Raw genomic sequence first — 57,671 nt, 5'->3', positions numbered from 1 at the left:
TTGAAGCTGGAGGGAAACGTTTCCCTCCAGTTCTTGCTCACGAGTTTTTGCGTGATTGGCTCGGTGCAAAACCGAAGCAACATCATCACGACTCCCGCCAATTTGAATCGCAAGTAAATCTAAAATGGCTTCTGTTTCTTCGACTGGATTGAGGTCTTCTCGTTGTAGATTCTCAATCAGCGATACTCGAAGCGCCTGTTGATCGTTAAGCTCCTTGACCACCACGGGAGCATCTTGAAGTCCAAGCTCTTTTGCTGCGCGGTAGCGCCGCTCACCTGCGACTAACTCGTAAGCTCCATTCTCCAGAGGACGAACGAGTAATGGCTCTAAAATGCCATACTCCCGGACAGATTGGACGAGCTGTGCCTGCTTCTGCGGATCAAAGTAGCGTCGGGGTTGCTTGTTCGGAAGATGAATTTGCCCAAGGGAGAGCGTTTGCGAAGGGTCAACGCTTTCGGGATTTTCAATAAACTTCTGGGCGATCGATGCCGATAAGCCCTGAGTTAGCGATTGTCTCGATTTAGCCATCTAATACCTCCAGCGCTTTCTTAAAAAGTTGCTCTAGTTCGCGTCGAGCAATTCCAGCCGTCGAGCCTGTCAAGTCAAATACTGTTGAGTTCTGCCCAAAACAGTCTGCCAGAATTTGACGCTGATGAATTACGGTTTCTAAAACTGTGACTCCCGGCATAAGGCGCAATACTTCGATCGCTTCATCTTTCAGCTTGGTCCCTTTAACGGCTCGGTTCACAAACATCACAGCTTTCGGATCGCCGCGACGGATGCGTTGTGCCTGATGAATTAAGCGAACGGTATCTGAGGCGCTTTCGAGATCAACGCCTGTTGGCTGGCAGGGTACGATCGCTAAATCTGCCACGAGGATCACGGCTCTTGTGGTTTCGGAGAGTGCAGCCGGACCATCGACAATTACCCAGTCGTACTTTTCAAGTAATTTAGGGAGTTCGTCCAGAAGTGTATCCGGAGCTTGAATAATTTCACAGGGTACGTCTTGCTCAAGTCGCAATAGCCACTTTGAGGATGAGCATTGAGCGTCTGCATCCGCAACCACGACAGACTTCTTCTGCTTCTGGAGCCAACGGGTAAGGTGAACTGCAATGGTGGATTTGCCTGCTCCGCCCTTTTGATTAATGATTGCGACGATCGGCATGAGTCGAATTAGGATTACACGGCATAGTGTAGGGCAAATTCTCGATTAGAAGTGCCAATGCTTTTAGAGAAAAGTTTCAATTTCTGACGTGTGGCACTACACTTGTTTTCGATTGATCATTGAGTTCGATTAAGGACATCATCCAGCGTGGCGACGAAAAAAGGAACGAACGGCAAAAACGGCAATGGCGCAAATCTGGGTTTTGAACAAACGCTGTGGGCAACGGCTGACAAGATGCGTGGTCACATGGATGCTGCTGAGTATAAACACGTTGCGCTGGGGCTGATTTTTCTTAAATACATTTCAGATGCGTTCCAGGAACTCTACGACAACTTAGCAAGCCGACAAGAAACGGACTACACCGATCCTGAAGACCGAGATGAGTATGTGGGTGAAAACGTTTTTTGGGTTCCGAAAGAGTCGCGATGGTCGCACATTCAGGCAAATGCAAAACAGCCGACGATCGGCAAGCTGATTGATGAGGCAATGAGTGCGATCGAGAAAGAGAACCCGCGACTCAAAGGCGTATTGCCGATGCAGTATGCCCGACCGGATCTCGATAAACAAAGGTTGGGTGAACTGATTGATCTGATTAGCAGGATTGGGTTAGGAGATGCTGCCAGTCGATCCCAGGATATTTTGGGGCGGGTGTATGAATATTTCCTGGGGCAGTTTGCTGAGAAGGAGGGCAAAGGGGGCGGAGAATTCTATACACCGCAGTCGGTCGTGAAGCTATTAGTTGCGATGATTGAGCCGTATAAAGGGCGAATTTATGATCCCTGTTGCGGTTCAGGTGGAATGTTTGTGCAGTCGGAGAAATTCGTTGAGGCGCATGGCGGGCGTAAGGGTGACATTGCCATCTATGGGCAGGAGTCAAACCCGACCACGCGGCGACTGTGTTTGATGAATTTGGCAATTCGGGGAATTGACGGCAATATTGGCGATCGACAAGCGGACAGTTTCACGAATGATTTGCACAAGGATCTGAAGGCGGATTACATCTTGGCAAATCCGCCCTTTAACATCAGTGATTGGTGGAATGGGTCGCTTGCGGATGATGTGCGCTGGCAGTATGGCACCCCGCCCAAAGGCAACGCGAATTATGGCTGGGTGCAGCACATGATTCATCATCTCGCACCGAATGGAATTGCTGGCTTTGTGTTGGCGAATGGGTCGATGAGTTCTAACCAGTCGGGCGAGGGAGACATTCGTCAAGCGATCGTAGAAGCGGATTTGGTGGACTGCATGATCGCGCTGCCGGGGCAGTTGTTTTACACTACGCAAATCCCAGCGTGTTTGTGGTTTGTGACGCGCAATAAGAAAGGGGCGATCGGCGTAAAAGGATTTTCGCCGCTCAGAGATCGACGGGGAGAAACCCTATTTATTGATGCGCGGAAGCTGGGGAATTTGGTCGATCGCACACATCGAGAACTCACTGAAACAGAGCTTGACCGGATTGTGGGAATTTATCATGCGTGGCGTGGCGAACCGGAGGCTGGGGTGTATGCAGATGTGGCAGGATTTTGTAAAAGTGCGACGCTGGAAAACATTAAATCACATGGGTATGTGCTAACTCCGGGACGATATGTGGGGGCGGAAGACTTGATCGAGGACGATGAGCCGTTTGAGGAAAAGATGCAGAGGTTGACCCAGACGCTCGACCAGCAGTTTGCTGAAAGTGCCAAATTAGAGATAGCGATTCGAGAAAATCTTAGGAGGTTGGGGTTATGACTTCATTACAGCAAGTGCTGCAAGACATTGATCAACTCACGCTAGAAGAGCAGTTTGAAGTCCTAAATCACACCGCAGAGCAACTAAAACGTCAGGCAGTGACGCAAAATAAGCCCAAACGAGGCATTGCTGAGGAGAATCCAAGACCGAAACGTAAGTGGAGTGATCTTAAGGGGATGGCTCCTTATCCGATGATGGGGGAAGATGCTCAAGAATGGGTGTCACGGACTCGACGGGAAGGAGATGAACATCGCGATCGACTATCACGAGGGGAATGATGCAAATTGACGATGAGGTGTCAGGAGTTTCTCGGCTATTTCTGGATACGTCTCCTGTGATTTATTTTGTTGAGCGGAATCCGCAGTTTGTTGGGGTGGTTGACCCAATCTTTGAACGGTTGGAAGCCGAGATTACGGCTGTTGTGAGTCCAGTGACGATCGCAGAATGCCTAGTGGGTGCGTTGCGATTGAACTTAGCAGCGTTGCAGCAGGCTTATTTAGAGATTCTGGACAGTGAGAATGTGGTGTTTGTGGAGAGTTCCCGGATGATTGCTCGTGAAGCTGCAAGAATTCGATTTGAATACAATTTTCAGTTGCCAGATGCGCTACAGATTGCAACCGCGATCGCAGCAAATTGTGATGCGTTTTTAACAAATGATATTCAACTGAAACGAGTGACAGAATTGCGCGTTTTGGTGGTGGGCGAAATGGAGGCTTGAGAAGTAGATGAATGTTCGCGAATTGATCGAATTTGTCAACTCAGGAAATGTTGTAGGAACTTTTCCACGTGGTTTCTCCCAAAATACCGTCTTTAAGTATCCGTTAGTTCGCGCTGACAGTTTAGTAACTCTCAATTATGGAAAGGGACTCGTTGAGAAGAACCGAATTTCTGGTGACATTCCTGTATATGGTACTAACGGACGGTGTGGATGGCATAACGAGGGCTTAGTGAAAGGTCCGGGAGTAATTCTTGGAAGAAAGGGTATGGGACCGCTCGGCGTTGAGTGGTGTGAGTCCGATTTTTGGGTTATCGATACGGCTTACTATGTCACTCCTAACACACCTTCTCTCGACCTTAAATTCTTTTACTACCTTACAAAGTATATTGGTCTAAATCACCTAAAGGATGGAACCTCTAATCCAAGTCTTTCTCGCGATACCTTTTCTGCTCAATTATTACCATTCCCGCCAATTAATAAGCAAAAAGCGATTGCTCAAATTCTCTCCTCTCTTGACGATAAAATCGAACTCAACCAGCAGATGAATCAAACGCTGGAAGCGATCACTCGTGCCTTGTTTAAGTCATGGTTTGTTGATTTCGATCCGGTTCGGGCAAAAATGGACGATCAACAGCTCATAGGTATAGATGCTGAAACAGCGGCTCTGTTTCCTGCTGAGTTTGAGAGTTCGGTACTAGGCGAAATTCCAAAGGGATGGAGGGTAGGAGTTGTGGAGGACGAATTCCAAATTACAATGGGTCAGTCACCTTCAAGCTCAACCTACAATCAAGATAAGAAAGGATTACCTTTTTATCAAGGGCGTAAAGATTTTGGTTCTCGCTATCCGTCCGTTCGTGTTTATTGTAACGCTCCAACTCGCTTCGCTAATGCTGGGGATACTCTAATTAGTGTTCGTGCTCCTGTTGGAGATATCAATCTGGCAAGTGAACAATGTTGTATTGGTCGTGGAGTTGCTGCTGCACGACATAAAGATGGTAGTCGCTCCTATACCTACTACACCATGCAAGGACTTAATGAGCATTTTGCTCGTTTTGAGGCAAAAGGAACGATATTTGGCTCGATGAGTAAAAAAGATTTTCTCTCAATACCTTGTATTGTTCCTTCAGTAGCAACCATCAGAAGGTTTGAGCAACTAGCCTTTCCGTTAGATCAATGCGTGGAAAACCAAGCACAACAAATATTAACCCTTCTCTCAATCCGTGACACTCTACTGCCAGCACTTCTAGCTGGTAAAACACTTGTAAAGGACATTCAGAGCTTTGTTGAATCTCAGCTATAAATTTTACGGTAATACTGAGTCTTATGAATCTTCAGTCTTCTCTTAATTCTGCTTCAACTTTTTCAATTGCTTGATGCAGTTTTATCCAGTGATTGCGTACTTGCCTGCGAATTTTTGGGGAGTTCATGGTCTTGCTTGAACGAAAAGCATACTTGATGAAGCTACGCTGCCCTAAATGGCTATACTTCTCATATAGTTTTTTGCAATGAATCTTATCATCCCCCGCTTGATTGGCAGCATAACCTGCTGAACGAACTGCTCGTTTCATGCGTTGGTAGTACCGAGCAACAGTTTGAGAGCGTAGTAATCGATTCTGCCCATCGAACGTAAAGCCTAAATATTGAAGTGGAGGTGAGCCGAGCAGCAAACCTTCCGTTGTCCGACTGAAGTTAGAGATTTCAGTTTTTTCAGAATTTGGAGAAAGAGCATCTCCACTTTTTTTAATCTCCTGCTCAACTAAAGCTTTTATTTCTTCAGATTCTTCTGAAGGACAGACCCACAAGATGTCATCACAATATCTTCGATAAATACCATTCACTCTAAAAGCGTGCTGTGACATCACTTTATCGAAATTAATAAGAAACAAATTAGATAGAACTGCACTTATTGGTGAACCCTGTGGAATACCATACGAATTAGAATTAACACATATTTTAGATCTAATACAGTCACGAAATTCCTGCGGTGTGCAGAGCCGTCTATTATCCCTTATCTCTTTATAGTTGGTAATTTCAAGCGCATCAATAGCTTCCTGACGATCAACGTAAGCATATTTAGTAATAGATTTATAAACTTTGTAGTGATCATCAGGAAGTTTTTCAGTACCAAGAACTTCGCACCATGCCGCTTTTAATTTCTCATGATCAATGTTGTCGAAAAAACTTGATAGATCGAAAGTCAATGCTGTGCATTCTTGCTTTTTTTCAATTTGATCAAATACTTCTCTGGAGAAATCAATATTTGATTTTCCCAAGGAACGATAGGCAATTACACAATCTTGTAAAGGTTGCGCCTGTATATATATTTCGTAAAGCTTACTAAGTTCTCGTGCGTACCAAGCATAAATATGAGAATCTAGATGTCCTGCATAGAGAATAGGACGATTTTTATCTTGGGTTTTGCGAATTTTAGACTTATATCGAGGAGTAACTTTAACGTATTTGAGAAAAGGAAAGAATGCGTGGCGCTCAACTCTCTTGCAATCTGTTATGTAGGCCTGAGCAAATTTTCTAGATACCTCGCGGTCGAAATGGATGTAGCCACGGGATCTGTACCAATCATTCGATTCGGCATCTCTAAATTTAGACATAAGTGCCTCGTTGATATAGCAGAGCTAGGAGGTCAGGATAGACGGCATCCACACGACCCCCTAGCGCACGCGCTACTGTCACTCTCTTGGGAATGTTACTACTCAAGGAAGCACCGTCAGCAAAACTATATGTGTGACAAGTTTCTCAAACCAGCACTACTCTTCGCAGGCAAGTCCGTGGTAAACCATCCTCCCTGCATACTCATATACAGGCGATTTAAATGTAACTCAGCATCCTTAAAGGTGAAGTGAGCTATCTAGAAACTGTTTTGAAGAATTTGTGAAGTTAGCTGGCAAGCCTTATAAATCTGTTGATAGTTTGACGTAGACGCGATGTTTCCTTTATCTCCATGTATCAATACAGATAAAAGACCGCCACTATTCCTACAAAACCTGATAACAAGATTGGTTTGAAATCGCAGCCCAAAACATGGGAATTCTTTTGAGCAAGGAGTGGCACATCAAGACGACATATGAGCAACTTTACTGAAACCGATGTAGAACTCGCTGCCCTCTCTTACTTTGAAACCCTCGGCTACTCCTACCTCTGCGGCTACGACATTGCTCCCGGAGAACCTAACGCCGAGCGCCAAAAACTCAGCGAAGTCATTCTAGAAAATCGATTACGAAACGCGATCGCTCAAATTAATCCCCAACTTCCAGCAGAAGCGATCGATGAAGTCATTCGACAAGTTCTTCGCTCCGAAACCCAGAACAGCGTCGAAAATAATCAACGCTTCCACCGTCTCCTTAGCAATGGCGTACCTGTCGTTTATCAAAACGACGATCGTACTATCCACGACCAAGCATGGCTGATCGACTGGACAGACCCCAACAACAACGACTGGCTCGTAGTCAACCAGTTCACCGTGATCGAAAACCGCAAAAATCGCCGCCCCGATCTTGTCGTCTTCATCAATGGAATTCCTCTGGCAGTGATTGAACTCAAAAACGCTGCCAGCGAAAACGCTGATATCGAAGGAGCTTTCAACCAACTTCAGACCTACAAACGCGATATTCCTAGCCTGTTCGCTTACAATGCTGCCCTCGTTATCTCTGATGGATTAGATGCTCGCATTGGTACGATTACCAGCGATCGGGAACGCTTTATGCCCTGGCGCACGATCGATGGTGATGATCTCGCTCCCAAAAACACCCCCGAACTCGAAGTCGTCATTCGCGGCGTATTTGAGAAAACCCGCTTCCTCGACCTGATCCGCTTCTTCATCGTCTACGAAGTCGATGGCGCAACCATCATCAAAAAAATAGCAGGCTATCACCAATATCACGCCGTCAACAAAGCCGTAGCCGAAACCGTCCAAGCTATCTCTCCCCAAGGCGACAAACGAGTAGGCGTAATCTGGCACACTCAGGGGTCAGGCAAAAGCTTATCGATGGCATTCTACGCTGGAAAAATCGTGCAGCATCCAGCAATGGCAAATCCTACGATCGTTGTTCTCACCGATCGCAACGATCTAGACGATCAACTCTTCACCACCTTTTCTAAATGCCAAGACTTACTGCGACAAACTCCCGTTCAAGCCGACGATCGCGCTGACCTCAAAAATAAGCTTCAAGTCGCGTCTGGCGGCGTAATCTTCACCACCATTCAGAAATTCGCCTCAGAAGATCGCGGCGGCGAATATGAAATGTTGAGCGATCGCCGCAATATCATTTTCATTGCTGATGAAGCTCACCGCTCTCAATATGGACTCCAAGCACGAGTCATTAAAACTAAAGACCAAGCCACTGGAGAAGATGGGGCATACACCGCTTATGGGTTCGCAAAGTATCTGCGTGATGCTTTACCCAACGCCTCCTTTATCGGTTTCACTGGAACTCCGATCGATAAAGCCGATGCCAGCACCCGTCGAATTTTTGGCGATTACATCGACATCTACGACATCCAGCGTGCCGTTCAAGATGGAGCGACCGTCAGCATCTACTACGAAGCCCGACTCGCCAAAATCACACTCGAAGCCAGCGAGAAGCCCAAGATTGATCCTGAGTTTGAAGATGTCACCGAAGGCGAAGAACAAACGACCAAGGACAAGCTCAAAAGTAAATGGGCACAACTCGAAGCAATGGTCGGCACAGAGAAGCGCTTAGAATTGGTGGCTCAAGATATTCTCACCCACTTTGACGATCGACTTGCTGCAATGGAAGGCAAAGGAATGATTGTCTGCATGAGTCGCCGCATCTGTGCTGAACTCTACAAGCAAATCATCAAACTTCGCCCAGAGTGGCACTCCGACTCAGACGACGCAGGTGAAATCAAAGTCGTGATGACGGGCAGTGCATCAGATAGCGAACTGCTCCAGCCTCATGTTCGTTCTAAGAAAGGGCGGGATGCGATCGCAAATCGTCTTCGCAATCCTCAAGATCCCCTCAAACTGGTAATCGTTCGCGATATGTGGCTCACAGGCTTCGATGCACCCTGTTTGCACACGATGTACATCGACAAACCGATGAAAGGGCACAACCTGATGCAAGCGATCGCCCGCGTCAATCGGGTCTTTGGGAAAAAGCCAGGAGGTCTTGTCGTCGATTATCTGGGCATTGCCCAAGATTTGAAATCTGCTTTGATGGACTACACAGAAGGCGATCGTGGTGAGACAGGCATTCCCATTGAAGGAGCCGTCGCTCTGATGCAGGAGAAGTACGAAATTGTTGCTGCAATGTTCCACGGCTTTGACTATTCCCAGTTTTTTACAGGTACTCCTCCAGAGCGATTAACTGTTTTACGAGAAGCCACAGACTGGGTTCTTCGCCCGGAATTTCAAGTGGACAACAGCGTACAGCGATATATTCAAGCGGTGACTGAGCTTTCTAAAGCTTTCGCCCTCTGTGGTACAGAAGAAACTGCGATCGCGCTTCGAGAAACAGTTGGGTTCTTTCAAGCAATCAAAGCAACTCTTTCTAAACATACGATTGAAGGCAGCAAAGGCAAAGCAGAACTCGATGCAGCCGTCCGTCAAATTGTTTCTCGTGCCGTTGCATCTGATGGAGTCATCGACATTCTCGCGACCGCTGGACTCGACAAACCCGAAATCTCGGTTCTATCCGACGAATTTTTAGAAGAAGTCCGCGACATTCCCCAAAAGAACCTAGCACTAGAAGTTCTGCGAAAACTACTAAATGATGAAATTCGCACCAAATCAGCCCGAAATGTTGTTCAAGCCCGCAGCTTCTCAGAGATGCTAGAAAACACAATCCGGCGTTATCAAAACCGCTCGATCGAATCGGCTCAGGTGCTGCAAGAGTTGATTGAACTCGCAAAAGAGATGCGTGAAGCGAATCGACGCGGCGAGAGTCTGGGATTATCCGAGGATGAACTCGCTTTTTATGACGCGCTTGAAGTGAATGACAGTGCAGTTCAAGTTTTGGGCGATGCGACGCTAAAAGCGATCGCACGTGACCTGGTTGAAGCAGTCCGACGCAACGTCAGTATCGACTGGACAGAACGCGAAACCGTTCGAGCAAAACTTCGCACGATCGTCAAACGACTACTGCGGAAATACGGTTATCCACCTGACAAGCAGGAGAAAGCAACTCAAACCGTTCTTGCTCAAGCTGAAACACTTTGCAAGGATTGGGCTGCTTAATGTCATCAAATTTCATAACAGCTAGAATTTAATAGAGTGAATGAAATTTGAGTTTCGAGGTGGTGTGAGAGGCAAATGATAGAATCAGAACTCTTAAATAAGCTTGGCGTTAGCTCAAATATTTTTGAGCGATACCAAATGTTGTGCCTTCCTGAAAATATTGAGAATCAATCAGAACATTTGGAATTATTTGATGCAAGTGAATCCATTATTCTATGCAAGCTGTTAAAGGAAGAGGGTGTAAAGTGTGCAAACTCTTATGATCTTGGTTTAGATGCCAAAATCTCAGAGCGCAGAGGTCTGGACATTTGATTAGGCTCTGTGTGGATTCTCAACCATGCTGTACTCCCCTTATTGATCAGTGTGATAGGTCGCCTACTAGGAGAAAAAATTCAGAAGGAATTAGAGTCCTCCAAACAGCAAAAACTCTCTCAACTTTCTGGGAAGCCAGACGAAACAAGAGTCCATGTCAATCTAAAAATTGTGGATGAAAAAGCATCTAGTGAAATTACGTTTCACGGTGATGCAGATACTTTTTTGAGGATTTTGAAAGGCATCAACAATCAAGACGAAATTGATGAAACTAAAGACTGAATCGGTAGACTTTGAAATTCATGTTTCAGAGTTAGTTGAAACATGGTTGAAGCTGATGTTCAATAAGCAGTATGAGGAAGCAGATTTACTCTGCACAAACTTTATAACCAATTATGGCTCTGCATTCAAGCAACGTGTCTTTGAAGTAGATGACAATGAGTACAATAAACTGCTTATTCTACTAATCCTCATCAAAGGATTGCATGATTCTGTTCAAATATGTCAAGCCACTAGTAATGGTAGATGGCATGAGCATAATTTGATCGTGGAACAGGTATGGATTAAGCTGTGCGATTGCAAAGAAAGGCTTGAATTTGCATCCCGATTCTATCAAGGTGAAGTAATCAGGAAAGTTGCTCAGTCTTTAGATGGCTTAGAGAGCTTTTTCCAAAAGGCTTTTGGCAATGGTATGTATCTTAGCCCTGGAATAATAGTAGATAAATATTTGTGCAATATATGTCACAAGGATTCTAGAGCTTGTTCTCATGTAGCAGGTAGGCTATATGGTGGAAGAATTTGTTCTTATCAATCCGTTAATCCACAAGTTAATCATGTGGCTCTTGTGCGCGTACCGAAAGATTTGAGATGCCGTATCTGGTCTTGGCACATTCAGGACAACGACGAAGGCGAAGGAATTGCGCTCAAGGCACCTGTATTAACATCGTTCAGCATCGATGATTTTCTACTAAAGATTGACTGACCATCTCGGAAGGCTTCACTGCCTGACACTCCTCCATTCGACTTGGCTGAAGACAATTTGAGATGGCACTGCTCGCCACCTTGAAAACCAATGAGCAGTGCAAGAAAATTCATCGATTGAACTCTGTCGATCGCAACTTTAATCAACAGAATCACTGGCACGACTTTAATCAGGAGTCAGATGTTCGCCTCAACCCTACGTCTCATCCAACTGACTAACTATTTATTCGAAGTTAGTGAGATAAGAAAGAGGCTAAACCTCGCTTCTGTCTTGACTTTCAGCATGATTCTGTTAGACAGGGCTAAAATCAAAGGTTTTCAACTTCGCTAAGTTTACAGATAAAATGGCTAAAAGTTAGTGAGTCGAGAAAAGAGCCGTATGCCGTTTCAGAAAGGGCAGAATCCCAACCATCCCGCACCAGGATCAACGATCAAGGTGGAACCGATTCGAGACAAAAAAGCGATCCAACGAATCAAGAAGGTGCTGGCAGACCATCCGCGTGATTTGTGTTTGTTCACGTTGGGAATCAACACGGCGTATCGGGCAAACGAACTCTTATCGATCAAGGTGCGGCAGGTGCGATCGCTTAATGTCGGCGATGTTTTAGAACTGAAGCAGAGCAAAACGCACAAGTATCGTCCTGTGACGCTCAATGGCACTGCGATCTCGGCGATTCAGCATTGGCTGGGGAACAGTCAGCTTCAGGACGAAGACAATCTCTTCACGGGGCAGCGGGGGTGTTTAACGGTGACGACTGTGAGTACGATGGTCAAAACTTGGTGCCAAGATGTGGGACTGAAGGGGAACTATGGGAGTCATACGCTGCGGAAGACTTGGGGCTACTGGCAGCGAACGGAGCGAGGCACTGCAATTCCTTTGCTGATGGAAGCGTTCGGACACGCCACTCAGCGTCAGACGTTGGCGTATTTGGGAATTCAATCGGATGAGATCGCTCAAATCTATGAGTTGGAGCTTTGAAAAACTGAGCTTCTCACAACTCATCTTGCATTTAGTCACTAGAAAGCTAGAGGCGTTGCTACACGAAGCTTCCAGTCGCTAAAGAACGCTGCGTTTTGAGAATCTTTATCGACCGTTTTTGAGAGAACAAAGAAACAGTAGAAGGTCAAAACTAAACAACTATGCACTTTCAGTGCATAGTTGTTTAGTTTTAATGATGACAGCGAAGTCGCATATCAGTCGGCAATTCTAATCAGAGAGCTACTGGTCATTGATCTTACTGAACTGTGGCTCTAGCTAACCATACTTAGCTAGAGCGATCGCAGACCCGCTATCAGTAGATTAATCCGTTCTGCAACGTCTGCTCTGCCCTCCGGCGATGCATCTCGTAGAAAGACATCAATAATAAACCAGCGACATAATAAAGGATCGATCGAGACGAGGTGCAACATCACTTGATTTAGAACTTCAGTCAGCAACGCATCTGGAAGACGGCGTAATTCGTCCCGGACTACGAACGCTTGCTCTAGGTCGTGCGTTTGACCGACTTTCAAAATCGCTTTGACCACAGCCTCAATCAAGTGACTGAAATTCTTAGCGCTGAGTGTTTCGTTAAGCGGCTGATCTTGCAAGAAGCAATTCCTCTATCAATTGAATTGATACTGCCGAAGCATGAATACTGCGTTCAGTACACTGTTTTCATCCACGTAGCACTATTAATTTTTATTCACTATAAAAATTAGCATCATATCGAACCGTTACTACTTCTGCAATTCCACACAAAGAATACCTAATTTTAGATGAATGCCCTCTATCTTAAGGTGGAACAGAAATCAGATTACTCCCATTGATAGAAGCGAGCTATATGTACGGTAGAGGGATAATATTCCTGGAATAAGCCTTTGGTCATGAATCAAACCAAAGACATCTGATTCTATTGACCCAAAGCACTCGCTCAACTCGTTATGACTACTGTACCTCGCACCGTTGACTCGGATACCCTTGACCTCCAGCAGCTTCTCAAAACCCTGGTTGAAGTTAAAAAAGGTAATTTCTCAGCCAGAATGCCGATCGAGCAAACTGGAATCGCAGGCAAAATTGCGGATACGCTCAACGACATTATTGAGATGAATGAGCAAATGGCAACCGAGCTAGAACACATCAGCACGGTCGTTGGTAAAGAAGGCAAGATTAGCGAACGAGCTTCGATCGACAATGCGCGAGGTGCTTGGAAAGCATCGATCGGGTCTGTGAATACGTTGATCACCGACTTGGTGCAGCCAATGACCGAAACAACGCGGGTGATTCGGGCAGTAGCAACGGGAAATTTGACGCAAACGATCGCGACCGAAATTGAGGGCAAACCGCTGCAAGGCGAGTTCCTGCAAACGGCTCAAATTGTTAACACAATGGTGGATCAACTCAACTCGTTCGCTTCAGAGGTGACGCGAGTGGCGCGAGAAGTGGGAACCGAAGGGATGTTGGGGGTACAGGCAGATGTCCCTGGCGTGGCGGGAACCTGGAAAGATTTAACCGACAGTGTGAACTCGATGGCGGGCAACCTCACCGCTCAGGTGCGGAACATCGCGGAAGTGACGACAGCGGTGGCGAATGGAGACTTGTCGAAAAAAATCACCGTCGATGTGAAAGGCGAAATTTTGGAGTTGAAAAATACGATCAATACGATGGTGGATCAGCTTAATTCGTTTGCCTCGGAAGTGACGCGGGTGGCGCGAGAAGTGGGAACTGAAGGAAAACTAGGGGTGCAAGCTGATGTGCGCGGCGTGGCGGGAACCTGGAAAGATTTGACCGACAGTGTGAACTCGATGGCAGGCAACCTCACTGCCCAAGTGCGGAACATTGCGGAAGTCACTACAGCGGTAGCAAATGGTGATTTGTCCAAGAAAATCACTGTGGATGTGAAAGGTGAAATTCTTGAGCTTAAGAACACCGTCAACACGATGGTGGATCAACTCAACTCGTTTGCTTCAGAGGTGACGCGGGTAGCGCGAGAAGTGGGCGCAGAAGGGAAACTCGGCGGTCAAGCACAAGTTAAAGGCGTAGCGGGAACCTGGAAAGACCTTACCGACAGCGTGAACTTTATGGCAGGCAGTTTAACGGCGCAGGTGCGGAACATTGCGGAAGTCACTACAGCGGTAGCAAATGGTGATTTGTCTAAGAAAATCACTGTGGATGTCAAAGGTGAGATTCTTGAACTCAAGAACACCATTAATATCATGGTGGATCAACTCAATTCCTTTGTTTCAGAAGTCACGCGAGTGGCGCGAGAAGTGGGAACCGAAGGAAAACTGGGTGTGCAAGCGCAGGTTCAAGGTGTCGCGGGAACCTGGAAGGATCTGACCGACAGCGTGAATTTCATGGCGGGCAACCTGACGGCACAGGTGCGAAGTATTGCTGAGGTCACAACAGCGGTAGCAAATGGTGATTTGTCCAAGAAAATTACCGTCGATGTGAAAGGCGAAATTTTAGAGTTGAAAAACACGATCAATACGATGGTGGATCAACTCAGTTCTTTTGCCTCGGAAGTGACGCGGGTAGCGCGGGAAGTGGGGTCTGAAGGAAAGCTCGGTGTACAGGCAGATGTGCGGGGCGTAGCAGGAACCTGGAAGGATCTGACCGACAGCGTAAACTTTATGGCAGGCAGTTTAACAGCACAGGTGCGAAATATTGCAGCAGTGACAACAGCGGTGGCAAATGGGGATCTCTCTAAAAAAATCACCGTCGATGTGAAAGGTGAAATTCTAGAGTTGAAAAACACTGTTAATACGATGGTGGATCAACTCAATTCATTTGCTTCGGAAGTGACGCGGGTGGCGCGGGAAGTGGGTTCTGAAGGAAAGCTTGGTGTACAAGCGCAAGTTCCTGGCGTGGCGGGAACCTGGAAGGATTTAACCGATAGTGTGAACTTCATGGCAGGCAGTTTAACTGCACAAGTGAGAAACATTGCTGAAGTAACCACGGCGGTGGCAAATGGTGATCTTTCCAAGAAAATTACCGTGGATGTGAAAGGTGAGATTCTTGAACTCAAGAACACGATCAATACGATGGTGGATCAGCTTAACTCATTTGCTTCGGAAGTGACGCGGGTGGCACGGGAAGTCGGAACCGAAGGAAAATTAGGGGTGCAAGCGTATGTTCGCGGCGTTGGTGGCACTTGGAAGGACTTGACCGATAACGTGAATTCGATGGCAGGTAACTTGACTGCCCAAGTACGGAACATTGCAGAAGTCGCAACGGCGATCGCGAATGGCAACCTGTCTAGAAAAATCACAGTGGACGTGAAAGGTGAAATTCTCGATCTCAAAAACACGATCAACACAATGGTCGATCAGTTGAGTTCTTTTGCTTCGGAAGTGACGCGGGTAGCGCGGGAAGTCGGAACCGAAGGAAAGTTAGGGGGTCAAGCTCAAGTCATTGGCGTAGCGGGAACCTGGAAGGATTTGACCGACAATGTGAACTCAATGGCGAGCAATCTCACTGCTCAAGTCCGAGGCATTGCCAAAGTAGTAACAGCCGTGGCGAATGGTGACTTGAAACGGAAGTTAATGCTCGATGCCAAAGGCGAAATCGAAACATTAGCTGACACTATTAACGAGATGACCGATACGCTCGCGACGTTTGCAGACCAAGTAACAACTGTGGCACGAGAAGTGGGCATCGAAGGAAAGCTGGGGGGGCAGGCAAAAGTTCCGGGAGCATCAGGAACCTGGCGCGACTTGACCGATAACGTCAACGAACTCGCAGCGAATCTGACGACTCAAGTAAGAGCGATCGCTGAGGTGGCAACGGCGGTCACCAAGGGAGATTTAACGCGATCGGTTGCGGTCGAAGCGCAGGGGGAAGTTGCTGCGTTAAAAGATAACATCAACCAAATGATCGCCAATCTGCGCGAAACTACTCAGAAAAATACTGAGCAAGACTGGCTCAAAACTAACTTGGCGAAGTTCACGCGAATGCTGCAAGGTCAGCGCGATCTCGAAGCGGTTTCCAAGCTCATTTTGTCGGAATTGGCTCCGCTCGTTTCAGCGCAGCATGGTGTCTTTTACCTAATGGAAAGCAGCGATCATCATTCGGGCTTTCTCAAGCTACTTAGCACTTATGCTTATCGAGAGCGCAAACACTTAGGCAACCGCTTCCAGCTAGGCGAAGGACTAATCGGACAGTGTGCCCTAGAGAAAGAGCGTATTTTGCTCACTGAAGTTCCGGCTGACTATATCAAAATCAGTTCTGGATTGGGTGAAGCGAGTCCCTTGAATGCCGTCGCCCTTCCGGTATTGTTTGAAGGACAAGTGACGGCTGTGATCGAACTTGCCTCGTTCTCGCGATTTAGCGATATTCATTTGACCTTTTTTGATCAGTTGACCGAGAGCATTGCTATCGTTCTCAATACGATCGCAGCAAGTATGCGAACCGAGGAGTTGCTCAAACAGTCCCAATCTCTAGCAGAAGAACTGCAAAGCCAACAGAAAGAACTCACCGGAACAAATCAACGACTAGAACAGCAAGCTCAATCTCTGAAAGCCTCTGAAGACTTACTCAAGAATCAGCAAGAACAACTTCAGCAAACCAATGAGGAACTGCAAGAGAAAGCAGAATTGTTAGCAGTTCAAAACCAAGAAGTTGAACGCAAAAATCAAGAAATTGAACAAGCTCGACGATCGCTAGAAGAAAAAGCCGAACAGCTTGCTCTAAGTTCTAAATACAAATCTGAGTTTCTCGCCAATATGTCTCATGAGTTGAGAACCCCACTGAATAGTTTGCTCATTTTGGCGCGGCTCTTTGCTGACAACAGCGATCACAACCTGACTGAAAAGCAGGTGGAATATGCACGAACGATCCATTCCGCTGGAAACGACCTGCTCGAACTGATTAACGACATTCTGGATCTGGCAAAAATCGAGTCGGGTACGATGTCGATCGATCCAGAGCCAATGTCATTCACTGACCTTCGTAATCATCTCGATCGCACATTTCGTCAAGTTGCCCAAGACCGCAACCTCGATTTTCAGATCAGTTTCGATCCGCAGTTGCCACGCAGTTTGTACACTGACTCCAAACGGTTGCAGCAAGTGTTAAAGAACCTACTCTCCAATGCCTTTAAGTTCACTGAGCAAGGTCAAGTTAGCCTCAATGTTCGCTTAGCGATCGAGGGCTGGAGTTCTGATCAAGACAAGCTAAATCAGGCTGATCGAGTGATCGCTTTTGCCGTTTCTGATACAGGAATTGGCATCGCGCCAGACAAGCAACAAGTCATTTTTGAAGCTTTTCAGCAGGCAGATGGCACCACTTCTCGCAAGTATGGAGGAACAGGCTTAGGCTTGTCGATTAGTCGAGAAATTGCTCGTTTGTTAGGAGGCGAGATTCGGCTTGTGAGCGAACCCGGTCGAGGCAGCACATTCACGCTCTATCTCCCTCAAAATGATGGTGGACGTTGGCATTCACTGATATCTGAATCGACGACAGCAGCATCTTCCTCACTATCAAGGGTTCTGGTTAAACCCGCATCTCAACCACTGGCTCTCACAACTGAGCTATCGGAGCCAGTATTGATGTTTGATCAGGCGATCGAAGATGATCGAGAAACCATTCAGTCAGACGATTTCACCCTGCTCATTATCGAAGATGACTTGAACTTTGCTCGAATCTTGCTGGATATGGCAAGGCAACAAGGCTTCAAAGGGCTTGTGGCAACTCGTGGCAATGTCGGTCTGGAAATGGCGCAACAGTTCAAACCAACGGCAATTATGCTCGACATTCGCCTTCCGATTCTCGATGGGTGGATGGTATTAGATCGATTGAAGCATAACCCTGATATCCGACATATTCCGGTTCACGTGATGTCCGTCGAGGAAGGACTGCAACGCAGTTTAAGTCAAGGCGCGATCGCGTACCTGCAAAAGCCGATCAACAGCGAGGTACTGCTCAACGCCTTATCCAGCATTAAAGCGTTTGTCGATCGCTCAGTTAAGAATCTGCTGATTGTAGAGGATGACGACGTTCAACGCCAAAGTATTGTTGAGCTGATCGGGAACACTGATGTCGCTAGTACCGCTGTTGGTACAGGGACAGAAGCCTTAGAGGCGCTTAAATCGGGACACTTCGATTGTCTAGTACTCGATCTAGGATTGCCTGATATAAACGGATTTGCCTTTATTGAGCAAGTGAAGCAAGACCCTAAGCTAAAACACTTACCGATTATTATTTACACTGGAAAAGAGCTAAGTGCTCAAGAAGAACGGGAACTTCGCCGCATCTCAGACACGATCATCCTCAAAGATGTGCGATCGCCTGAACGCTTACTTGATGAAACCGCTTTGTTCCTGCATCGGGTGCAAGCAAATTTACCAGAGTTGCAGCGAGAAATGCTAGAGCGATCGCAGCAACAAGATTTAACGCTGGCAGGTAAGAAAATTCTGATCGTCGATGACGATATGCGAAACATTTTCGCCCTCACCAGTGTATTAGAACGCTATCAAGTGAACATTCTCTATGGGGAAAATGGTCGAGAAGGCATCACAATGCTACAAAACCATCCAGACATTGACTTAGTGCTAATGGATGTCATGATGCCCGAAATGGATGGCTACGAAACGACACGGGCAATCCGGCAACTCAGTCAGTTTTCAAGGTTACCGATCATTGCGCTAACCGCAAAAGCAATGCGGGGCGATCGCGAAAAATGTATGGAAGCTGGAGCCTCAGATTACATCACAAAGCCGGTGGAAACTAATCAACTGATGTCTACGCTTCGAGTTTGGCTTCACCGATAGGTCAATTTCTAACTAAGGATGAATCATCAGCCGCAAAATGTACAGCTATTTCCTGCTTCCTCAATGAAAATCGAACCGCAAGTCAACGTCCTGCTCGTGGACGATCGCGCCGAAAACCTGCTTGCCCTAGAGACTGTGTTGCAGAGCTTAGGACAGAACCTCGTCAAAGTTCAATCAGGTGCAGCCGCCTTGAAGTACTTACTTCATCATGAGGTGGCTGTGATCTTGCTTGATGTCCAAATGCCAGGAATTGATGGTTTTGAAACGGCAAGATTAATTCGTCAGCGCGATCGATATCAACACACCCCAATTATCTTTTTAACGGCGTTTGCGGACGGCGATGACCTACAATCACAAGGTTATACCCTGGGTGCTGTGGATTATTTATACAAGCCGATTAACCCGGTCATTTTGACTTCTAAAGTCTCTGTATTCATTGATTTGTTTAAAAAGAATCTAGAAGTTCAACATCAGGCAGCTCAACTGGTCGCTAAAAATACAGAAATTGTCCGCGCCGAAGCCGCTCGCCAACAAGCAGAAGAAGCAAATCGGCTGAAAGACGAATTTCTTATGGTCGTTTCTCACGAACTACGGACACCTCTTAACTCGATTCTAGGTTGGTCGCGGCTACTGCTCGATCGCCAACTTGATGCTGATATGACCCAACGGGCGTTAGGAACGATCGCGAGAAATGCCCAAGCCCAAGCGCAACTCATCGAAGATATTCTAGACATCTCCGGACTAATGCGCGGAAAAGTTCAGCTAGAAATTCGCACCGTAGATCTCAAGGCATTCATTAATGCAACGATCGACGCGATTTGTCCCCAAGCTAAAGCCAAAACAATTCATCTGTCTGTACAACTCGATCCTACGATTTCAACGATAGAGGCAGATTCAGCGCGATTGCGCCAGATTGTTTTGAATCTACTCACGAATGCAATCAAGTTTACGCCGACGGGCGGACAAGTTAACCTGCAAGTTTCGTCTGATTCTAATGGCTATATCAAACTGCGAATTAGCGATACGGGCATTGGCATTGACCCAGAGTTTTTGCCGCACATTTTTGATCGCTTTCAGCAAGCTGATAGTTCTTCGACCCGTGCTCACGGCGGATTGGGATTAGGACTTGCGATCGCGCGGCAGTTGGTTGAATTGCATCATGGTGAAATTCACGCGCATAGTGACGGTTGTAATCAAGGAACGACCTTTACTGTGCAACTTCCAATCACCCACCAATACCTAGAAAGTTGCCACCCAGAAAAGATTGTCGATCCTCTACCTGACGCTACTTCGAGTGCGAAAGAACCACCATCTCTTGAAGGAGTTCAAATTCTCTTAGTCGAAGATCAGGCGGATAATTGATGCAATTGCTCAATTGGTCGAAAAATTTGAATTGCTAGGGCGTGTCATCAATTGAGCCAGATGACCGAAGCTGCAAGATAGATTGCACCTAAGAAGTTGACCGCTCGTTTGTCATACCGGGTGGCAATGGCACGATACTGCTTAAGCTTGGCGAAAAAGTTCTCAATCAGATGCCGTGCTTTGTACAGATCTTTATCATACTGACGTGGATGCTTTCGGTTACGTCGAGGAGGAATCACCGCCGTCTTGCCTTGCGCTTCGAGCGACTGAATCACTCGTTCGTCAGCATCATAGGCTTTGTCAGCCAGCACTGTATCTGCAACCACATCCGGCAACAGCTTGTCGGCTCCATCCAAGTCAGAGGCTTGTCCGGGCGTGAGATGAAAGCTCAAGGGATTGCCTAACGCATCGGTTGTCGCATGAATCTTGGTACTCAATCCGCCTGTGCTGCGACCGATGGCTTCAGCTTCTGGCTCCCCCCTTTTGCGCCTGCACTGTGTTGGTGGGCGCGCACTATCGTTGCATCAATCATCGCATCTTCGTTATCCGCAGCCTCGGCTAAGTGCTGAAACACTCGTTCCCACACTCCGGTTTTTGACCACCGACTGAAGCGGGTATGCACCACCCGAAAATCGCCAAACCGTCCCGGTAGGTCACGCCACGGAATTCCTGCACGATAGCGATACAGCACGGCTTCGACAAATAAACGATTGTCCTTTGCCGTCACACCCACGCTTCCTTCTCGTCCCGGTAACAGGTCTTTGATCCGTTCCCACTGGTCATCGCGCAGCGCATAGCGTCGACTTGTCATCCCGGTTCACAACCTTGTTTTGCAGGGTCTACGCTCTCCACTTTATCGAATCCTATAATTGATGACACGCTCTAAATTGACGATTGCTCGTTACTGAAGCGTGCTTAAACTTGATAAGTTCTCTATTACCATTAAATTTATCTTAAACCTCCCATTCTGAGAAGCTTGAGAGTGCGATTGCCCTCCGACGAAAACATGAGCATTTTCAGCTCTCAAAACTCGTTCCAAAATCAACTTCTCAAATGCCGCTTCTAGTGACGAGTTCTGAGTATGATTAGAACATCTCCTGTACAGGTGAACTATTATGCTTGTAGGCTATGCCAGAATCTCTACACCTGATCAAGCTTTAGATTTACAACTCGATGCACTGAAGCAAGTCGGCTGCGAAAGATGGTTTACTGACATTGCTAGTGGTGCAAAATCCGATAGACCTGGTTTATCGGATGCAATGAATTTCGTTCGCAAAGACGACGTTTTGGTGGTCTGGAAGCTCGATCGTCTAGGGCGGAGTCTGAGTCATTTGATCGAAACGATCACGTTGCTCAATGAGCAAGGTGTAGGCTTCAAGTCGCTATCCGAATCGCTCGACACTACTACCAGTGGCGGGCGCTTGATCTTTAATATCTTTGGCGCGATCGCGGAGTTTGAGCGAGGATTGATTCAAGAACGGACTCATGCAGGATTGAAAGCAGCGAGAGCCAGGGGCAGAAAAGGCGGGCGTAGACATGCCCTCACCGCTCAAAAGATTGCAATGGGAAAACAGCTCGCGGCTGACCCAAACCACAGCATCACCGAAATTTGCAAGCTTCTTGGATGTTCTCAAGCCACGTATTACCGATTTATTCACTCGTCCACACTCCTTGCAGTTCCCCAAGAGGCTACCGCCTCTATTTCCGAAACTTCGCCTGATGGTTCTACCGAATCTTCTCTTCTTCAATCTCGTGTGATTGCAGAAGGCACTGCTTGAATGGTCGTCTCTTACTCCCTACAAATTTAATCGAATCGGAATGTTTCGGCAGCTCCAGCGGTTGTCGCCAATTTGTTAGTATCTTTGCTTTCTTATGTAAGTTAGAATAGTTTTATCGAGCGATTAACTTACATAAGAAACTGAGCGATGCACAGTCCCTCCACGCCTGATGCTTGCAACGACTATTATCTGGAGTTGAACGACATTTCTCTGGAGCAGAGGCGATCGCTACATACACTGCTCACCGCCATTCTTACAACCAGCTCATCCACCAAGCCAAATCTAGCCAAGCTGCGTGATTGGCTTGGAACAACGCTAGAGGATGAACCGATCGCACCGTTAGAAATCATCGCCAAACTCGGACGAGAGATCGTTAGCAGTCATAAGACGGGAAGGGTGACTTACCAATTGGAAAAAATTAAATGTGGCAAAAAAGGCTGTAAATGCGCCAGCGGTGCCTTACATGGTCCTTACTGGTATGCGTACCGCTGGAACGGAAAGAAAGTCGTGAGCGAATACATCGGCAAGACGCTAAAAACCGCAAAAACTGAGCCTTGATGAATCAGCAGGCGATTCAATTCGTTGTACACTATCGTTTTCTACAAACCGCCCTTGAAAACAGATTCAATCTTTTACAAAATTTTTCAGGTCGCACCAAATACACTATTTGAGTTGATTGGCGACGACAATCCCAGAGGCACAACTTACGGATTTGGATCGCAGGAGGTGAAGCAAACCGCCTTCACGATCGACGGCATCCTGATCCCACCGATCTACGCGATCGACCTGCCAATCTTCTTTGTAGAGACTCAAGCCTATAGGGATAAGAAAGGCGAAAACATCTATTATCGCTTCTTTGGAGAAATCTATCTGTATTTGAAAGATTATCAGCCCAGCAATAATTGGCGGGCAGTTCTCATTTTTACGAAGAAACGCTTTGATCCCGGCATTCCCAAACAGTACTCAGAATTTGAAGATAATCCTCGGCTCCAGCGCATTTATTTAGACAGATTGCCGTTAGAATACGGCGATCGCTCTTTAGGGCTGGGGGTGATGCAACTAATTGGAATGAAACCTCAAGTTGCGCCAGAGCGAGGGCGAACCCTGCTTAACCGAATTCAGCAAGAGCTTACGGATGTACAGACCCAAAATGCTTATGTAGAATTAATTGAGACGGTGTTCGTCTACAAGTTTCCAAAATTTAGCCGCGAGGAAATTGAGACGATGTTAGGACTCGGCGAACTGAAGCACACACGAGTGTATCAAGAAGCAATGCAGGAGCAGGGTGCAGTGATGATACTGCAACAGCTTTCGCATCGATTCGGAGCGATCCCGCCAGAAAAGCAGGCTCAAATTCAGCAACTTTCGGCAGATCAGTTGACTGCGTTAGCGATCGCGCTGCTAGAATTCTCCTCGCTGCAAGACGTTGATTTCTGGTTGCAGACGCAAGCATAGAAATCACTAGAAATTTCCGGTGGAGTTCTAAAGAGGTTCACCACCTAGAAGCGGCTCGAACTGGCAATATGCCTGATAGTTACGGAAGAATCGAGCATATAATTCAGCACCATCCTCAACGACATCATTGAGCAAGGGTGCGACATCTACGATCTGCTTGAACGTGACAGTTATCATCTCTGCAAATTGGTTCTCATAGCTGTGTTGAGCTTGTTGAGCGTGAGTGTGCGCCTTTTGTCGAGCGTGTTCCTCAGAATCAGCTTCGATAATTGTCCAGCATTCCTCATACAACGGTTTATAGTCCGATGCAGAACAGGACGACTCGTAAAGGACGATCGCCATGTAGTGGCGGGTGGATGACATTTTACTCTCCATTTGGAATGGGCAACGAAAACTGCGCGATCTTGTGTATGGCGAAATGCGTTTAGGATCAATTTTAGGCAGCGATGGTTAGTGTTATCAATTGTGCGGGCGGTAGAACCAAAATTAGCGCTTCCAGAATGCGAATCTGCGTCTCTGCCTTTAATTGATTCCAGAAAGATTCGTGCAGGGCAGGCTCCAGCCAATCGAAAAAGAATTCGTCAGTCGTTTCAAGAACTTCACCAGGTGTTTTGCAGGACACGAGGGCTGATTCTAATATGGGCGCAAAAGTAGCAATAAGATCATCAGGAGGTGATTCTACTGTTTTACTACTTTTGCTATTAGAGAATCTCAATAGCGTTTGTAGTAGTTTCCAGTGGCGTGACAAATACTGCTGCGTGTAGCCTGAAATTTTTGCAACTAATGTCTGTGTAATCTTTTCACCTGAAGCGGTCAATGATTCAATCGCTGATTTAACTGCTAAAACAAATCGCTCCCATTTCGTTGCGGCTCCTGGAGTGATATCCAATGCCTTTACCAGAGTTGTGGAAACGTCGATCGAGAAATTGCTCAGAAGAACGATTTCAAGGGACTCATCAAGGCGACGATGTGCCCGTAATCGCCCGATCGCTTGATGAATGTCAGCGAGAATTGCACGATCAATAAATCCTTTGAAATCTGAATCATTCTCGTCAGGAAATCCGCCGCCGAGAACAGCATATTCCGCTTGTAGGTCTGCCAGATTGCGGCAAGGAGTGCCAATGAGAATGAGTCTGCTGGCTTGCTCAAAGTCATTTGTGCCTCGACTGTCACGCCACCACGCCCCCATTCCTTCTTTCGCAAATTTCTTAAAGTCGATGACTTTCGTTGCAGAATCTAGTTCAAGATAGTGAGCGACGATCGCATTTGCCCGCTTCTGTTGGTCAGCTCCGCGTTGTATGCCCATGCGTCCCAAGTCAATCACCTGAGTGATTTTGAGATTTTGCTGATTTGGAATGATTTGCTGGCAGACAAAGATTTCTTCAGGCTTGCAGCCGAGCTTCAGCGCGAGATCAATCGGTTGGAGCGTACCATCCAGGAAAATGGCGGCTTTAGCAGCTTGAGCGATTCCACGATGTCGATCGTCCGGCAGGGTTAGAGTCAGTCCTTGATATTCAATCCGAATCGATGCCCCTGGAATTTGTCCAGCTAAGACCCCAATCAGATTTGGCAGCCATTGTTTGATCACTCGTTCTTCTGCTTGCGCTGCGGTTTGGGTGTCGCGCTCTGAGAATTGCTTTCTCAAGAGTCGGGGTAAATCAGCGAGATCAACACCGTGTTCTGCGGTGGTGTTAAGAAAACTGAGGTCTGGGTTGAGAATTTGTGATAATGCTTCGAGGTTGACGATCGGAACGGGCAGTTTTTGAATGAGTTCGAGGTGGTTAATGCCAAACTTGCCGATTTTTTCTGATTTGTCTAGATAAGGCAGTAATGCTGCGATTAGAGGCTCTACGGCTTCAAATAAGCGGAAGTGACCGATAAGTTTGAGAATGGTTTGTTCTAAGTCTTTGAGGGTGATCTGGATGTTCTGCTTATTCTGAAAGATTTGCCCTGGTTCATCTATCAGCAAGACTGTATCGGTCAGTGGGTAGTCTTGTGGATCAGGCAGACTATCAGGATGTGCTCGCAACTTAGGCGAGGAGAGCGCAGAACGGCGCTGGTTGAGAAAGCCATAGCCTGCCCCTTCTGCATGAGTGCAGGGTTCGCGTAGTGGACAAGTGCTGCAAATAGTCGCCGCTGTGTCTGCTCCAGACACATGCTTGGCTCTGAGTGCAGCGATTACCTGATTACGAGTACAGTTTGCTGAAATACTTGGGATTTCTCCTTTTCCCGATCGTCGCAATCGTGTTTTGCCGCTAGGGGTTGCTTCTCTGGTGAGTCCTGCGTGTCGCGCTTCTAAATCAATCCAACCGTTTGCAATATCGAGCGTTTCAACGGTCGGATTGCGGTGCTGATCGGACAAGTAGATTACCTGCGCGGCTTCAAAGCTTTTAGGGTCTACATTACCGGAGTCGTAGGATTTGCCGCAGCCAGGAAGCGAACGATCGAGAACATAACGATATCCTTGAGCGATCGCAGTTTGCCAGGTTTGAAGTCGATTTCCTCCTGCATACTTATGAATTTGACTTTCATCTAATGTGACTCGTAGTGCTGCCGCCGACTCTACAGGCTTGGGTTTCTGTTGTAGCTTTTTCTTGATTTGCTCCAACCAATCGAATCGAGGGTGAGCCATTGCCTCGACTTGCGCGGTTGAAAGCCAAGCGATCGTGCTGAAATCTTCCAGTTCATCGACATCTGGCGCTGCTTTGGTTTCTTGTTCCCACCAAGCGACTCGAACTTGATAATTCCACTTTCGTAACAAGCGCCAAGTACTGCGATACTGCCGCATCACATGACGGTTATGAATCGCGCCCGCATCAGGGTAGAAGTCGATCGTTTTTGTGTTTAGCTCGACTGAAAGACGATCGAGGGTTGCTTTAAGTGTTTTTGGACTACCGGCAAATTGTCCGCCTGCTGCACCGATCGTGATCTGTCCTCGGCGCTGAGCGGTGATAAACGGCTTTGCTCCGACTCCTTCGGTTAAAGCAATGTTTTGCTTGACGAGATGCTCTGAACGATGGACAGCCAGTGGAAGCTCACCATTTGGTAAATGAGGTGTTGCACCATTCGGGCGTTTTTTAGTGGCGCTGGTGAGCCAGAGATAGCGAGTATCACCGTTACGCAGTCGAATCTGAAATCCGACTAAAAATCCTTCAACGTCGTGAATTGGACAGAGATACCCAGCACCGGGAACGTTCAACGAGTCCCCAGTAAGATTTACACCTGGCAAGGTATGCGGCAGTTCGTGTTCTAGTTTTTGCCACTGCTCGACGGACTTCACGCCCCATTTTGTAATCTGCTCATCAGTGAGATTACGTCTGTGCAGGTCGGCACGATCGATGGGATGAAGCGTCAATTGATCGAGAAGTTGGCGATTGTGACGATCTCGTTCTTCAGCAGTCATCGCAGCCGCTCGACGTTGAGCCTCTTCCTCGGCGCGTTGTTGGCGTTTATCACGCTGTTCCTGTCGCCAGCGATCGCGTTCTTGCTCTGTCCAGGTGCGCCCGTCGTCCTCGACCCATTTACCCCACAAATCGTCTTTTGTGCGTCCGATGAATTTGAACCCTGGAACAGACTGGAGCGCGTCTGCAAAGGTCATACAGAGGCGAATAATAGGCGTTTCTCGGCACTTTCCTTTCGTGTCGTCGCAGAGTTGGCAGGGATTGTTGCGACGAGTTGAGGTGAAATCCTTCATTTGTCACCTCCGATCGACGGGGAGAAGTGAGCAGTTTTTTCTGAATGGCGATCGATGGAAATCTGACAAGTTTGGGAGCTGTGACGAGAGGGCATAGGGCGTTTAGTCTCTCTAGAAAAATGGACTGCCAGATCTTGCCAGGTTTTCAAAAAGCCGTTTTGCGTTTGCTTTAAATTGATCAATATTGATCAGGTTGTAATAAAACGCTGAAAGCTTGACGGTGTAAGGCTTTTGAAAATGGATTGTGGGTTGATCCGGGCGAATTGTGGGTTGATCCGGGCAAATTGTGGGACGATGCGGCAATTTTGTAATAACGGTTAAAGCTCTGCTGTGTAAGGCTTTGAGGTCGATTTTTTTAATTAATTTTTTTATTACAACTTTTTGCCGCGAACAGCGGGATAAACGGTTGTAATAAAGCCGCACGACTCTACGAGGATCAACCTGACGGTTTCCTCTTCGTTCTGGGTTTGAGCGCGATCGATTGCGGCTGACTTTAGAGACTGAGGAGTTTTCTGAGTCCTGCCTCAATTTCTGGAGTCGGTTCGCGGGTTCCAGCTTCGATTTGTGAGATCAGCGGTTGTGAAATGTTTAACAGCCCCGCTAACTTCGCCTGACTCCATTTCTGGCTTTTGCGAGCAGCACGAACCTGGTCGCCCGTGAGAGGTTGGCTTGCGCTGGGGAGCGATCGAGGTTTAGGCAAGCTCTGGCGTGTACTTCGACTGGCTTGGATTCTGGAGAGTAAGTTTGGAATTGGGTCGGATGGCTGAATTGTCAGCTTGCTTTCCAATAACATCTCTAGGTAGCCTTTTGGTCTGCGAGCTTTGCTGTCGGGTCTAAGAATCTCTGGGTAACTCTCGTCAAACTCGATTAACCATCCAATTCTGAGAAAAGTCTTCAAGGCTTCGTTCCATTGGTTCATTAAATCGCGGGCTTTGTCGCGATCGCGTTGAGCCTGGATGATTTTGTTCTCGTACCCTACTAGGACAGACTCTAGTAAAGTTCGGACTCGATAGCCTCCAGATTGATGAATTCTGCTCTCTACGCTGAGATGAATGGCTAATCGTAAAGCAAGCTCGTTGTGATATGGATCGATCGAGAGAACATTTTGAGCGAGATACCCAAATTGATAAAGTGCTTCTCTTGCTTTCGCGCCACCACGATTCAGAAACTTCTCTGTCCAGGCACCAGGGCGGATTTGAAATTCAGCTTTCTGAATATCTTCCAATTCACCCGTTAGAAGATTCTTCTGTCCGGTTGCACTGATGGCGATATTCCACATTCTGGAAGTCTCAACGGTGACTTCCATTCCGCGTTTTGTGGGCTGTCCTTCTTTCCACTCAACCTTGACGAGTAGGCAGTCTAGCGCGAAAGCACAGTTCACCAACTCAGAAAGCTTCTTGCTGAGTGAAATATCTTTTCGATTGTTCCAGCCGAGATCTTTAAGGAGATCTTCACCAGAAAGGGTAAAGGAGCCATTCCAGGGTTCTGCCAGATTCATCGCGTGAGCTGCAAGCAGCAATTGCAATCTGACCGTGTTGAAGCCAAATTGGTTGATGATTTTTTCGGCGGCATCCCACGGAAGCAGAGAGATATCTCCAGGACCCGAAATGTAATGCTCGATGTAGTTCTGAGGATTGCTCTTCGATCGCTTCTCAAAAACTGAAACACCATCTCGCTCTTGCCACAGGTCACGTCGCATTTGAGATGCTAGTGAACTGATCATTGGTGCGCTTGTGGGCAGTGAATGAAAGGTTTTGGCGCGAAAAAGCCGACCTGCTTTTGGAGCGCTGGCGATCGTAGAATCAGAAACTTCTTCGAGTTGGCGACTCAAAGAAGTGATTTTCTTGTTGATGCTTTCGACTTGTTTGGCAATGAGAGATGATCGCTCTTTCAGTTCGGGTGGCTTCTCCAGGGATTGAAAGAGTGTGAAAACTCCATCAATCAGGGGTTTTGCAGATTCTAAGCGCGTTTTGCACAGCTTCAGTTCGCTGCTGAGGTTAACATCAGTTACGTCTTTTGCTTTGAGAAGCGTGATCAAGCAAGTTTCGGCTCGCTCAATCCAATCTGAAACTTTAGGAATGTCAGTATTCCAAAGCTCTGTGAATGCCTCCCAACCCAATAAGACATCTGATGTTTCAGGGGTAGAGTCATTTGTTGCCATTGGGATCTCACCCTCCAGCCGCAAAGACTTGTTCAGCCGTTAACTGTAGCTCTTTGAACGTTGGGGAGATAATGCGCGCTGCTTCGCAGATACCGCAAGGGTCGCTGCCGCGAAATCGCTGCACCTGGTATTCTCCGTCAACGAGTTGGTAGACCGAAATTGTGGGGCGTTTTGGAAAACCGATGTATTTCTTACCACCCAGAGCCATGTGGTCAACGACCCAGTACTCAGCGATATTCATATCCTCGTAATCTTCCAGTTTCCGAGCGTAATCGGTTTCCCAATTTGTACTGACTACTTCTACGACTAATCGAATTGAAGCGCCTTGCGTGATCGTGGCTTCACGCTGCCATAGGGGTTCGCTTGCCAATGCCTCTTTGTTAATAACTAAGACATCAGGCAGATAACCCGTATTCCAGCTAGGGGCTTTGACCAGTGCGCGTCGGGGGAATTTGTAGGGCAGTTTCAGCCGATTCGCTTCCAGGGTGAGCGCGGTTGAAACAAATTCAGTGACATCTTCGTGCGGTCCGGTGGGTTGCGTCTCGACAACAATTCCATCAATTAGCTCGTAGCGTCCGTTTTCGGGATACCACGCGACGAATTCTTCAAACGTAAACGGCTTAGGAATGGCTTGAATCATGGCGATCACCTTCTTAATCGTCTCTGTTTTTACTGACAGGAGCTTTGTCGTGCGCGTTCTTTTCTAACCACAAACTAACTGCTTGTTCCAATCCCTCGGTCATGCTGATTTCTTTGGCTGTGCAAGCAATTTTGAACTGCAAAGCCATTTCTTTTGGGATATATCCACTCACCTGAGCAAAGTTTGGGTCGTTTCGCCTTACTGCTGCCATATCGTCGTACATGTTTGTATGCCTCCATGTTGCCATGTTTGTAGAACTCTCTAATTTTTCGTGTCTGCATGTTGACACGATAACATGTTAACATGTTATCGTGTTCGCAGGTAGAACAACAAAAGGACGTGCAGCGCTCATAGAAACGCACTTTCCAGGTTGCTCTAGATAGCCTTGCTCCAAAGCAGCATCAGCATTTGACCTACTTCTCAGGAAAAGCAGAGTTTTATGTTTAACAATCTCGCTACATCTAATGCACGGTCATTGAGTGAAAGCGTTCTGCTCAAGAGAGCGATCGTCGTTTTCGATGGCGGCAACCGCACTCTCAAATGGCTCGACATCGATAACCGTCCCCGCATCATCCCCGCATTCATCAAGCAGTTTGAGCCAGGATTCGATGATCCTACCCCCGACGATCACAGCGTCGTCATCAGCGCTGGCGATAATCACTTCTGCCTGGGTGCAGTCGCCCGCGATATGCGCGGTACACCAGTTTTTCAAGACAACAAATGCGAATTGGCGAAGAAATTGGTTTTAGCCGCGATCGAACCTCATCCCGGCAGTAGCGCTGTCGTTGTTCAAAGGCTCGTCATTGCTCTTCCAAACAGCCGCAATCAAGCAGATATTGCAGAGTTGAAAAAAGTTGAAGGCACCCACCAATTCACCCGCAACGGACAACGCATTACAGCCGTCGTGCATGAAGTGAAGCCGATCGACGAAACCCAAGCCGCTTACAACTTCGCCATGAAGCGCGATTTATACCGTAGTAAACGACAACTTAACGGAGTTCTAGATCTTGGTGGCGGAACTGGAATCGGCAGACTTTATAGTGTCGGCGGTTCGCTCATTCGTGAAGCCGATGCCATTCTCCCCGGCACGTATGATCTTGCTCGTCGCATCAGCGCCCGAATCACACCCCAGCTTACCAACAGTCCTGATTTGTCCCAAATCATGGATGGCATCGAGCGGCAGGATTTTACACTCGGAACCAGCGGCTTTCAGTTTCAAAAACAGTTTGAGATTTGCCGCGAACAATGGCTTTCCGACATTCGAGCAGAATTACGAAGCCGATGGAATCAATGGATGAGCGAAATCGGCGAAGTCCTCGTCATTGGCGGCTCTGCATCTTTAGCCGAACCTTTAGAAGAAGCGACCAAAGGGCGATTTAAAGTCGCTCGACACTCACAAATCGATCGCTTTCCACAATTGATCTCTCTGCTCGGCATGACAGCAGGATAACGCTATGACCAGCCGCATTGTTTTAGACGAATCTACTCGTGCGATCGTCGATCAAATTCAAGCAGTAACCAAAAGTCCCTCACCCTCTCATGCGATTGCCATGATGGTCAGCCGCTACGGAAAACATCTCTTGCTTACCTGGGAGCTAGACCCAGAGCGATACGGTGATCCAAACCCATTGGCATATCAAAACAGCCAACCTCTAACCTCTGAAAGTCGCACTGTGCAAGATCAACAGTTCAAGTTTGACGAACCGCTTTCGTTTTAAAGGCTGCAAGTATTCGGCAACTCTATCCTCATCCCTCAACTCATCCAGGAGGATTTTTAATGATGGCAACAAAGTACGACTCAGTGACTTACTATGCTTCATCCGATTGCCTTGTGAAATTGACTGAACAGTATGGCGATCGATTAGAGCGAATGTCTTCCGCCGATAAGCTTGCTCTACTTGCAACCTTGGCAGGCTTTCTAGCTGATGACTCTGAAGATTACGGACTGTACGCAGCTTCTGAAGACTGCGGTTTGAGAGCGTCCGATGAATTTTATGTTGCGCTTGCCATTCTCGATCGCGTCACCCCAAATGATGCACTGAGCTTGCAAATTGCGATCGCGAATCAATTGAAAGACGGCGTTTACGCCGCGTAGATCGATTGCAGGAACTCACACCCAGGAGCAATCCGATGAAAAAACACCAGCTTTACGAACTGCTGCACGAACATAAAGCGGAATGTGTTTGTGGCGCGATCGCACTGATTGTTCTGACCCTCAATTCAGGCAGCATCAAAAGCTTCATTGATTCCAGCAACCAGCTTCGAGCGTCGCTTAAAGTAGAGCAACAAGACAATCAACGTCTGCAAACCGAGCAATTGGTTTCTGAGCAGCGGCGCGAGATTGCAGAAGAGCGATACCGCAATCACTGCACGGTCATCTTTTCTCTAAATCAGCAAGGCTATTACACCGCAATCACTGATGGTGAACCTGTGCTGAAGGGCGAGCTGGCAAAACTGTATCGCGGTAAGAAGTTCGACATTCGCAAGATGCCCAGAAATGCTTTTCTGCCTGCTGGAATGGAAATCTGCGATGTCTATGGCAATACAGCGAAATTAGTTCCTGATCCTGCACTCAATGGATTAGCAGTGGCGCGCGACTTAGCTAATACGGGCAATCAGGACTTAATCAACGCAGCGAAACAGCGAGCGCGTGGCACCTATTCCAATCCTGTTCGTTAGGAGTCCCTACTATGAAAACACAGTCGCAGTCTGATTCTCCGTCTTGGAAAGACAACGCAAGAACCTATGCACGACAGGCAGGGCGTGAAGCAAGAGATGCGATCGATAATCCCTTTTTCGGCTTCATTGCCTGGGTTTTAGCGATCGGGCTTGGCGTTGCCCTGATTCGAGTTGCCCTCACGAATATTGAGCCATACTACAGCCTGTTTGCCAGCGCCGGAGCTGAAGCACCGTGGGTAAAGAATCTTCCGGTACTCGGCTGGATGCTCACCACCTGGAACAATGTGATTGCTTCGGTCGGTGCGATTCTCGTATGGAGCGTAGTACAAATTTTTCAGGTTTTGTGGATTTTAATTTTGCTCGATCGCAAAGCCAAGCGCGGAGCTTTGAAAGATGCACGAAAGAACGGCGTGAACCCAGATGATTTTAGCGATCGACGGTCTCGCCGGATTGCACGAGGTGTGAACGGCATTCCTTTCTTTTTCATCCGATGGTCTGCATTGTTAGCACTGTTTGCTTATGCCTTTGATTTTGCGATCGGTATTCACAAATATCCGCCTGCTCGCAACTTGCAAGTTTTCTTCGTGGCGATCGCATCTGGCATCACGAGCCGGATTGACTGGGGCAATCTTACAAAACTTTTGACGATGATGTTTAGCTTTGAACTGCTTCTGATCCCGTTCGTGATCGTAATTTTCTGGATTCGGGCACGTCAGTTTGATTCTGCTAACTAAGCCAACTGTGATGCTATGTACGGGCGCGGCTGCGCCCTCAAGATGAGAGGGTACATCAATGCTAAGCCGATATGGTGAGACTGAAGGACGCTTCAGCGCAGACGAAATTGAAGATAAGATTGACGACTTTGAAGAGCTTGCAGCTTCGCGAGTGAACAACGCACCCACTGGGCGATTTCTCTTAGCAGTTGGCATTTTTGGCGCATTAGTCATTCCCTGTGGATTGCCAGCAGCAGGCGCGATCGCACTTCCAATTCTTGTCAATGCAATTAAAAGCGCTACTAAAAATGGTCAGCAAGCCGAGTACATCGCACGGACTGGCAACTTCTGCCATTTGCTGAATCATCGAGAGATTGCCCAACTTATCCGGTTCACAGGACGAAAGTTCATCGTAGATCAATGCGTTGCGGCGCATATCGACGGAATGCGATTAACTGGAGCCGCGATCGAACTCGTGGAAATGGTCGAGGGGCGGTTAACGCCATCGACGTTCGCTGAAGTCAAAAAAGCTTACGCGACAAACTTACAGAATCAATCTGAGCAACGTGCAGAACCTGCGATAGCGAACGATTCAGAGCAAAACACTGTGGATGTTCCAGCGATCGCAGTGCAAGCACCTGATGCAATTCCCCAAAATTCAACTCCATCAAATGAAATGACCAATCCATTACCATCTTTCAGTCCGATCAATTACCTCGTTGGGGATCGTTTACGAACATCACTAATTATTTCTGTGTCCGGTGGTGGTAAAGATATCCTGCTCTCGAACGCGCTGCGATCGTTCTTGTCCATTTACCCAAAGTTCACCGTGATCGTCATGGACTGCAAGAACGACCCGAAAGAAACGGGCTACTATGCTGAACTCGATCGGGTCACGTTCTATCGATTGAATTTGGCAATTTCCAGTGACTCGACGATCTCAGCTTGGATTGATGCGATTCTCGATGACTTTAATGGTCGTCCTGAATGCTGTTTACTTATTTGCAATGAAGGCACATTAATTCGTGAGAAGTCGAAGCGATACGCGGATGTCGTAAAGAGCTTGGTTTCTTCTGGAGATTCACGGCAAAAGTACTGCTGGGAAGCGGGGCAATCTGCCCACAACGATGATTTGAAGACGAACGGGGCATCGCGATCTCGATTTCGTCCTTTGATGATTGGGATGCTGGGCGAAGAGATGCAGATCGAAGCGGTGTTGCAGGCGAAGTGGTTTGCGGATTCTGCTCGTGATCTCAGTGCAATTACTTCAGAGATGCGGCGTTCTCCAGTACGACGGGCTTGGTGCGATGGAATGCGGTGGTATCCGATGCCCGAACTGCCAAATCATTCGGGATACGATCGCGATGCTCGTACATTTGTTGTTGATTGTGAACCGAAAAATGATTGTCGAGTAGCCGAAATAAAGTCGTCTGAAGACACAAAACAATCGGCTCAATCTGACGCAAAGGCAAATACAAAAAAGCCTGAATTATCTCGAAAAGAAATCATGTTAGTTGCGGCTGAATTAGCAGAGTGGCTCGATCAAACAGGTATTGCCGATGCCTCAAATGTTTACGAGAAATGGCAGAGCCGTAAGCATGGTTTTTCTCGTCCTGAAATTCGCTATTTGCTAACTTTAATTGATTCTGACTTGTAGCACTTACCCATTTACCCAAGTGGCTCAAGTGACTTTACCCAGGGTGGGTATAAGGCGGGCAGACCGGGTAAGCGGGTAAGTGGGTAGATGAGTAGCAGACGCTAATTAAAATTCAGCATTCTGACAATTATTGATTCAACTGTTACTCATACCACTAGAAGACAGCTAATAAAATGTATCTGAGAAATCAGTTTTTATGCAATCAACCAATTTGAAATCTAGCTCAAAGACTAACGATAGAAAACTGTTTTCATATTAAAAAATAATCAATAGGTTGCGTTTGTATTCGGCTTTAGTGATCGCTGTGTTAGTACTGTTCTTTACTGTTTACTAGGGTCAGTAATTATGCGTTCTTCTCATTTGATTTTGGTAACAGCAGGACTTTGTGCTACGTTAATTGGAGTCAGTACTGCCTTGATTCATTTCAATCAAGAATCTGCTCGCGATCAAACTTCAGAATTGTCTCCCTCTCCGGCTCCACTACCCTCAATTGCGTCCACTGCTCGACCGTCGATCGAGGACTTTGTGAGTCGATATTTTGAAGCCTTGGATGAACATGATTTTGATACGGCTTATGCTTTTCTATCGCCAGCTTGGGGCATTGAGCGTGGGAAGTTTCAGCGCTACTGGGAGCAATTTAAAGCAGGCTCAATTCAAGCTGAGATTTTGAACATCTCTCAGTCCTCTGCTCAATCTGTGATCGTCGTGTTGCGCTGGAGCGGTAACAATGCTGGAAAAACGGTGAAAGTGAGGCTCCGGTGTTCACTCCGTACAACTCCAACCAGTTATCGCATCGATCGGTGTAAGTAAACATCCTTTATTTAGGGTGTAGCCTTTTCAAATCTACGCCAAAGGAATAGAAAAGCGAAACGTACTTCCTTTGCCAAGTTCACTCTCTACGTCAATTTGTCCGCCCTGCAATCTAACTAATTGTTGAACAAGCGAGAGTCCGATTCCACGACCTTCAGGAGCAAGATGACGAGCGCGATTTGATCGCCAAAAAGCATCAAATACGTGATTTATCTCATCTGGTGCAATACCAATTCCATCATCCGCAACCGCAATCCATAAGTAATTAGCGTTTGTCCAAGCTCGAACGCTGATTGTTCCTCCTGGCGCATAGCGAATTGCGTTGCTAATCAAATTTGTCAAAATTTGCCCTACTCGATCTGGGTCAGCAAATGCGTTGGGTAGGTTCGCTGGACAGTCTAATCGAATTTGGCAGGATGACTTAAGTGGATTGAACGTGAGTTCTTCTTGAACGTTTTGCAACAGCGATCTCATAGAAAACGATCGACGATTGATTGACAGTTGACCGAGTTCTCCCTTTGACAGTGTTGATAAATCCTTTGTCAATCGAGTCAATTTTGCTGTCTGCTGAAGCAGTTTGTCGTAAAGTTCTGGGGTTGGTTCGCGCTCGTTTTGCTGGAGCATCTCTAGATCGCCTGTTAACACAGTGAGTGGCGTATAAATTTCGTGTGTTAAAGCACCGATCAATTCATAACGGCGGTTCCCTGCTAATTCCAATCTCTCTGTAAGCGAATCAAATGCTAATGCCAATCGCCTTAGTTCGGGAACTGGTCCTGCTTCGATCTCTGAACTTTTTCCCTCCCTATCGAACCTTTCTATTGCTTTTTCTAAGGATTTCACTGGTTGTACAATCAGGCTTCCTGTTGAGAGACTCATTAGCGCCACACTCAGTAGCACACCGATGACAGCTTCCACCGCAGTCCAAATACCGTCTGTGTAAAGCCGACCGAGGATAAGCCCTGGTAGCAAACCTAGAGCCATCGCTAGCACATGAGAGATCAAAAGCTGAGCTTGTAAATCAGTCTTGCGTCGCAGCTTGTTAAGGTAGCTAGATTTTTTCATCTCTGAATTTATACCCTTCATTGGCAACGTTTTTGATGAATGGGTGTTTTTCGCCTATGCCTCCAGATTCGCGTAGGCTTGTACGAAGCTTACTGACGCAAGAGTGAATTGCTTGCCGTTTGTCATCGCCATCTGCATCTCTCCAGAAGTGAGCAATCAAAGTCTCGAATTCCCAAGTTCGACCAGGATGTTTTGCCATGAGTGCCAGTAACTTGACTTGTCGATCGCTCAGGTTTGTGACCCTCTTCCAGGGATTGGAGAAGGATGATCGCACAAATACCTCACCTCTTTCTTGATCAATACGCAGTCGAGCAGAACAAATTAGTTTTTGTGACAGTGCTGTTTCACTAAGCCGTACATCACGCCTCAACAGCGCATAGATTCGCGATTTTAGTTCTTTTGGACTAAATGGTTTTCTTAAATAATCGTCGGCTCCCATCGATACTCCAATTTCAAGGTCGTCGTCTTCCACACGAGCAGTAAGCATCAGAATGAATGGATTATATGGGGTTTGATTTTGTCGAATATTTTCACAAACTTTCAATCCATCAATGTCGGGCAGTCCAAGATCGAGAATGATTAAATTTGGTTCCATTTGCTGGCATAACTTCAGTCCAGACTCTCCACAGTTCGCAATTTGGTAAGTGTGACCCGCATTCTGGACGCAGGCTCGGATCGTATCAGCGATAGCAACGTCGTCCTCAATGATGAGTATGTTTGCCATTCGTCTTGTCTCCCTAGAAATCTGTACAGTGGTCAAAGCGAGGGAATTTTCTTATAGTAGTAAATCTGTTTTAAAGCAGCAGTATAAATCCTGCACTTTCTTCCTATTTGCGTGTGAGTTTAAAATTCGTCTAACTCCAGTTCTTCGCAGTTGAGTTGTTGAATTAGCTCTGAAAAAGTTCCTGAAGATCTAGATAATGTACTTGCTGGTTGAGAACGAGGCAATTCAGAACTTCCAGCAGACGAATTTGCTGTCAAAGGCAAAAAAGTAATTGGTGCTTCATCTTCTAGAAAGCGCTGATGAATTTGAAGCATCCGAAAATGCAATTCTTCTAGCAGAGTTTTTGCGAGAAATTTGAGGTTATCTTTGTCATAACAATTTTCCAGTGCCCAGAGCAAATAGAACGCTTTTAGTGCTCGTAGAATTGCTTCTCTTGAGGTGATCGCTGGATCATGCTTCAAATACTTAATCAGATAGCCTTCGATCGAGTCTACTTCTGCATCTAATCGCAGAGTAATTCGTTCTCGTTTGCTCATGAAACTCTCCCCACCGCTTTCTTAGCTGAATGAGCGCTCCGAACCGCTAACCACTTTGCGCCACCATAGCAGTCCCCAAACCTTATCTGGTCTGCTTCTAACTGAATATCTTTGAAAACTCTGGTAATTTCATGCGTCAGCGCTGGCAACCAATTCACCGTTGCTCCCGGTAGCGTTTCCAGGTAGTTTGCCAGATGCGGACGTAACAACGTCAATGCAGTTCCACCTCCAATCAACACTTCATATCGAGGAAAATTGAGCGCTGCGAATTTGTCGCTTAAATGATGTCGAATCTGCTCCCAATAGAAATCTTCCGATTTTTGTCGTCGCTCTTTGAGTGAGAAGACTTTACCAGGCTGATCTGGAAATGCGACTGTATCTGCGTTTCGTAGAAGTGCATCGTAGAGAAATGGATTTTCTGGCTTGCACATTCCTCGCGCGATCGACTGAAGGAATTCTAGATAACCAAACTTGACTGAGCCGCTTGGCTCTCCAGTTGGAGGTTTGCCTTCTCGAAACAGCAAAAACGTTAGGTCTCTGTATCCAATCATGACAACTACATAGGTTTGATCGGCTGGCTCATTGTTCTGAGCAGCCTGCATTTTGCGCCACTGAACTAATCCTGCGCCTTCTGGTAGCACCTTCATCGTCTGAATCTCTAAGGTGATCTGTTGTCCTCGATAGACGAACGATTTAGTTTTAGAAAGAATTTCTATCAGCGCGGCTTGGTCACACAGATATTCATCAAAGGGTAGCGCTACGCCAACGTCGATCGCTAAATGAGTCGTTTTGAAGCGGTATGCCATTTCTCCGATCGCTCCCAAAATCCGTAGGTTCGCTAAAGCACTTTTTCGTAGCATGGCAGTCGTTTTGTTTGGTCGTCCTTCTGCGTCCGAGGCGAGCGCGTAAGCCGATTCGCCAAGCTGAAGATATGCACCGGACTCCAAACCGCCTCCATATTGGTCGCCTTGATCACGAAGAATTTGCAGTTCAGAAGGTGTCAAATCTGCCACTTTGGGCGGACACAGATAGCTATGGCAGATGCTTCTATCGATAAATCCTGCCTTTGTTCCTGATAAACCTAAATCAACGAAAATCTGATAATTGCTCATAGGTGTTGGCTTGTGTGTGGTTGGCGTGCATTGGCGGCGTTGGGCACTCACAATTACGAGTCTTGCTGCAAGGCAAAGGTTCTGGGAGTAAAAGGGCGTGTTTTGGCACCGCACACAATCAGCATAGAAGAGGGATCTGTCAGCGGTCTGGCAACAGTTTTCTGACAGATCGCCCTAGTAATTTGGCAAATAGGTGCTACGCCCTCTGGGGCTACGCAGTTCACACCCAACGCCCAGGCAGGGAGCCTAGAGAAAGACGATCGACATGATGCTGCCATTGTCATCCGACACGCTCAAACCCTTACAGCATCAGCTTTCCGCTCTATCGATTTACATAACTTTCTACCTGTTGACCATTCAGACAAGTAACCCGACACTAAATTGCTAAAAACCTTATGGCTAACTCATTTCATGTTTCCTTACCGACTGCGGAGGCTCGACTAATCGAAGAGGCAGCCCGTTACGCTGGAACAACAGTACCTCAAGTGATCCGAACACGATTACGCGAGTGGGAAGACCTCCGCCAATTCCAGATTGCGATCGCGCACTTGGAAAACCAACTAGATGCAATGCACTTTCTTCTAGAGCTGATTGCGATAGACGCAGCTTCGGAGAAAGACAAGCTAGAGCGGCAGGCAATGATCGATCGCATTAATCAGCGTCTTGCCCAAACAATTCACTCTCGCAAATCTATCTCAAACCCATGCTGAGCCTGAGCAATGTCAGCCCCGAAATGGGCACAAGTTATTACGCTGGCGAGGGCTATTACACTAATGGCGAAAGTCAGCAGCGATCGCGATGGTTTGGAAAACTTGCTGCAACGTTGGATTTGAAAGGAGCGATCGATCCGAAGGTTTTTGATCGTCTGCTACATGGCTGTGCCCCATCAGGCGAAATATTGGTAGATAAAAGTAGATTGCACAAGCAACAGGAAAATGCGAAAGCAACTGGGCAGTTTGTCCCCGTCGAGCGTGGGGCGATCGACTGTACGACTAGCGCCCCAAAAAGCGTGTCGATGCAAGCTTTAGTGTTCGGTGACTCTCGATTAGAGGAAGCTCACCGCCGCGCCAACGATCGCACCATGCAAGTTCTGGAGAATCGTTGTGCCATAACACGATTAAGGAAATCTGGGGAGCGAATGGCGATCGTGACCGGAAAGCTTTTAATTGCACAGTTTGACCACGATGCCAGCCGACTGCTAGATCCAAGCCTTCATACTCACAATCTTCCGCTCAACTTGCAGGAATTAGCAGACGGACGGTGGCAGAGCTTAGAAAACGAACCTATCTTTGCAAACAAAATGTTGATGGGTCGAATCTACCGAAATGAACTGGCGCGAGAAGTTCAAGCGTTAGGCTATGAAATTGAAATCACTGACCAGACTCACGGGTTCTGGGAACTCAAAGGCTATGACTTGCTAAAACTGGAGCAGTTTAGTAAACGCGCTCAACAAATCAAGCAAGCAGCAGGTCCTAATGCCAGTAGTAGAGACAAGGAGTGGATTGCTACTCATTCCAATCGAGCGAAGAAGCAGGAGATTCCCCGCGAAGAGCTAGTTCGCCGTTGGCAGGAAGAAGCGATCGCTGTCGGAATTACTCCGGTACAACCAAAAGAATCGGCTGTTATTCAATCTGTGGCTACTGAAGCAGAAACAAAAATAGCAGTTTGCTGTGGTATTGCTCACTGTGCTGAACGCGAATCTGCTTTTCGACAGGAGGATATCGAGAAGTTTGTGCTATCAGAGATTGGTAAATATGGCTTTGATGAAATCGAAGCAGCGATCGCCGCAAACTCAAACTTGATTGAGGTTGATTCAAAGAAAAACCAGGCTAGTAAACGGTTCACAACGCAGTCAGCGATCGATCGGGAAAACCACACGATCGAGTTAATGCGGCAGGGACAAGGACGAGTCAGCGCGATCGCACTTCTCGAAGAAGTTGATCAATTTTTAGCTGGAAAGTCTTTGACGACCGGGCAATATCAAGCCGCTGTTCAAGCCCTTACAACAACAGACCAGATCATGGCGTTTCAAGGCAAAGCAGGAGTTGGTAAGTCTTATACGGTGAAAGCAATTAATGAGTTCGCGCAGTCATACGGCTTTGAAATTCGAGGGTTTGCTCCCAGCGCTGAGGCAGCTAAAGTGCTGGGTGAGGAAGCAGGGATTGAAAGCCGGACTGTTGCAAGTCTTCTTAATTCCAAGTCAGAGCCTTCTGAGAGAATAGCTGAATCTTCCCAAATCTGGATTATCGATGAGGCAGGTCTTCTCTCTGCTAGAGATGCAGAAAGCCTCCTAGAAAAAGCTGCTGTAGAAAATGCTCGTCTGATCCTAATCGGTGATACCCGTCAATTATCGGCGGTGGAAGCAGGAAATCCCTTCAAATCACTTCAGCGTTATGAAATGCCGACGGTTCATTTAGAAGAATCGCTTAGGCAAAAAGTCGTTGACTTAAAGCGAGCTGTCGATTTGATTTCGGAGGGACAAATTCAGCAGGGAATTGATCAGCTCGATCAAGCAGGGCGCATTCAGGTTATTCCCGATCGTTCTGAGAAAATTGCCCGCATTACTCAGGATTATGTCGGACTATCACCAGATCTACGTCAGCGCACCTTATTGTTGGCGGGTACGAACGAAGAACGACAGGCACTTACAGAAAGCTTGCGTGAGCAACTAAAAGCTGAAGGAACTTTGGGCAAAACCGCTTCGGTGAACCAACTCAAGCCGAGAGATTTGACGCAAATACAGATGAACTTCGCACGAAGTTATTCGATTGGCGATAAGTTGATGCCGCTCAATGACTATCAACGGCTGGGACTGAGAAAGGGCAGCCTCTACACGATCGTCGCCCAAGACGCAGAGATGCTCACGCTCGAGAGCAGCGATGGAACTCGGCGCAGCGTTGATCCTTACCGAATTAAGAAGAAAGCCGTTTTTGAAGAGCGGACGATCGAGGTTGCTGAAGGCGATCGCTTGCGATGGTCGAAGAATGACCACGACAAAAATCGACGGAACGGACAGGAGTTTCTCATTACAAGCATTTCAGGTTGTATTGCTCAAGTGCAAAACCGAGACGGCACTATCGATCGTTTCGATCTCAATGAGCCTCAACATCTCGATCACGCTCTCGTTGCTACAACCTACAGCAGTCAAGGTAAGTCGGCTGATCGCGTATTTGTTTCTACATCAAAAGACCGATCGCTCAACCGAGAAAGTTTCTACGTTGCGGTCAGTCGCGCTAAGTACGACCTTCAAATTTATGCCAGCGATCGCAGATATCTCGACGAAAACGCTCAAGAGTCCAGAGCTAAAGAAAATCCACTTGAACTACTCCAAGGAGAGAGTCCCAATGAATTTGTTTCAAGATCTACGCCAGCAGCGACAAGCAGCGCCATCGACGCTACGCCCGCCCACTCTGCTGGAGCCGCCGTCTGGGTCAGTCCCCAGCCAACCGCAGCCCAAATCCAAGAATCAGCCAACTTCCACCTCTACCAACGGTTCGCAAACCTTAAGAAATCCAAATCCAGTGTCAAGAGATTCAGTTTCTCAAGCTATGAAAGCAGCGGCAGCGCCAGCGACGGCTGGACAACTGAACGAGCTGATTATGTTGCTGAAACCTCTACCCAGCACACTGCTTGCTCTCAAACAGGGACAGAGCGAGATTGCGGTCTTGATCAGCGAGAACCATCGGGAATTGGAGTCGATCTCAACACATTGCAACAACTCCGATCAGAGTTTGCAGAACTTAAACAAGTCCTGGTTGGTCACCACTCAAACGGGCGAGACGTTCACAGTTCCTCAAATTCTCATCCAGATACTGCGAGTATCCAACAGCCTCTCGACCGATCTGAGCCAAGTGAAGAAAAATCAGAACAAGAGTCCGAAGAGCGAAAAAACGATCAAGAGCTTTCTCTTTAAAGAGGGCAGAATTGCAATCGCGACCAGCCTATTAACTTGGCTTCTAATTAAGTTCGGTCCCATCGGAATGAATCACATCAACGCCCGCGTCAATGATGCCCTAATTAAAATTGAGCGACTCAAATAGGAGGTAGTTATGAACACAGCAGACGATCGACAATTTCAGCAAGAGCAGATTAGCCGAGCCGAGGAGATTCGTTCGATTCTAGAACGCACCTTTGCAGTTGCTCAAGCAAAGGGAGATGTGAAGATTGACGAGGTTGGAGATTGGCGGTATGACGGCGAGAATCACTCTCTTGTTTATGACTCTCAAAATCGAGCATTTTGGATTGAATCAGCAGAGAGACAATTGAATGTTCATTGGGATGAACAGAAATATAATTCTGATTTGAGCGACATTATTACTGATGAACAGCTTCTGGAGTGCCGAGAGTTAGAACGTTGGCTCGATCAACAGAAAGTGCCCCAGAACATCGATCTTAGTAGTATTCAAATCACCACAGCGATGACAGAAATTTCACAAGCGATAACGGCAAGCTTTTCTACTGCCGAGCGTTTATTTGAGTTCTATGCGGAGCAAGGTGCTTCTGCTTATCGCTCCTCCGAAGAAAGTACCGAGCAGTGTTACCGATTTGCAGTAGATGACGCAATCTACATTGTGAGTCGAGACGATACGACTGGAGAATACGGTATCCAACGTGAAAATGCTGTTCTAACCTTTACCACTGAGGACGAGCAGACGTGGGGTGAAATCAGCTACTGGCTTGGAGTACAAGAAATGGCTGCCCAAACAACTTTTACCGAAGATTCTCCTGACGAGACCTATTGGGATCAGCAGCAGCGACGGGCAAATGAAGTTCTTCTGATCGCAGAACGAGCGCTCACGCATCAAGAAGAGATCGGACTTGTTCACTACGTCGCGAATCTCGAAAGCTATGTAGTGCAAGATGTTGGGCAGTACACTATTGGCTATCGCTCCAAGGATGATGAACTCTGGATTGCCAATCATAATGGTGAAGTGCTTATGACTTCTACTGATCGTTCTGCTAGCTACGATGAAATTACTCAATCTTGGCTGATAGATGGGTTAGGCAAATCGGGCTACTTGTCTGATCGAGATGTCCTCGAATTTCAATCGCTCGATCACTGGCTCAACGCTAAGGAGTGGACAGCAGGGCAAGAACTTGATCGGTCGTTAGTCCAAAACTTGGCTGCCGCCAATCAGGTAGAACGAAGAATTGCTCAAGAATTGCTTCCTGATGTGCAGGGATCAAACCAGCGACAAATCGAATCTTCTCGGCAAACGCCAACCCCCACTGATAATCGAATTCAGAAGAATGACTTGCAGATTGAGATGTAGCTCAAATTTCGTCTGGGTTAATTCCCATCGACCGCAGGCGTTCGGCGAGGCGATCTGCCCGTTCTGCTCCGGTTGGAATCACTCGTCCTTCGCGATCGCACCAGCGCAACCACAGCCGCGTGACTTCTTCCTCAAACTGCCCTGACCAAAGCGTGAGTCCCAATCCCACTTCCTCTAACCAAACCGATTGCCCAGCTTCATTGATTCCTGCTTGAGGAGTCAACTCGGTGTAGCGACCTGCCACATTCAACCAAACCCGCAGCAGCGCTCCGTTCATTTCGTCCTGACCCTGAATTTGTTTCAGTGGGTCGAATACAACATAGTAAGGAATGCGGATTTCAGCGTACAGATTTTTCTTGATTGTCGTCTTCCCCTTTTGCTGGGACTCTCGGCTCAGAATGAGTTCATCACCTTCCGCATTGGAGACAATCTCAACACAAACCTCTGGTTGTTTGCCAAATTCCCAGACAAAATAAGAACGATTCTGTTTTTTAGAGAAGTCGTCCGCGCACTGAACCTTCAAGCTCAACATCATGTCGGGTACGACTGGATCACCCTTGAGTTTGTAAAAGAGTCCAACATTGGCAGCCGCTAGGAACGGTGACGGTAGCGCTTTAGAACTGTAGAGCGGCTCGACGAGAAGCCGTTGCTGCTTTTCAGATTGAAGATTGTCCACGGGCGTATCGTCCTCGATCGTCAAATGGCTGAGGTCTAGCTCAGTGACGATTTCTTCACTGTTGAGAAGTTGACCAGTCATGGGCAGTAACCAAGGCTCGATAACTCATTATCGCCGAATTCACAGTCAAGGTCGAATCGCGAATGACCCAGACTAAAAATTCTGCTTCTGACGTTTGCTATAGTTACGCCTAGCGCCATGAAACAGAATCGAAACAGAAATGAGTCAAGAGCAACAAACGATTAATGGGCACATAGAAGCATATCTAGACTATTACTGTAATTTATCCCATGCGCCTGGATTCGCAGTTCTTCTACAAGGTCCGTGGGGATCTGGAAAAACATGGTTTATCAATCAATACCGAGAGAAACTTAAAGAGAACGATCGCAAATGTCTGTATATCAGTCTTTACGGAATGACCAGTTTCTCTGAGATAGAAAATGCTTTCTTTCAGCAGTTACATCCTATGCTCTCCTCAAAAGGAATGGCGATAACAGGAAAAATTCTTAAGGGTCTACTAAAAGGTGCATTAAAGATTGATCTTAATAACGACAACAAAGATGACGGAACGTTGAATCTCCAGATTCCAGAAATTAATCTGCCAGAATATCTTAGAGATGCCGATGAAAGCATCTTAATCTTCGACGATTTGGAGCGCTGCAAGATTAACCTGATTAATCTGTTAGGGTATATCAATTTCTTTGTAGAACATCAAGACTTGAAAGTGCTCCTTATCGCCAACGAAGATGAACTGGTAAAAAATAGTAGATATGAGGTCGTCAATGAAGGTGAACTAGCGGAAGACAGTAAATATCAGGTTATCAAAGAGAAGTTGATAGGTAAAACTTTTGGTGTGTCCCTAGATTTTGAGGGTGCGCTTGAGAGCTTTGTTACTATGATAGATAATTCAAGAGCCAGAAAAATTTTATCTGATAATACTGATCTGATAAAATTTTTCTACGAGCAAGCTAGATACGAAAATCTAAGAAGCTTGAAGCAGATTGTTTTAGATTTTGAAAGAATTTTTAATGCTTTGCCAGAAAAAGCAAAAGAGAAAATGGAGTTAGTACAGGATCTATTGAAGCTACTGATAGCTTTTTCAATAGAGATTAAGCGTGGAAAGATGCTTCCGAAAAATATCGGCAAATTACGAGAAGCGTATTCAGCTAGTCTGGGTCGGCGAATTGCGAGTCAATCTCTTGGTGTCAGCCAAGTTGATAAACAAGAGCACACCCCGCTTCAAGAGGTACTTAACAGATATCCCTCGATCAACTTGCGCGACCCATTTCCAAGCGATTTATGGTGGCAAACATTTTTTGATAAGGGTGTCTTAGATACTGAGGAGTTAAATCAGTCAATATTAAACAGCAAATACTTCCAAAACGAAAATACCCCAAACTGGGTCAAGCTTTGGAATTTTACTGACCTTTCTGATGACGATTTTGAGAGTATTATTAGAAGCGTTGAACTAGACTTCTCTAATAGAAAGTACCTTGAGATTGGAGTAGTAAAGCATGTCTTTGGACTCTTTCTTATGTTTTCTGATGCTGGGCTTTACAGCAAAAGTAAGGGCGAAGTTCTTAAGGATGCTAAATGTTACATCGACTACCTAAAAGATAATAAGCAGTTTGCTATTGCTGCTCCTTCAGTAATTGATTCCATAACTGATGATAGTTATGGTAGCCTTGGCTTTCAAGGAAAAGACTTTGAGGAATTTCAAGAGTTATCCTCTTATATCAACGAAACGCGAAAATTAGCACAAGAGGAGGGCTTACCTGCTGCTGGTCAAGATTTGCTTACAATTATGCAGTGTGATTTTTGGAAATTCTCTAGAATGATCAGCATCAGTAGATATCAACATGAGGATGTTCTCATTCAGGAGTATCATGACCTTCCAATACTGAAATATGTAGACCCAATTGCATTCATAACTGCATTCCTACAAATGGATGCTGAAGACAAAAGGCGTATTCTTGCGTCGTTATGCGAACGGTATAAATTTGCGAACATTAGCCCAAAGCTAATTGAGGAATTAGAGTGGCTTAAGGCTGTTCGACATCTACTACAGTTAGAAGTCGAAAATAAGAGAGGGAAAGTCAGTGGATTTGTTTTATTATCATATAGTCAGCACTATCTAGATGGCGCTATCGGCAAACTCGAAAAAGATAAATCTCAATTAGAGGCAAAACAGCAGTAGACATTTGTGTTAACTTCCCAACTACTCGCTGCTGCTGAGAGACCCAGTTTCAATAAACAAAACTTGCAGAGGAGTTTGAGTATTTACTCAAGTAGTCACTCAATTACCTACTTAACCTGAGTTCTGAATAAGAAGAAGCAGATTGGCTGGCTTTCAGACATTTGCAGCCTGGTTCAAAAGTCCGATTTTGGAAAAGGATAGTTTTATCAGTCATTCCAAACGAACGTTTTCGGCTCATTATAAGCGTTTCCACGATTCCTTATTCTAAACTCAGATTACTTAAGAAAAAGTAACAAGATAGCTGAATGAAGATTTTGCAATTATTGCTTCTGAGTAACGTTAGACTGCCCATTTTTGCCCTTTGCTTGCTTGGCTATAAATGAGATCAAAAACACGATCGCACTTCTCCTTAAATAGAAGACGATCGTAAGTGCCAGGTAGATTATCGTCTAAAACTTCTTCAACCGTCGATTTCACTCGGCGCTGACTCTGATCGTCTTTATACCAGTCCTGCACTAAAACTTTGGGTTGATTTGCAATTAATCGGCTCAAAAGAGATTTTGCAGCTAGTCTGACTTTTTGAGTTTCATCGGCGGTCATTTTGTCTTTTTTGAGCAGGTCGAACAGTTCTAGCTCGTCTTCGGTTAAACCTTCCCGAACGTGGCGCTCGGTTTCTTGCTTGAGGTTCTCGGCAAAATCGACTAATGCCTCGTAGTAGTTCTCAGTCGAGGAGCCGCCCGCGTTGTAGCGATCAATGATGGCTTGCAATCGTTGGGCGAAGTCTGTCCGGGTCGTGTTCTGTTGAAGCATCTGATTCAGCTTGTCTTCGAGAAAGCTACGCAAATCAGCAATTTCAATGTTCTTGTAGAGTGCAGCTTGAAATTCTGTTTTGAGTTTGTCAAAGTTCATTTGGCTCAAGTCCCAAACTTTGCCTGCTTGAACGATTTTATATTCTGCCCCGTACTCTTTCTGCTTTAAGCCTTGGTTGTCTGCAACAACGCTCTCATCGAGCAGTTCTGCGATCTTGAGGCTCACTGAGTCGATGTTGGCGCGTCCGATAATGCTATCGATCACGCCTCGTAAGTATTGGAAAACGAAGACGATCGGGCGTGGTTCGCTTAAGATTTCGGGCTTACAGGCTTCGTAGAGCGAGGTGATGGTGTTTTCGTAGACCGCAAAAGCTTTGCGCCATTCGTCTTTTTGTAAGAGGGTATCGGCAAACTGATTGAACTGCTCTAGATTTCTAAACGTGTCTTGAATCGCCAGGATGCTTTCTAAATTGATGTTGTGTTGTTGGCAAAATGCCAGTCCTTGGGCGATCGCATCATCGAGCAGGGTAAACAGGTTTGCTTTCTTCTGAATCGGGGAATCAGTATCGTCATCGGTTAGATTTTCACCACCGCCTAGCGCATAAGCCGCGAGTGCCTGTTTCATGTTGCGAAAGACGTTGTAGTAATCAATGATTTCGCCGTTTGCTTTGGTGACGTGGTTGATTGAATGAGAACTGACGCGGTTGGCGCGAGCGATCGTTTGCATCAGAGTATGGTCTTTCATCGGCTTGTCGAGGTAAAGCGTAGACAGGCTGGGGACATCGAAGCCTGTTAACCACATGGAACAGACGAAGACTAATTGCAGCGGATGGTCAGCATCTTTGAACTGATACTCGATGTCGTGTCCCTCTTTATCGACGGAATTGAGGCGATCGCGGTGTGGCTTGATGTCGAGTCCTTGTTTGGCGAACTTGTCGGTTTCGGCTTCGCTATTTTCCTGGCTGATCACGACTGCCATATCGGTCTCTCGCATGAAGTCCAGAATCTTTTTGAGGCGGGCTTTTTCAATGTCGTTTGATGATCGTTTGATGCGTCCGACTAAGTTCTTGATTTCTGCTTTCCAGTGATGCTGTACCTTGTCGTACATTTTCACAGCGGTGAATTTATCGACGGAAACAATCATCCCTTTACCTAAGTAGCCTCGGCGGGGGAAGTGGTAAACGATGTCTTTGGCGATCGTATCTAAGCGATCGTCGCGTTTGATCACTTCGACTTCACGGGCAAATTTTCTTTCTAAACTTGCTTGCTGTGCGTCGTCGAGGTTCTCTTCTTCGAGGATTTGATAAAATTCCTCACTCAAATCTTCGTTCTGAATCAGCACTTCTGGAACGCGCTTTTGGTAGAACAGGGGCACCGTTGCGCCGTCATCCATTGATTGAGAAAAGTTGTATTCGCTGACGTAATCCCCAAACCAGGCGTTCGTCTTACGATCTTTGCCGAGTAGAGGAGTGCCTGTAAAAGCGAGATAGTTCGCGTTTGGCAAGCCTGTCCGCATATTTTCTGCTAGAGATTTGTACTGGGTACGGTGAGCTTCATCGACAATCACGATGATGTCATCACGATCGCTTAATTTCGGGTACGGTTTGCCCTTCTCATAACGGAATTTTTGAATCAGGGTAAAGACGATTCGCTTGTTCTGAGAAAGGAACTGTCGCATCTCTTTACTGTTGTTGGGTTGCGCCGCTTCGTCTTTCTTGACGGTTTCGGTGTTGAGGAAATTTCGATAGATTTGTCGATCGAGGTCTTCTCGATCAGTGATGACCACAAAAGTAAAGTTGCCTTTGAGTTTGCGGAAGATTTTACGGGCGTAGAAGATCATCGAAAAGCTTTTACCGGAACCCTGGGTATGCCAGAACACGCCGAGTTTTCCTTCTTTGGCTTTGCGATCTGTGAACGATTCGATTGCTCGATTTACACCAATGAACTGGTGGTTTTGAGCAATGATTTTTTGGGTTTCTTTGTGGAAGAGAATGAAGTTTTCGAGGTAGTCGAGGAGTTTCGGTAGGGCGCAAAGTCCGTCGATCGCACGTTCTAAACTGGTGCCGGATTCTTTAAGCTGGTCGCGATCGAGCTTTTCTTTTTCATCTTCGGGGCGGAGCCAGTGAAAAAAATATTCCCAGGCGGCGGTGAAGCTGCCGATTTTGGTTTCGATCGCGTTGGAGAGGATACAGAAAGCGTTGGTGTGGAAGAGTTGGGGGATGTCGCGCTTGTAGTTGGTGAGGTTGTCGTCGTAGGCGGATTGAAGCTTGATGTTGGAGTTTTTTAGTTCGATGAAGACGAGGGGCAAGCCGTTGATGTAGAGCAGGATATCGGGGCGGCGGTAGGTGCGATCTCCTTTGATCCACAGTTGGGAGACGGCAAGAAATTCATTGTTACCGTTGGGTCTGGGGTCGTTGAAATCGATGATGCGGACTTGACCGTTTTCGGTTCTACCTTGAGCGTTTTCGTATTCGATTTGAATGCCGTTTCGGATCAGTCCGTCGATTTCGCGGTTGGCTGCGATCGTAGAAAGGGTGGAGCGCTGATTAGTTAGAATTGCCAAGGCTTTGTCGATCGCGGTTTCGGGTAGTGCTGGGTTGAGGCGGAGAGCAGCGGCTTTGAGGCGATCGTGGAAGATGACATCGCGTTTGTCGGTGCGGTTGGAGCGATCGTTGAGATCATCAGCATTGACGGTGTAGCAGTTGAGCAACTGAAACCCGTAGGTTTGATTGAGCTTTCGTAGAATCGCTTGCTCGATGTCATCTTCAGAAATAAAGTTTGGCATGGGAAATGTGACCGCCTCCGCACAGGCTTAAACCGATGTCTCTAGTTTTACCAAGAACGGGAGCAATCAACACTATTGACGGTTGGCGGCGGCAATCATTTTTCGGATGCTGGGGGAGCGGAAGCCGAAAATAATGTCTTGGGGGGTGACTCCTTCGGCGATCAGTTCTCGATCGACGTAAATTTCGGTGTTATTTTGCTGTATCCAAATTTGACCGTCGATGATATCTAACTGGATGGCACAGCCATAGATGCGGTTGTGATTGCGCCATTCGTTGTGCATGACGAGATAGCGATCGCGCTCTTGATCGAAAATAAGTTGGGCGTTGGGATCGTATTGGGCAATAAAATCTGCTAAATAGTTCTGAATGATTTGGCGGTACTCGTTTACTCGATCCATTGCTCTAGTTCCTCGTGCGCTGTGGACAATTAACCGAGCAGATTAGGCGTGAGCAAACTCTGTTAGGGTTCGCTTGCTAGGGTGGTGGAAGCCTAAGACAATATCAGCCTGTGAAATGCCCGCCGCTAGTAAATCATCGACTACACATAGATTGGTTGCGTCTTCTTCGACCCAAATTTTGCCGTTTTTGATGCAGAGATACATGATGATGTGCTGTACTTGCTTTTTATCGTTCCAACCGAAGCGGAACCAGAGATATTGATCTCGGTCAGAGTCGAAAGCGAGTCGATCGCTGACTTCATCGCTGGTTGATAAATGAGTTTGAGCAATCGTCATTTCGTAGTATCGATTCAATGTTGTTTGAATGATGCGGCGATAGTGAGTTAGTTTATCCATTGCAGAATTTCCTCTTTTTCTACGTCTACAACGATTAGGAGCAGATGATTTTGCTGGGCGACAGCTTGCACTGATTTTCTTTGAAAGAATCCCTCATGAACTAGATTATCGATCGCTAAATAAAGGATATATTCTGGCTCAGTCAATTGGATAAGGTCGCGATAAACGATGTATTGCCCCAATGCGCCGTGAAAGTCGTACATCATCGATTTGCCGACAAAGCTTTTGATCTCAACGACGATTTTCTGCCCTTGACGTTCTGCGGCGATCGGCTTTTCGGCTGCTAAATCGGCGTAGAGTTCTGCGTCTTCGTATTTGATAATGTAAGGATCGGCTGTGATTGCCCAACCATCCTTGATTAAGGCATTTCTCACAGCATCGTGATAAAGGTCTTTTGCGGGCATTAGCTCAGGCGTTGAATGTCGCTTTCATTGTAGGTCGATCGTGCTGGGTGGAAATTGGATGTCGAGGTCTTCGACGGAGAGTTTGCCGGAGATTAGGCGGGTGAGAAGACGATCGCGAGTTTGCTTCAATTTCTCATTTCTTCTGATTAAAAAATCTTTCTGTTTGAGCATGGGAGCGCATAAAGCATGAAAAGTTGCCAATAGTTCTTTCACAGGAATGATAATTTCTGCCTTCTCAAAATCCTCTCTACTGGCTGCTGGATAAGCAGAGCCTTTTGCAACATTCGCTATTCGCTCAACAAAAGCGTTACTGGTTACTGCCTGATGCAGAAAAGAATAAGGTATGTTTTTCTTTGGACTAACAACAGCGAATCCCGTTGAGACAATGAGATTATCTGGTGGATTTAGTATCAAGCAATAAGCTCTGTTCGCTGGTCGCACTGTAGACCAAATTACATCACCATGCTTTACAATACGCCTTGCTCTTCCTGGCGCACTGTTGAAATCAATTTCTTCAACATGGTTAATTCGATTAGTTGTTACTGATGCTATATCCACATAATTTATTGTCTTAAATTCCTTGCTTTTCGTAATACTTTTTGCGTTAACTTGAGCGACTTCCTGTAATTGCTTAATTTGCCAACCTTCAGGAATGCCCTTGTGAAACGTGACCTGCTCATGCCCCGGAAAGCGCAGGCGGACGAACCATTCGCGGTAGATTTCCTCTGCCATTTTTTCGAGTAGGGCAATTCGTCGATCGTTATTCTCGATCGAATCATCATAGGCAGAAACGATCGCTACAATTTGCTGCTGCTGATTGACATTTGCAGGATAGCGAACTGGAACACTTCTTAAAATTTTGGTGTTGAGATTCGGCATAGTTGCGCCGATTGCTTGATTCTCTACCCATGCCATTACTTCAGGCAGCTTTAGATACAAGTGAAGAAATCTAGAATCAATAGGCGCGTCTCCTAAACTAATTCTTAAACATCCACTTCCACACAGCCAACCAATATTTTCTTGCCTTACTAATGCCTGTCTTCCAATGTCGCCTCTTCGTCCATAAATGATATCTCCTAGTGATAATTTATGTTTTGATAATCGCTCAACGTGGCTAATAGATACTCTTGCAATAGAAGACTCGTCAATTTTTCCATTAACAATGTCTTTGGGCATTACGAATGGGTAGCCCTCCGCTTGATAATCTGACTGGTGAAGTTGAGAGCCAAAAGGTCCGGTCTGAACTTTACCGTTACCAAGATCACAAAGCTCCCCAATAGTTTTTACGCTCCACTCGCTCATAAATTCTCCGCGATCGCACCCATATTAAAATCAATGATTCTTTATAACTATTGCGCTTTCCAATTCAGGTTTTTAGCTTATTTCCTAACATTATCGAATCACTCGAATTTCAATTTCGAGATTGAGACTAGCCCATTGGCGATCGGTAGTAATTATAGGCTGATTCAGATATAGACCTAATGCCAAACAAGCCCGATCTCCCAAAGACAACCCTAACGATCGAGTTAATGGTCTTAACATTCCGGCTCTAACAGCCTGAGTTTTCTCAAAGGAGATAATTTCGAGGCTTAGATTATCTAGAATTTGCGCGATCGCCTCCTCTGGCGTTCCCGCTTCTGCAAGTTTGGTCACTACCTTCGAGAAATTGACAGCACTGATTGAGGCTTGCTCAATGAATTGAGCCACTATCTCACCACCTGGTTCTTGATTCAACAGCGCTAAAACGGCTGAAGCATCCAACACAACTTCACTCATTCAGCCCTTCCGCTCTGCGTTCTTGAATCAATTCATCTGAAAGAGAGCGTCCCGCAGGCACATACTTTCGCAAAAGATCTTGAGCCGCCTGAATTGAGGATTGCCTTGCATCTTGAGCAGAGCAGTCATTTAAGACCAACACAATCTCATATTCACCAGTTGGCATACTAGCAGGCAACTGAATCGTCACCTTGCGATCCTCGTCAACGCTAACTCTGGCTTCGATCGTCTTCATCACGAATCCTCTCCTGCTAACTGTTTCACATTATGAGCAATAATTCCCTCTAGCTGATGCGCCTCCCGATTCAGCTTTTCTAGCTCCTGATTCATCTCCAAAATTTCCGTGATAAACTCTTCTTCCGTCTTGCCATCCTCCTCGATCACTACGCCCACATACCGCCCCGGATTCAGCGAATAGTCCTGCTCCTCCACCTCTTCCAGCGTTGCCAACTTACACAACCCCGTCACATTCTCATACTTCGCCTCCGGGAATCGCTCCTGAAGCCAGCCAACATGAGCAAAAAACGACTCCGCCGATTTCACCTCGGCATGAAGTTCTTCTAGCGTCGTTTTCAGCGCTTTAATTTGTCGATCAATTAAACTCCGCTTCTGAGTCCCCGCCTGCTTCGCCTTCTCTGCCAGCATTGCTTCATGCGATCGCACCGTCTTATCCAACTGCTTCAGCCCCGAATGCAACTCAACAAAAAACGGCTCAAACGCCCCACTAAGCTGATGCTGCGCCAAATTCCGCTCCTCGATCGTTTGGCTATCCTCATGATTCGAGGGCGGTGCAGGATAGCGATCGCGATAGTTCTGATACTGAGTTTTCAGCGCATCCAGACTTCTCCAAGAGTCCACAAATCCCAGCGCCGCTTCTTTCCCCTTCGTATCATCCGTCTCATCCTCCAGCACTGCTATCAACTGTTGCGAGACTGGCTCCACCTGCACCCGATTCTCGATCAGCTTCTCCATTCCCTGCTGAAAATAGCGATCGACCAAATGAATGAACCGATGCCGCTTTCCGCGATGCAAATGACTGATCACCGCCAAATTACTCACCTGCTCCGGTGAAAACTCTCGATGAGCGCGATCGATCTGAGTAAAAACATTCCGAGCATCAATGAATAGAATTCGATCGTCCGACTTACCCTTGTCAAAAAACCACAGCGTTGCTGGAAGTGTCACCGTATAAAACATATTCGAGGGCAGCGTCAGCATTCCATAAATCAAATTCTGTTTGATTAGCGTCTCCCGAATGTCCGCCTCCGAATGCCGCGCATCTGATGCCGAATTTGCCATGACCAGCGCCGCCCGTCCTTTCGGTTTCAGCGAGGTCGCAAACAAATTAATCCACAAATAGTTCGCATTCGGCACCGTCTCATTGCCTTGCTCTTTCTTCGTCGGCTTGCTCTTATTGCGCGGAATGCCGTAACTATTAAATCGCCGATCCGCCTCAACCCGACTCAGATTGACATCATCCACATTAAACGGCGGATTCGCCAGCACATAATCAAACTCACCAAAGCCATTAAATGGGTCTTCATAATAAGTATTCGCCTGCCGCACATCGCCCTTCAACCCACTCACAGCAATGTTCATCTTCGCCAGCTTCACCGTCTCCAGCGTTTTCTCCTGCCCATACACAAAAAAGTCATTCGGATCAGATCCATCCTCCCGATCGTGTTCTTGAATAAACCGCCGCGACTGCACAAACATTCCGCCCGACCCACAAGCCGGATCAAGCAATTTACCGCGCCGAGGTTCAACAATTTCGACCATCAGCCGCACCACCGTGTCCGGCGTGAAAAACTCTCCGCCCCCTTGCCCCTCAGCCAGTGCAAACTCAGCTAGAAAATACTGATAAATCTGCCCGAACATATCCCCAGTCGCATCAGCCGGAATGTTCGAGAAATTCTTCAATAGTCGATTCGGAATACTTTTGTCATTGCCCCGCACCAGCCGAAAATACTCATCCTGCGGCAACACCCCCTTCAGTTCTGGCTTATGCTCCTCGATCGCCATCATCGCCACCTTGAGCGCCTGTGCAATGTTCTCTTCTTCCGGCAGCGTCAGAAGATAGTCATATCGAGCATGATCCGGCAAATAGAATCCGCACTTCTCGATCGCAATTTCTGAGAGCAATTTCTCTCGTCGTCCCCCTTTCAGCTTTTCGTACTCCTGCTGAATCTCAGCCGCATACTGACGATACTTATTGTCAGCAAACTTGAGAAAAATCAATCCAAGCACGGGTGTCGCGTACTCGCTCGACTTCAAATCTGAGTTTGCCCGCAAATCATCAGCGCTTTTCCAAAGAGTGGCTTCTAGCTGTTTCAGGTCGTCTGGAGTCAAAAGTCTGTTCCGTAAACGAAAGGTCGGTTGCCGATTTAGAATGCTCCCACATTTTAAGCAAACTGGCGAATGTGGGAGCCTTTGAAGGCGCTCTCTAGAATTCGTGCAAGCCCTCAGCAGTCATAAATTTTTTACTCGCTCGATGACTTACTCAAATCATTACTCATTTGATTCATCAAGCGCCCACTCAAGTAATCGCCTTACCAGTTCTGTCTTAGGTTTCCGTAACTTTCGCGCCTTTTCAGCAAGTCGATCATTCAACGCTACCGGAATATCCACATTTAACCGAATCGTTGCCTCACGCTCCGGCGCTTCCAAATCTGCCCAAGGACTTGCTTTCTCAGAACTCTTTGCTTGAGTCAATTCTTTCGGAGGAACCGTAGGTGTCTCTGACTCTGGTTTCGCGGCTTCTGGGACAGTCTCTCCAAAAACAAACCGTTTCTCAAACGCATCATCCAACGTTTTACGCTTTCCTCCAGTCATGACACCATCTCCACAATTTCCCGAAATAACTTGTCGTATTCCCTAGCTGCTGCGGTTGAAGCTCTTCCCTTAGAAGAGAAAACGGTCACTCCCTGCCCAAAAGCATCCGCGATCGTCTGACTCTGGTGAACCACTGCCTTTAACGTTGGCAACCCAGATTTTCCCAAAAGTCGAACCGCCTCGTCTTTGAGCTTGGTTCCCTTCACTGCTCGCGCAATGAACATCGCCGCTTTCGGTAATCCCATCCGCACCGACTGAGCCTGCCGAATCAAATAAATTGTTTCCCCCGCCGAATCAAGATCTAATCCAGTCGGCTGACAAGGCACGATCGCTAAATCGACTCTTAATAAAATCGCTCGCGTCGCCTCGGTCAATCCAGCAGGTCCGTCAATAATTACGTAGTCATACTGCTCTGCCAATTTAGGAAGCTGATCTAACAACTCATTCGGAGCCGATAGAACTTCATAGGGAAATGCAGTTTCTAAGGAAGCAAGCCAACGAGAGCTAGATTTCTGCACATCAGCATCTACCAATAGAACTTTGTGCCCTGCCTTGTTCAGCCAGTAGCAAAGATGAGTACTAGAGGTTGACTTCGAGCAGCCGCCCTTCTGATTTACAAATGCGATCGCAGCCACATGATTTTCTGTGAAAGACGAGAAGATTGTAGAGGCTATGGTTAAATGCTGCAATGATTGTTTACTCACTCATTCACTTACTCAATTGAGTAAGTGAATGAATCATACAGCATGATTATTTCTCAAAACTCAATTTGACAAGCTCAATTAGAGAGGTTGATTTTGAGAAGAGTTCTGAGAACGAAATGAATGGATTTGCGAGATTAGTTTTAAACTGGCATTCTGATTCTCACAAA

The 57,671-nt window shown here is 46.7% G+C and carries 50 protein-coding genes and 1 pseudogene (1 of these 51 running past the window's edge); 26 read left to right on the top strand and 25 right to left on the bottom strand.

Annotated elements, in window-relative coordinates; genetic code table 11:
- A protein-coding gene (locus tag NIES2104_RS30325; protein WP_059002715.1) for a ParB/RepB/Spo0J family partition protein crosses the window boundary here: on the bottom strand, window positions 1-528 show its 5' portion. It extends 414 nt beyond the left edge of the window; only the first 528 of its 942 coding nucleotides appear in the window; its start codon is at window positions 526-528; its stop codon lies beyond the left edge, outside the window.
- A complete protein-coding gene (locus tag NIES2104_RS30320) occupies window positions 521-1,165 on the bottom strand; it encodes an AAA family ATPase (protein WP_059002714.1) in 645 nt (214 codons plus the stop codon). The genes NIES2104_RS30325 and NIES2104_RS30320 overlap by 8 nt, the downstream gene beginning before the upstream one ends.
- A gap of 147 nt (window positions 1,166-1,312) precedes the next feature.
- Between NIES2104_RS30320 and NIES2104_RS30315 the strand changes: the two genes are divergently transcribed.
- From NIES2104_RS30315 to NIES2104_RS30300, 4 genes are read left to right on the top strand one after another with little or no spacing between them, the layout of a single operon-like run.
- Window positions 1,313-2,896 carry a class I SAM-dependent DNA methyltransferase gene (locus NIES2104_RS30315; RefSeq protein ID WP_059002713.1) on the top strand — a complete coding sequence of 528 codons (1,584 nt, stop codon included), beginning with the start codon at window positions 1,313-1,315 and terminating at the stop codon, window positions 2,894-2,896.
- Window positions 2,893-3,174, top strand: a complete 282-nt coding sequence (locus NIES2104_RS30310; RefSeq protein WP_059002712.1) for a hypothetical protein — start codon at window positions 2,893-2,895, stop codon at window positions 3,172-3,174. The genes NIES2104_RS30315 and NIES2104_RS30310 overlap by 4 nt, the downstream gene beginning before the upstream one ends.
- On the top strand, window positions 3,171-3,614 hold the full coding sequence (locus NIES2104_RS30305; protein ID WP_263971090.1) for a type II toxin-antitoxin system VapC family toxin: 444 nt from the start codon (window positions 3,171-3,173) through the stop codon (window positions 3,612-3,614). Before NIES2104_RS30310 ends, NIES2104_RS30305 begins: the two co-directional genes overlap by 4 nt.
- A 7-nt stretch (window positions 3,615-3,621) precedes the next feature.
- Window positions 3,622-4,914: a restriction endonuclease subunit S gene (locus NIES2104_RS30300; RefSeq protein WP_059002710.1), complete on the top strand. Its 1,293-nt coding sequence runs from the start codon at window positions 3,622-3,624 to the stop codon at window positions 4,912-4,914.
- A 31-nt stretch (window positions 4,915-4,945) separates the two neighbouring features.
- Here the strand turns inward: NIES2104_RS30300 and drt2 are convergent, their stop codons facing one another.
- Window positions 4,946-6,223, bottom strand: coding sequence for an antiviral reverse transcriptase Drt2 (drt2, locus tag NIES2104_RS30295; protein WP_059002709.1), 1,278 nt, complete (start codon window positions 6,221-6,223; stop codon window positions 4,946-4,948).
- Between the two features lie 473 nt (window positions 6,224-6,696).
- On the opposite strand from drt2, the gene NIES2104_RS30290 reads away from it, so the two are divergent.
- The 6 genes from NIES2104_RS30290 to NIES2104_RS30270 all read left to right on the top strand — a co-directional run bounded on the left by NIES2104_RS30290 (window position 6,697) and on the right by NIES2104_RS30270 (window position 12,100).
- A complete protein-coding gene (locus NIES2104_RS30290) occupies window positions 6,697-9,828 on the top strand; it encodes a type I restriction endonuclease subunit R (protein WP_059002708.1) in 3,132 nt (1,043 codons plus the stop codon).
- Window positions 9,829-9,903: 75 nt separating this feature from the next.
- A complete protein-coding gene (locus NIES2104_RS30285) occupies window positions 9,904-10,140 on the top strand; it encodes a hypothetical protein (protein ID WP_059002707.1) in 237 nt (78 codons plus the stop codon).
- Between the two features lie 9 nt (window positions 10,141-10,149).
- Window positions 10,150-10,422, top strand: a complete 273-nt coding sequence (locus NIES2104_RS30280; RefSeq protein ID WP_156427179.1) for a hypothetical protein — start codon at window positions 10,150-10,152, stop codon at window positions 10,420-10,422.
- Window positions 10,406-11,122 carry a hypothetical protein gene (locus NIES2104_RS30275; RefSeq protein WP_059002705.1) on the top strand — a complete coding sequence of 239 codons (717 nt, stop codon included), beginning with the start codon at window positions 10,406-10,408 and terminating at the stop codon, window positions 11,120-11,122. Before NIES2104_RS30280 ends, NIES2104_RS30275 begins: the two co-directional genes overlap by 17 nt.
- Before the next feature lie 62 nt (window positions 11,123-11,184).
- Window positions 11,185-11,340 (top strand): hypothetical protein, encoded by a 156-nt coding sequence (locus tag NIES2104_RS32140; protein WP_156427178.1) that lies wholly within the window; start codon window positions 11,185-11,187, stop codon window positions 11,338-11,340.
- 160 nt (window positions 11,341-11,500) lie between these two features.
- Window positions 11,501-12,100, top strand: a complete 600-nt coding sequence (locus tag NIES2104_RS30270) for a tyrosine-type recombinase/integrase (protein ID WP_059002704.1) — start codon at window positions 11,501-11,503, stop codon at window positions 12,098-12,100.
- A 290-nt stretch (window positions 12,101-12,390) separates the two neighbouring features.
- On the opposite strand, the gene NIES2104_RS30265 is transcribed toward NIES2104_RS30270, so the two are convergent.
- The gene (locus NIES2104_RS30265) at window positions 12,391-12,711 is read right to left on the bottom strand and encodes a hypothetical protein (RefSeq protein ID WP_059002703.1); all 321 of its coding nucleotides are present in this window, start codon (window positions 12,709-12,711) and stop codon (window positions 12,391-12,393) included.
- 333 nt (window positions 12,712-13,044) lie between these two features.
- Between NIES2104_RS30265 and NIES2104_RS30260 the strand changes: the two genes are divergently transcribed.
- Window positions 13,045-18,870: a HAMP domain-containing protein gene (locus tag NIES2104_RS30260; RefSeq protein WP_059002702.1), complete on the top strand. Its 5,826-nt coding sequence runs from the start codon at window positions 13,045-13,047 to the stop codon at window positions 18,868-18,870.
- A gap of 18 nt (window positions 18,871-18,888) precedes the next feature.
- Window positions 18,889-20,232 (top strand): hybrid sensor histidine kinase/response regulator, encoded by a 1,344-nt coding sequence (locus NIES2104_RS30255; protein WP_059002701.1) that lies wholly within the window; start codon window positions 18,889-18,891, stop codon window positions 20,230-20,232.
- Window positions 20,233-20,279: 47 nt separating this feature from the next.
- On the opposite strand, the pseudogene NIES2104_RS31480 reads toward NIES2104_RS30255, so the two are convergent.
- Window positions 20,280-21,043 (bottom strand): annotated as a pseudogene (locus NIES2104_RS31480) (IS5 family transposase).
- Between the two features lie 301 nt (window positions 21,044-21,344).
- On the opposite strand from NIES2104_RS31480, the gene NIES2104_RS30240 reads away from it, so the two are divergent.
- The 3 genes from NIES2104_RS30240 (at window position 21,345) to NIES2104_RS30230 (ending at window position 23,465) form a co-directional block, all read left to right on the top strand.
- On the top strand, window positions 21,345-22,010 hold the full coding sequence (locus tag NIES2104_RS30240) for a recombinase family protein (protein WP_370561233.1): 666 nt from the start codon (window positions 21,345-21,347) through the stop codon (window positions 22,008-22,010).
- Between the two features lie 147 nt (window positions 22,011-22,157).
- Window positions 22,158-22,568: a DUF6788 family protein gene (locus NIES2104_RS30235; protein WP_059002698.1), complete on the top strand. Its 411-nt coding sequence runs from the start codon at window positions 22,158-22,160 to the stop codon at window positions 22,566-22,568.
- Window positions 22,569-22,592: 24 nt separating this feature from the next.
- Window positions 22,593-23,465, top strand: coding sequence for a DUF2887 domain-containing protein (locus NIES2104_RS30230; protein WP_225895357.1), 873 nt, complete (start codon window positions 22,593-22,595; stop codon window positions 23,463-23,465).
- 27 nt (window positions 23,466-23,492) lie between these two features.
- Here the strand turns inward: NIES2104_RS30230 and NIES2104_RS30225 are convergent, their stop codons facing one another.
- The 5 genes from NIES2104_RS30225 to NIES2104_RS30205 form a co-directional block, all read right to left on the bottom strand.
- Window positions 23,493-23,828, bottom strand: a complete 336-nt coding sequence (locus NIES2104_RS30225; protein ID WP_059002732.1) for a DUF4288 domain-containing protein — start codon at window positions 23,826-23,828, stop codon at window positions 23,493-23,495.
- 73 nt (window positions 23,829-23,901) lie between these two features.
- Complete coding sequence (locus NIES2104_RS30220; RefSeq protein ID WP_225895356.1) at window positions 23,902-27,159, bottom strand: hypothetical protein; 3,258 nt, start codon at window positions 27,157-27,159, stop codon at window positions 23,902-23,904.
- Window positions 27,160-27,652: 493 nt separating this feature from the next.
- Entirely contained in the window at window positions 27,653-29,320 is a 1,668-nt protein-coding gene (locus tag NIES2104_RS30215) for a helix-turn-helix transcriptional regulator (RefSeq protein WP_059002696.1), read from the bottom strand.
- 7 nt (window positions 29,321-29,327) lie between these two features.
- Window positions 29,328-29,960 carry a Uma2 family endonuclease gene (locus NIES2104_RS30210; RefSeq protein WP_059002695.1) on the bottom strand — a complete coding sequence of 211 codons (633 nt, stop codon included), beginning with the start codon at window positions 29,958-29,960 and terminating at the stop codon, window positions 29,328-29,330.
- Window positions 29,961-29,973: 13 nt separating this feature from the next.
- Complete coding sequence (locus NIES2104_RS30205; protein WP_059002694.1) at window positions 29,974-30,183, bottom strand: hypothetical protein; 210 nt, start codon at window positions 30,181-30,183, stop codon at window positions 29,974-29,976.
- Between the two features lie 216 nt (window positions 30,184-30,399).
- Between NIES2104_RS30205 and NIES2104_RS30200 the strand changes: the two genes are divergently transcribed.
- The 7 genes from NIES2104_RS30200 to NIES2104_RS30170 all read left to right on the top strand — a co-directional run bounded on the left by NIES2104_RS30200 (window position 30,400) and on the right by NIES2104_RS30170 (window position 35,819).
- Window positions 30,400-31,410, top strand: a complete 1,011-nt coding sequence (locus NIES2104_RS30200) for a ParM/StbA family protein (protein WP_059002693.1) — start codon at window positions 30,400-30,402, stop codon at window positions 31,408-31,410.
- Between the two features lie 4 nt (window positions 31,411-31,414).
- Entirely contained in the window at window positions 31,415-31,678 is a 264-nt protein-coding gene (locus tag NIES2104_RS30195; protein WP_059002692.1) for a hypothetical protein, read from the top strand.
- Between the two features lie 59 nt (window positions 31,679-31,737).
- Complete coding sequence (locus NIES2104_RS30190) at window positions 31,738-32,055, top strand: hypothetical protein (protein ID WP_192843692.1); 318 nt, start codon at window positions 31,738-31,740, stop codon at window positions 32,053-32,055.
- A gap of 35 nt (window positions 32,056-32,090) precedes the next feature.
- Complete coding sequence (locus NIES2104_RS30185; RefSeq protein ID WP_059002690.1) at window positions 32,091-32,639, top strand: hypothetical protein; 549 nt, start codon at window positions 32,091-32,093, stop codon at window positions 32,637-32,639.
- 11 nt (window positions 32,640-32,650) lie between these two features.
- Window positions 32,651-33,373: a hypothetical protein gene (locus tag NIES2104_RS30180; RefSeq protein WP_059002689.1), complete on the top strand. Its 723-nt coding sequence runs from the start codon at window positions 32,651-32,653 to the stop codon at window positions 33,371-33,373.
- Window positions 33,374-33,431: 58 nt separating this feature from the next.
- Window positions 33,432-35,009 carry a hypothetical protein gene (locus tag NIES2104_RS30175; protein WP_059002688.1) on the top strand — a complete coding sequence of 526 codons (1,578 nt, stop codon included), beginning with the start codon at window positions 33,432-33,434 and terminating at the stop codon, window positions 35,007-35,009.
- 345 nt (window positions 35,010-35,354) lie between these two features.
- Entirely contained in the window at window positions 35,355-35,819 is a 465-nt protein-coding gene (locus NIES2104_RS30170; RefSeq protein ID WP_059002687.1) for a nuclear transport factor 2 family protein, read from the top strand.
- A gap of 33 nt (window positions 35,820-35,852) precedes the next feature.
- On the opposite strand, the gene NIES2104_RS30165 is transcribed toward NIES2104_RS30170, so the two are convergent.
- From NIES2104_RS30165 to NIES2104_RS30150, 4 genes are all read right to left on the bottom strand, one after another.
- Window positions 35,853-36,695, bottom strand: a complete 843-nt coding sequence (locus tag NIES2104_RS30165) for a cell wall metabolism sensor histidine kinase WalK (protein ID WP_225895360.1) — start codon at window positions 36,693-36,695, stop codon at window positions 35,853-35,855.
- A 172-nt stretch (window positions 36,696-36,867) separates the two neighbouring features.
- Window positions 36,868-37,605 (bottom strand): response regulator transcription factor, encoded by a 738-nt coding sequence (locus NIES2104_RS30160; RefSeq protein WP_072218294.1) that lies wholly within the window; start codon window positions 37,603-37,605, stop codon window positions 36,868-36,870.
- Between the two features lie 119 nt (window positions 37,606-37,724).
- Window positions 37,725-38,141, bottom strand: a complete 417-nt coding sequence (locus NIES2104_RS30155; RefSeq protein ID WP_059002684.1) for a hypothetical protein — start codon at window positions 38,139-38,141, stop codon at window positions 37,725-37,727.
- The gene (locus NIES2104_RS30150; RefSeq protein ID WP_059002683.1) at window positions 38,138-39,253 is read right to left on the bottom strand and encodes a ParM/StbA family protein; all 1,116 of its coding nucleotides are present in this window, start codon (window positions 39,251-39,253) and stop codon (window positions 38,138-38,140) included. The genes NIES2104_RS30155 and NIES2104_RS30150 overlap by 4 nt, the downstream gene beginning before the upstream one ends.
- Before the next feature lie 395 nt (window positions 39,254-39,648).
- Here NIES2104_RS30150 and NIES2104_RS30145 point away from each other — a divergent pair, with 395 nt between their 5' ends.
- The 3 genes from NIES2104_RS30145 (at window position 39,649) to NIES2104_RS30135 (ending at window position 44,526) form a co-directional block, all read left to right on the top strand.
- A complete protein-coding gene (locus tag NIES2104_RS30145; RefSeq protein WP_059002682.1) occupies window positions 39,649-39,963 on the top strand; it encodes a hypothetical protein in 315 nt (104 codons plus the stop codon).
- Window positions 39,957-43,166, top strand: a complete 3,210-nt coding sequence (mobF, locus tag NIES2104_RS30140) for a MobF family relaxase (protein ID WP_059002681.1) — start codon at window positions 39,957-39,959, stop codon at window positions 43,164-43,166. The genes NIES2104_RS30145 and mobF overlap by 7 nt, the downstream gene beginning before the upstream one ends.
- Before the next feature lie 136 nt (window positions 43,167-43,302).
- Window positions 43,303-44,526: a hypothetical protein gene (locus NIES2104_RS30135; RefSeq protein WP_059002680.1), complete on the top strand. Its 1,224-nt coding sequence runs from the start codon at window positions 43,303-43,305 to the stop codon at window positions 44,524-44,526.
- Between the two features lies 1 nt (window position 44,527).
- Here the strand turns inward: NIES2104_RS30135 and NIES2104_RS30130 are convergent, their stop codons facing one another.
- Complete coding sequence (locus tag NIES2104_RS30130; protein ID WP_059002679.1) at window positions 44,528-45,283, bottom strand: Uma2 family endonuclease; 756 nt, start codon at window positions 45,281-45,283, stop codon at window positions 44,528-44,530.
- 139 nt (window positions 45,284-45,422) lie between these two features.
- Between NIES2104_RS30130 and NIES2104_RS30125 the strand changes: the two genes are divergently transcribed.
- On the top strand, window positions 45,423-47,399 hold the full coding sequence (locus tag NIES2104_RS30125) for a P-loop NTPase fold protein (protein WP_059002678.1): 1,977 nt from the start codon (window positions 45,423-45,425) through the stop codon (window positions 47,397-47,399).
- 339 nt (window positions 47,400-47,738) lie between these two features.
- Here the strand turns inward: NIES2104_RS30125 and NIES2104_RS30120 are convergent, their stop codons facing one another.
- The 10 genes from NIES2104_RS30120 to NIES2104_RS30075 all read right to left on the bottom strand — a co-directional run bounded on the left by NIES2104_RS30120 (window position 47,739) and on the right by NIES2104_RS30075 (window position 57,504).
- Window positions 47,739-50,993: a type I restriction endonuclease subunit R gene (locus tag NIES2104_RS30120; protein ID WP_059002677.1), complete on the bottom strand. Its 3,255-nt coding sequence runs from the start codon at window positions 50,991-50,993 to the stop codon at window positions 47,739-47,741.
- A gap of 72 nt (window positions 50,994-51,065) precedes the next feature.
- Window positions 51,066-51,392 (bottom strand): XisI protein, encoded by a 327-nt coding sequence (locus tag NIES2104_RS30115; protein ID WP_059002676.1) that lies wholly within the window; start codon window positions 51,390-51,392, stop codon window positions 51,066-51,068.
- A 42-nt stretch (window positions 51,393-51,434) separates the two neighbouring features.
- Entirely contained in the window at window positions 51,435-51,788 is a 354-nt protein-coding gene (locus tag NIES2104_RS30110) for a XisI protein (RefSeq protein WP_059002675.1), read from the bottom strand.
- Window positions 51,776-52,192 (bottom strand): XisH family protein, encoded by a 417-nt coding sequence (locus NIES2104_RS30105; protein WP_059002674.1) that lies wholly within the window; start codon window positions 52,190-52,192, stop codon window positions 51,776-51,778. The genes NIES2104_RS30110 and NIES2104_RS30105 overlap by 13 nt, the downstream gene beginning before the upstream one ends.
- Before the next feature lie 24 nt (window positions 52,193-52,216).
- On the bottom strand, window positions 52,217-53,494 hold the full coding sequence (locus NIES2104_RS30100; protein ID WP_059002673.1) for a restriction endonuclease subunit S: 1,278 nt from the start codon (window positions 53,492-53,494) through the stop codon (window positions 52,217-52,219).
- Between the two features lie 90 nt (window positions 53,495-53,584).
- A complete protein-coding gene (locus NIES2104_RS30095) occupies window positions 53,585-53,968 on the bottom strand; it encodes a type II toxin-antitoxin system VapC family toxin (RefSeq protein ID WP_059002672.1) in 384 nt (127 codons plus the stop codon).
- Window positions 53,961-54,206 carry a hypothetical protein gene (locus tag NIES2104_RS30090; RefSeq protein WP_202815257.1) on the bottom strand — a complete coding sequence of 82 codons (246 nt, stop codon included), beginning with the start codon at window positions 54,204-54,206 and terminating at the stop codon, window positions 53,961-53,963. Before NIES2104_RS30090 ends, NIES2104_RS30095 begins: the two co-directional genes overlap by 8 nt.
- On the bottom strand, window positions 54,203-56,317 hold the full coding sequence (locus NIES2104_RS30085; protein ID WP_059002670.1) for a class I SAM-dependent DNA methyltransferase: 2,115 nt from the start codon (window positions 56,315-56,317) through the stop codon (window positions 54,203-54,205). Before NIES2104_RS30085 ends, NIES2104_RS30090 begins: the two co-directional genes overlap by 4 nt.
- 159 nt (window positions 56,318-56,476) lie before the next feature.
- The gene (locus NIES2104_RS30080) at window positions 56,477-56,800 is read right to left on the bottom strand and encodes a hypothetical protein (protein WP_059002669.1); all 324 of its coding nucleotides are present in this window, start codon (window positions 56,798-56,800) and stop codon (window positions 56,477-56,479) included.
- Window positions 56,797-57,504 carry an AAA family ATPase gene (locus NIES2104_RS30075; protein WP_263971089.1) on the bottom strand — a complete coding sequence of 236 codons (708 nt, stop codon included), beginning with the start codon at window positions 57,502-57,504 and terminating at the stop codon, window positions 56,797-56,799. The genes NIES2104_RS30080 and NIES2104_RS30075 overlap by 4 nt, the downstream gene beginning before the upstream one ends.
- Between the last annotated feature and the right edge of the window lie 167 nt (window positions 57,505-57,671).

It is taken from the genome of Leptolyngbya sp. NIES-2104 (assembly GCF_001485215.1).
Taxonomy (GTDB): Bacteria; Cyanobacteriota; Cyanobacteriia; order Leptolyngbyales; family Leptolyngbyaceae; genus Leptolyngbya.
Note: the sequence above shows the minus strand (reverse complement) of the source record. Positions and strands in the feature narration are given on the sequence as shown.

Excerpts from the sequence above, each read along its gene's own strand:
- NIES2104_RS30320 (WP_059002714.1), bottom strand. The coding sequence starts at position 1,165 with ATGCCGATCGTCGCAATCATTAATCAAAAGGGCGGAGCAGGCAAATCC.
- NIES2104_RS30310 (WP_059002712.1), top strand. The coding sequence starts at position 2,893 with ATGACTTCATTACAGCAAGTGCTGCAAGACATTGATCAACTCACGCTA.
- NIES2104_RS30305 (WP_263971090.1), top strand. The coding sequence starts at position 3,171 with ATGATGCAAATTGACGATGAGGTGTCAGGAGTTTCTCGGCTATTTCTG.
- NIES2104_RS30300 (WP_059002710.1), top strand. The coding sequence starts at position 3,622 with ATGAATGTTCGCGAATTGATCGAATTTGTCAACTCAGGAAATGTTGTA.
- drt2 (WP_059002709.1), bottom strand. The coding sequence starts at position 6,223 with ATGTCTAAATTTAGAGATGCCGAATCGAATGATTGGTACAGATCCCGT.
- NIES2104_RS30290 (WP_059002708.1), top strand. The coding sequence starts at position 6,697 with ATGAGCAACTTTACTGAAACCGATGTAGAACTCGCTGCCCTCTCTTAC.
- NIES2104_RS30285 (WP_059002707.1), top strand. The coding sequence starts at position 9,904 with ATGATAGAATCAGAACTCTTAAATAAGCTTGGCGTTAGCTCAAATATT.
- NIES2104_RS30275 (WP_059002705.1), top strand. The coding sequence starts at position 10,406 with ATGAAACTAAAGACTGAATCGGTAGACTTTGAAATTCATGTTTCAGAG.
- NIES2104_RS32140 (WP_156427178.1), top strand. The coding sequence starts at position 11,185 with ATGGCACTGCTCGCCACCTTGAAAACCAATGAGCAGTGCAAGAAAATT.
- NIES2104_RS30270 (WP_059002704.1), top strand. The coding sequence starts at position 11,501 with ATGCCGTTTCAGAAAGGGCAGAATCCCAACCATCCCGCACCAGGATCA.
- NIES2104_RS30260 (WP_059002702.1), top strand. The coding sequence starts at position 13,045 with ATGACTACTGTACCTCGCACCGTTGACTCGGATACCCTTGACCTCCAG.
- NIES2104_RS30255 (WP_059002701.1), top strand. The coding sequence starts at position 18,889 with ATGAATCATCAGCCGCAAAATGTACAGCTATTTCCTGCTTCCTCAATG.
- NIES2104_RS30235 (WP_059002698.1), top strand. The coding sequence starts at position 22,158 with ATGCACAGTCCCTCCACGCCTGATGCTTGCAACGACTATTATCTGGAG.
- NIES2104_RS30225 (WP_059002732.1), bottom strand. The coding sequence starts at position 23,828 with ATGTCATCCACCCGCCACTACATGGCGATCGTCCTTTACGAGTCGTCC.
- NIES2104_RS30220 (WP_225895356.1), bottom strand. The coding sequence starts at position 27,159 with ATGAAGGATTTCACCTCAACTCGTCGCAACAATCCCTGCCAACTCTGC.
- NIES2104_RS30215 (WP_059002696.1), bottom strand. The coding sequence starts at position 29,320 with ATGGCAACAAATGACTCTACCCCTGAAACATCAGATGTCTTATTGGGT.
- NIES2104_RS30210 (WP_059002695.1), bottom strand. The coding sequence starts at position 29,960 with ATGATTCAAGCCATTCCTAAGCCGTTTACGTTTGAAGAATTCGTCGCG.
- NIES2104_RS30205 (WP_059002694.1), bottom strand. The coding sequence starts at position 30,183 with ATGTACGACGATATGGCAGCAGTAAGGCGAAACGACCCAAACTTTGCT.
- NIES2104_RS30200 (WP_059002693.1), top strand. The coding sequence starts at position 30,400 with ATGTTTAACAATCTCGCTACATCTAATGCACGGTCATTGAGTGAAAGC.
- NIES2104_RS30195 (WP_059002692.1), top strand. The coding sequence starts at position 31,415 with ATGACCAGCCGCATTGTTTTAGACGAATCTACTCGTGCGATCGTCGAT.
- NIES2104_RS30190 (WP_192843692.1), top strand. The coding sequence starts at position 31,738 with ATGATGGCAACAAAGTACGACTCAGTGACTTACTATGCTTCATCCGAT.
- NIES2104_RS30185 (WP_059002690.1), top strand. The coding sequence starts at position 32,091 with ATGAAAAAACACCAGCTTTACGAACTGCTGCACGAACATAAAGCGGAA.
- NIES2104_RS30180 (WP_059002689.1), top strand. The coding sequence starts at position 32,651 with ATGAAAACACAGTCGCAGTCTGATTCTCCGTCTTGGAAAGACAACGCA.
- NIES2104_RS30175 (WP_059002688.1), top strand. The coding sequence starts at position 33,432 with ATGCTAAGCCGATATGGTGAGACTGAAGGACGCTTCAGCGCAGACGAA.
- NIES2104_RS30170 (WP_059002687.1), top strand. The coding sequence starts at position 35,355 with ATGCGTTCTTCTCATTTGATTTTGGTAACAGCAGGACTTTGTGCTACG.
- NIES2104_RS30165 (WP_225895360.1), bottom strand. The coding sequence starts at position 36,695 with ATGAGTCTCTCAACAGGAAGCCTGATTGTACAACCAGTGAAATCCTTA.
- NIES2104_RS30160 (WP_072218294.1), bottom strand. The coding sequence starts at position 37,605 with ATGGCAAACATACTCATCATTGAGGACGACGTTGCTATCGCTGATACG.
- NIES2104_RS30155 (WP_059002684.1), bottom strand. The coding sequence starts at position 38,141 with ATGAGCAAACGAGAACGAATTACTCTGCGATTAGATGCAGAAGTAGAC.
- NIES2104_RS30150 (WP_059002683.1), bottom strand. The coding sequence starts at position 39,253 with ATGAGCAATTATCAGATTTTCGTTGATTTAGGTTTATCAGGAACAAAG.
- NIES2104_RS30145 (WP_059002682.1), top strand. The coding sequence starts at position 39,649 with ATGGCTAACTCATTTCATGTTTCCTTACCGACTGCGGAGGCTCGACTA.
- mobF (WP_059002681.1), top strand. The coding sequence starts at position 39,957 with ATGCTGAGCCTGAGCAATGTCAGCCCCGAAATGGGCACAAGTTATTAC.
- NIES2104_RS30135 (WP_059002680.1), top strand. The coding sequence starts at position 43,303 with ATGAACACAGCAGACGATCGACAATTTCAGCAAGAGCAGATTAGCCGA.
- NIES2104_RS30130 (WP_059002679.1), bottom strand. The coding sequence starts at position 45,283 with ATGACTGGTCAACTTCTCAACAGTGAAGAAATCGTCACTGAGCTAGAC.
- NIES2104_RS30125 (WP_059002678.1), top strand. The coding sequence starts at position 45,423 with ATGAGTCAAGAGCAACAAACGATTAATGGGCACATAGAAGCATATCTA.
- NIES2104_RS30120 (WP_059002677.1), bottom strand. The coding sequence starts at position 50,993 with ATGCCAAACTTTATTTCTGAAGATGACATCGAGCAAGCGATTCTACGA.
- NIES2104_RS30115 (WP_059002676.1), bottom strand. The coding sequence starts at position 51,392 with ATGGATCGAGTAAACGAGTACCGCCAAATCATTCAGAACTATTTAGCA.
- NIES2104_RS30110 (WP_059002675.1), bottom strand. The coding sequence starts at position 51,788 with ATGGATAAACTAACTCACTATCGCCGCATCATTCAAACAACATTGAAT.
- NIES2104_RS30105 (WP_059002674.1), bottom strand. The coding sequence starts at position 52,192 with ATGCCCGCAAAAGACCTTTATCACGATGCTGTGAGAAATGCCTTAATC.
- NIES2104_RS30100 (WP_059002673.1), bottom strand. The coding sequence starts at position 53,494 with ATGAGCGAGTGGAGCGTAAAAACTATTGGGGAGCTTTGTGATCTTGGT.
- NIES2104_RS30095 (WP_059002672.1), bottom strand. The coding sequence starts at position 53,968 with ATGAGTGAAGTTGTGTTGGATGCTTCAGCCGTTTTAGCGCTGTTGAAT.
- NIES2104_RS30080 (WP_059002669.1), bottom strand. The coding sequence starts at position 56,800 with ATGACTGGAGGAAAGCGTAAAACGTTGGATGATGCGTTTGAGAAACGG.